The 55,291-nt window shown below is 71.3% G+C and carries 52 protein-coding genes and 2 pseudogenes (1 of these 54 cut by a window edge); 31 read left to right on the plus strand and 23 right to left on the minus strand.

Features of this window, described 5'->3' with window-relative positions; all coding sequences use genetic code 11:
- Nucleotides 1–51: 51 nt before the first annotated feature.
- Nucleotides 52–1,239: an IS481 family transposase gene (locus ACTJJZ_RS04910; RefSeq protein WP_440719109.1), complete on the minus strand. Its 1,188-nt coding sequence runs from the start codon at nt 1,237–1,239 to the stop codon at nt 52–54.
- 52 nt (nt 1,240–1,291) lie between these two features.
- Nucleotides 1,292–1,549 carry a hypothetical protein gene (locus tag ACTJJZ_RS04915; RefSeq protein WP_440720070.1) on the minus strand — a complete coding sequence of 86 codons (258 nt, stop codon included), beginning with the start codon at nt 1,547–1,549 and terminating at the stop codon, nt 1,292–1,294.
- Here ACTJJZ_RS04915 and ACTJJZ_RS04920 point away from each other — a divergent pair.
- A complete protein-coding gene (locus ACTJJZ_RS04920) occupies nt 1,548–1,826 on the plus strand; it encodes a hypothetical protein (protein WP_440720071.1) in 279 nt (92 codons plus the stop codon). The genes ACTJJZ_RS04915 and ACTJJZ_RS04920 overlap by 2 nt on opposite strands.
- On the opposite strand, the gene ACTJJZ_RS04925 is transcribed toward ACTJJZ_RS04920, so the two are convergent.
- Complete coding sequence (locus ACTJJZ_RS04925) at nt 1,766–2,629, minus strand: SDR family oxidoreductase (RefSeq protein WP_440720072.1); 864 nt, start codon at nt 2,627–2,629, stop codon at nt 1,766–1,768. The two genes, ACTJJZ_RS04920 and ACTJJZ_RS04925, sit on opposite strands and share 61 nt — an antisense overlap.
- A gap of 214 nt (nt 2,630–2,843) precedes the next feature.
- On the opposite strand from ACTJJZ_RS04925, the pseudogene ACTJJZ_RS04930 reads away from it, so the two are divergent.
- Nucleotides 2,844–4,207 (plus strand): annotated as a pseudogene (locus tag ACTJJZ_RS04930) (aldo/keto reductase).
- Between the two features lie 77 nt (nt 4,208–4,284).
- On the opposite strand, the gene ACTJJZ_RS04935 reads toward ACTJJZ_RS04930, so the two are convergent.
- The gene (locus ACTJJZ_RS04935) at nt 4,285–5,442 is read right to left on the minus strand and encodes an MFS transporter (RefSeq protein ID WP_440720073.1); all 1,158 of its coding nucleotides are present in this window, start codon (nt 5,440–5,442) and stop codon (nt 4,285–4,287) included.
- Entirely contained in the window at nt 5,439–5,582 is a 144-nt protein-coding gene (locus ACTJJZ_RS04940; RefSeq protein WP_440720074.1) for an SDR family NAD(P)-dependent oxidoreductase, read from the minus strand. The genes ACTJJZ_RS04935 and ACTJJZ_RS04940 overlap by 4 nt, the downstream gene beginning before the upstream one ends.
- A 289-nt stretch (nt 5,583–5,871) precedes the next feature.
- Between ACTJJZ_RS04940 and ACTJJZ_RS04945 the strand changes: the two genes are divergently transcribed.
- The gene (locus ACTJJZ_RS04945) at nt 5,872–6,282 is read left to right on the plus strand and encodes a VOC family protein (protein ID WP_440720075.1); all 411 of its coding nucleotides are present in this window, start codon (nt 5,872–5,874) and stop codon (nt 6,280–6,282) included.
- Nucleotides 6,283–6,426: 144 nt separating this feature from the next.
- Here ACTJJZ_RS04945 and ACTJJZ_RS04950 read toward each other — a convergent pair whose 3' ends face one another.
- On the minus strand, nt 6,427–6,933 hold the full coding sequence (locus tag ACTJJZ_RS04950; RefSeq protein WP_440720076.1) for a hypothetical protein: 507 nt from the start codon (nt 6,931–6,933) through the stop codon (nt 6,427–6,429).
- Between the two features lie 565 nt (nt 6,934–7,498).
- Between ACTJJZ_RS04950 and ACTJJZ_RS04955 the strand changes: the two genes are divergently transcribed.
- From ACTJJZ_RS04955 to ACTJJZ_RS04995, 9 genes are all read left to right on the plus strand, one after another.
- Nucleotides 7,499–7,711, plus strand: a complete 213-nt coding sequence (locus tag ACTJJZ_RS04955; RefSeq protein ID WP_440720077.1) for a DUF2945 domain-containing protein — start codon at nt 7,499–7,501, stop codon at nt 7,709–7,711.
- Between the two features lie 14 nt (nt 7,712–7,725).
- The gene (locus ACTJJZ_RS04960; protein ID WP_440720078.1) at nt 7,726–8,304 is read left to right on the plus strand and encodes a DUF488 domain-containing protein; all 579 of its coding nucleotides are present in this window, start codon (nt 7,726–7,728) and stop codon (nt 8,302–8,304) included.
- A 312-nt stretch (nt 8,305–8,616) separates the two neighbouring features.
- A complete protein-coding gene (locus tag ACTJJZ_RS04965; protein ID WP_440720079.1) occupies nt 8,617–9,063 on the plus strand; it encodes a hypothetical protein in 447 nt (148 codons plus the stop codon).
- Nucleotides 9,060–9,704: a gluconate 2-dehydrogenase subunit 3 family protein gene (locus ACTJJZ_RS04970; protein WP_440720080.1), complete on the plus strand. Its 645-nt coding sequence runs from the start codon at nt 9,060–9,062 to the stop codon at nt 9,702–9,704. Before ACTJJZ_RS04965 ends, ACTJJZ_RS04970 begins: the two co-directional genes overlap by 4 nt.
- Nucleotides 9,701–11,335 (plus strand): GMC oxidoreductase, encoded by a 1,635-nt coding sequence (locus tag ACTJJZ_RS04975; protein WP_440720081.1) that lies wholly within the window; start codon nt 9,701–9,703, stop codon nt 11,333–11,335. The genes ACTJJZ_RS04970 and ACTJJZ_RS04975 overlap by 4 nt, the downstream gene beginning before the upstream one ends.
- Before the next feature lie 97 nt (nt 11,336–11,432).
- The gene (locus ACTJJZ_RS04980) at nt 11,433–13,283 is read left to right on the plus strand and encodes a thiamine pyrophosphate-requiring protein (protein WP_440720082.1); all 1,851 of its coding nucleotides are present in this window, start codon (nt 11,433–11,435) and stop codon (nt 13,281–13,283) included.
- Nucleotides 13,264–14,412 carry an enolase C-terminal domain-like protein gene (locus ACTJJZ_RS04985; protein WP_440720083.1) on the plus strand — a complete coding sequence of 383 codons (1,149 nt, stop codon included), beginning with the start codon at nt 13,264–13,266 and terminating at the stop codon, nt 14,410–14,412. Before ACTJJZ_RS04980 ends, ACTJJZ_RS04985 begins: the two co-directional genes overlap by 20 nt.
- Before the next feature lie 95 nt (nt 14,413–14,507).
- Nucleotides 14,508–15,275, plus strand: coding sequence for a glucose 1-dehydrogenase (locus ACTJJZ_RS04990; protein WP_440720084.1), 768 nt, complete (start codon nt 14,508–14,510; stop codon nt 15,273–15,275).
- A 2-nt stretch (nt 15,276–15,277) separates the two neighbouring features.
- Nucleotides 15,278–17,104: a glycoside hydrolase family 15 protein gene (locus ACTJJZ_RS04995; RefSeq protein WP_440720379.1), complete on the plus strand. Its 1,827-nt coding sequence runs from the start codon at nt 15,278–15,280 to the stop codon at nt 17,102–17,104.
- A 6-nt stretch (nt 17,105–17,110) separates the two neighbouring features.
- On the opposite strand, the gene ACTJJZ_RS05000 is transcribed toward ACTJJZ_RS04995, so the two are convergent.
- Genes ACTJJZ_RS05000 through ACTJJZ_RS05010 form a run of 3 tightly spaced genes read right to left on the minus strand, consistent with a single transcriptional unit; the run spans nt 17,111 to nt 19,064 of the window.
- Entirely contained in the window at nt 17,111–17,854 is a 744-nt protein-coding gene (locus ACTJJZ_RS05000) for a pyrimidine reductase family protein (protein ID WP_440720085.1), read from the minus strand.
- On the minus strand, nt 17,851–18,342 hold the full coding sequence (locus ACTJJZ_RS05005) for an NUDIX domain-containing protein (protein WP_440720086.1): 492 nt from the start codon (nt 18,340–18,342) through the stop codon (nt 17,851–17,853). Before ACTJJZ_RS05005 ends, ACTJJZ_RS05000 begins: the two co-directional genes overlap by 4 nt.
- Complete coding sequence (locus ACTJJZ_RS05010) at nt 18,342–19,064, minus strand: helix-turn-helix transcriptional regulator (RefSeq protein ID WP_440720087.1); 723 nt, start codon at nt 19,062–19,064, stop codon at nt 18,342–18,344. Before ACTJJZ_RS05010 ends, ACTJJZ_RS05005 begins: the two co-directional genes overlap by 1 nt.
- 130 nt (nt 19,065–19,194) lie before the next feature.
- On the opposite strand from ACTJJZ_RS05010, the gene folE reads away from it, so the two are divergent.
- The 3 genes from folE (at nt 19,195) to folP (ending at nt 22,053) form a co-directional block, all read left to right on the plus strand.
- On the plus strand, nt 19,195–19,824 hold the full coding sequence (folE, locus tag ACTJJZ_RS05015; protein ID WP_440720088.1) for a GTP cyclohydrolase I FolE: 630 nt from the start codon (nt 19,195–19,197) through the stop codon (nt 19,822–19,824).
- A gap of 26 nt (nt 19,825–19,850) precedes the next feature.
- Nucleotides 19,851–21,080 carry an NAD(P)/FAD-dependent oxidoreductase gene (locus ACTJJZ_RS05020; RefSeq protein ID WP_440720089.1) on the plus strand — a complete coding sequence of 410 codons (1,230 nt, stop codon included), beginning with the start codon at nt 19,851–19,853 and terminating at the stop codon, nt 21,078–21,080.
- Between the two features lie 148 nt (nt 21,081–21,228).
- Complete coding sequence (gene folP, locus ACTJJZ_RS05025) at nt 21,229–22,053, plus strand: dihydropteroate synthase (RefSeq protein ID WP_440720090.1); 825 nt, start codon at nt 21,229–21,231, stop codon at nt 22,051–22,053.
- A gap of 62 nt (nt 22,054–22,115) precedes the next feature.
- Here the strand turns inward: folP and ACTJJZ_RS05030 are convergent, their stop codons facing one another.
- Nucleotides 22,116–22,343, minus strand: coding sequence for a hypothetical protein (locus ACTJJZ_RS05030; protein WP_440720091.1), 228 nt, complete (start codon nt 22,341–22,343; stop codon nt 22,116–22,118).
- Between the two features lie 86 nt (nt 22,344–22,429).
- Between ACTJJZ_RS05030 and ACTJJZ_RS05035 the strand changes: the two genes are divergently transcribed.
- The 3 genes from ACTJJZ_RS05035 to ACTJJZ_RS05045 all read left to right on the plus strand — a co-directional run bounded on the left by ACTJJZ_RS05035 (nt 22,430) and on the right by ACTJJZ_RS05045 (nt 25,107).
- Nucleotides 22,430–23,413: a helix-turn-helix domain-containing protein gene (locus ACTJJZ_RS05035; protein ID WP_440720092.1), complete on the plus strand. Its 984-nt coding sequence runs from the start codon at nt 22,430–22,432 to the stop codon at nt 23,411–23,413.
- 120 nt (nt 23,414–23,533) lie between these two features.
- The gene (locus ACTJJZ_RS05040) at nt 23,534–23,743 is read left to right on the plus strand and encodes a hypothetical protein (RefSeq protein WP_440720093.1); all 210 of its coding nucleotides are present in this window, start codon (nt 23,534–23,536) and stop codon (nt 23,741–23,743) included.
- 44 nt (nt 23,744–23,787) lie between these two features.
- Nucleotides 23,788–25,107: an RNA polymerase sigma factor gene (locus tag ACTJJZ_RS05045; protein ID WP_440720094.1), complete on the plus strand. Its 1,320-nt coding sequence runs from the start codon at nt 23,788–23,790 to the stop codon at nt 25,105–25,107.
- Nucleotides 25,108–25,114: 7 nt separating this feature from the next.
- On the opposite strand, the gene ACTJJZ_RS05050 is transcribed toward ACTJJZ_RS05045, so the two are convergent.
- Complete coding sequence (locus ACTJJZ_RS05050) at nt 25,115–25,264, minus strand: hypothetical protein (RefSeq protein WP_440720095.1); 150 nt, start codon at nt 25,262–25,264, stop codon at nt 25,115–25,117.
- A 161-nt stretch (nt 25,265–25,425) separates the two neighbouring features.
- Here ACTJJZ_RS05050 and ACTJJZ_RS05055 point away from each other — a divergent pair, with 161 nt between their 5' ends.
- A complete protein-coding gene (locus ACTJJZ_RS05055; protein ID WP_440720096.1) occupies nt 25,426–26,502 on the plus strand; it encodes an NAD(P)-binding domain-containing protein in 1,077 nt (358 codons plus the stop codon).
- A gap of 155 nt (nt 26,503–26,657) precedes the next feature.
- On the opposite strand, the gene ACTJJZ_RS05060 is transcribed toward ACTJJZ_RS05055, so the two are convergent.
- Nucleotides 26,658–27,947 carry a threonine/serine exporter family protein gene (locus tag ACTJJZ_RS05060; protein ID WP_440720097.1) on the minus strand — a complete coding sequence of 430 codons (1,290 nt, stop codon included), beginning with the start codon at nt 27,945–27,947 and terminating at the stop codon, nt 26,658–26,660.
- Nucleotides 27,948–28,021: 74 nt separating this feature from the next.
- Between ACTJJZ_RS05060 and ACTJJZ_RS05065 the strand changes: the two genes are divergently transcribed.
- The gene (locus ACTJJZ_RS05065) at nt 28,022–29,215 is read left to right on the plus strand and encodes a glycoside hydrolase family 3 N-terminal domain-containing protein (RefSeq protein ID WP_440720098.1); all 1,194 of its coding nucleotides are present in this window, start codon (nt 28,022–28,024) and stop codon (nt 29,213–29,215) included.
- A gap of 60 nt (nt 29,216–29,275) precedes the next feature.
- Here the strand turns inward: ACTJJZ_RS05065 and ACTJJZ_RS05070 are convergent, their stop codons facing one another.
- Together ACTJJZ_RS05070 and ACTJJZ_RS05075 are read right to left on the minus strand one after the other, a co-directional pair.
- Nucleotides 29,276–30,178, minus strand: coding sequence for a 3-methyladenine DNA glycosylase (locus tag ACTJJZ_RS05070; protein ID WP_440720099.1), 903 nt, complete (start codon nt 30,176–30,178; stop codon nt 29,276–29,278).
- Between the two features lie 21 nt (nt 30,179–30,199).
- On the minus strand, nt 30,200–31,276 hold the full coding sequence (locus ACTJJZ_RS05075) for an App1 family protein (RefSeq protein ID WP_440720100.1): 1,077 nt from the start codon (nt 31,274–31,276) through the stop codon (nt 30,200–30,202).
- A gap of 186 nt (nt 31,277–31,462) precedes the next feature.
- Between ACTJJZ_RS05075 and leuS the strand changes: the two genes are divergently transcribed.
- Complete coding sequence (gene leuS / locus ACTJJZ_RS05080; protein WP_440720380.1) at nt 31,463–34,030, plus strand: leucine--tRNA ligase; 2,568 nt, start codon at nt 31,463–31,465, stop codon at nt 34,028–34,030.
- A gap of 41 nt (nt 34,031–34,071) precedes the next feature.
- Here the strand turns inward: leuS and ACTJJZ_RS05085 are convergent, their stop codons facing one another.
- Nucleotides 34,072–34,677 carry an HD domain-containing protein gene (locus tag ACTJJZ_RS05085; protein ID WP_440720101.1) on the minus strand — a complete coding sequence of 202 codons (606 nt, stop codon included), beginning with the start codon at nt 34,675–34,677 and terminating at the stop codon, nt 34,072–34,074.
- 191 nt (nt 34,678–34,868) lie between these two features.
- On the opposite strand from ACTJJZ_RS05085, the gene ACTJJZ_RS05090 reads away from it, so the two are divergent.
- Nucleotides 34,869–35,534, plus strand: coding sequence for a ComEA family DNA-binding protein (locus ACTJJZ_RS05090; protein ID WP_440720102.1), 666 nt, complete (start codon nt 34,869–34,871; stop codon nt 35,532–35,534).
- Here ACTJJZ_RS05090 and ACTJJZ_RS05095 read toward each other — a convergent pair.
- A complete protein-coding gene (locus ACTJJZ_RS05095) occupies nt 35,512–35,889 on the minus strand; it encodes a hypothetical protein (RefSeq protein ID WP_440720103.1) in 378 nt (125 codons plus the stop codon). The two genes, ACTJJZ_RS05090 and ACTJJZ_RS05095, sit on opposite strands and share 23 nt — an antisense overlap.
- A 101-nt stretch (nt 35,890–35,990) precedes the next feature.
- On the opposite strand from ACTJJZ_RS05095, the gene ACTJJZ_RS05100 reads away from it, so the two are divergent.
- Both ACTJJZ_RS05100 and holA read left to right on the plus strand, forming a co-directional pair.
- A complete protein-coding gene (locus tag ACTJJZ_RS05100; protein WP_440720104.1) occupies nt 35,991–38,033 on the plus strand; it encodes a ComEC/Rec2 family competence protein in 2,043 nt (680 codons plus the stop codon).
- 29 nt (nt 38,034–38,062) lie between these two features.
- Nucleotides 38,063–39,098: pseudogene (gene holA / locus ACTJJZ_RS05105) on the plus strand (DNA polymerase III subunit delta).
- A 141-nt stretch (nt 39,099–39,239) separates the two neighbouring features.
- Here the strand turns inward: holA and rpsT are convergent.
- Nucleotides 39,240–39,500, minus strand: coding sequence for a 30S ribosomal protein S20 (rpsT, locus tag ACTJJZ_RS05110; RefSeq protein WP_440720105.1), 261 nt, complete (start codon nt 39,498–39,500; stop codon nt 39,240–39,242).
- 276 nt (nt 39,501–39,776) lie between these two features.
- On the opposite strand from rpsT, the gene ACTJJZ_RS05115 reads away from it, so the two are divergent.
- On the plus strand, nt 39,777–41,045 hold the full coding sequence (locus ACTJJZ_RS05115) for an MFS transporter (RefSeq protein ID WP_440720106.1): 1,269 nt from the start codon (nt 39,777–39,779) through the stop codon (nt 41,043–41,045).
- Here the strand turns inward: ACTJJZ_RS05115 and ACTJJZ_RS05120 are convergent.
- The 5 genes from ACTJJZ_RS05120 to ACTJJZ_RS05140 form a co-directional block, all read right to left on the minus strand.
- A complete protein-coding gene (locus tag ACTJJZ_RS05120; protein ID WP_440720107.1) occupies nt 40,996–41,721 on the minus strand; it encodes an alpha/beta fold hydrolase in 726 nt (241 codons plus the stop codon). The two genes, ACTJJZ_RS05115 and ACTJJZ_RS05120, sit on opposite strands and share 50 nt — an antisense overlap.
- Before the next feature lie 106 nt (nt 41,722–41,827).
- A complete protein-coding gene (locus ACTJJZ_RS05125; RefSeq protein ID WP_440720108.1) occupies nt 41,828–43,537 on the minus strand; it encodes an ABC transporter family substrate-binding protein in 1,710 nt (569 codons plus the stop codon).
- 101 nt (nt 43,538–43,638) lie between these two features.
- Nucleotides 43,639–45,693 (minus strand): ABC transporter ATP-binding protein, encoded by a 2,055-nt coding sequence (locus tag ACTJJZ_RS05130; protein ID WP_440720109.1) that lies wholly within the window; start codon nt 45,691–45,693, stop codon nt 43,639–43,641.
- Nucleotides 45,690–46,610, minus strand: a complete 921-nt coding sequence (locus ACTJJZ_RS05135) for an ABC transporter permease (RefSeq protein ID WP_440720110.1) — start codon at nt 46,608–46,610, stop codon at nt 45,690–45,692. The genes ACTJJZ_RS05130 and ACTJJZ_RS05135 overlap by 4 nt, the downstream gene beginning before the upstream one ends.
- A gap of 1 nt (nt 46,611) precedes the next feature.
- The gene (locus ACTJJZ_RS05140) at nt 46,612–47,595 is read right to left on the minus strand and encodes an ABC transporter permease (protein WP_440720111.1); all 984 of its coding nucleotides are present in this window, start codon (nt 47,593–47,595) and stop codon (nt 46,612–46,614) included.
- Nucleotides 47,596–47,903: 308 nt separating this feature from the next.
- Between ACTJJZ_RS05140 and lepA the strand changes: the two genes are divergently transcribed.
- The gene (lepA, locus tag ACTJJZ_RS05145) at nt 47,904–49,772 is read left to right on the plus strand and encodes a translation elongation factor 4 (RefSeq protein ID WP_440720112.1); all 1,869 of its coding nucleotides are present in this window, start codon (nt 47,904–47,906) and stop codon (nt 49,770–49,772) included.
- A 79-nt stretch (nt 49,773–49,851) separates the two neighbouring features.
- Here the strand turns inward: lepA and ACTJJZ_RS05150 are convergent, their stop codons facing one another.
- Nucleotides 49,852–50,532 (minus strand): hypothetical protein, encoded by a 681-nt coding sequence (locus ACTJJZ_RS05150; protein ID WP_440720113.1) that lies wholly within the window; start codon nt 50,530–50,532, stop codon nt 49,852–49,854.
- 165 nt (nt 50,533–50,697) lie between these two features.
- On the opposite strand from ACTJJZ_RS05150, the gene ACTJJZ_RS05155 reads away from it, so the two are divergent.
- From ACTJJZ_RS05155 to hrcA, 5 genes are all read left to right on the plus strand, one after another.
- Nucleotides 50,698–51,888 carry a histidine kinase gene (locus ACTJJZ_RS05155; protein WP_440720114.1) on the plus strand — a complete coding sequence of 397 codons (1,191 nt, stop codon included), beginning with the start codon at nt 50,698–50,700 and terminating at the stop codon, nt 51,886–51,888.
- Nucleotides 51,885–52,550, plus strand: a complete 666-nt coding sequence (locus ACTJJZ_RS05160) for a response regulator (protein ID WP_440720115.1) — start codon at nt 51,885–51,887, stop codon at nt 52,548–52,550. The genes ACTJJZ_RS05155 and ACTJJZ_RS05160 overlap by 4 nt, the downstream gene beginning before the upstream one ends.
- Nucleotides 52,551–52,598: 48 nt before the next feature.
- On the plus strand, nt 52,599–53,249 hold the full coding sequence (locus ACTJJZ_RS05165) for a DUF1990 family protein (RefSeq protein ID WP_440720116.1): 651 nt from the start codon (nt 52,599–52,601) through the stop codon (nt 53,247–53,249).
- Between the two features lie 31 nt (nt 53,250–53,280).
- Nucleotides 53,281–54,498 carry a radical SAM family heme chaperone HemW gene (gene hemW / locus ACTJJZ_RS05170; protein WP_440720117.1) on the plus strand — a complete coding sequence of 406 codons (1,218 nt, stop codon included), beginning with the start codon at nt 53,281–53,283 and terminating at the stop codon, nt 54,496–54,498.
- A gap of 147 nt (nt 54,499–54,645) precedes the next feature.
- A protein-coding gene (hrcA, locus tag ACTJJZ_RS05175; protein ID WP_440720118.1) for a heat-inducible transcriptional repressor HrcA crosses the window boundary here: on the plus strand, nt 54,646–55,291 show its 5' portion. The gene runs 392 nt beyond the window's last position; the window shows 646 of its 1,038 coding nt (coding positions 1–646); it begins with the start codon at nt 54,646–54,648; its stop codon lies beyond the right edge, outside the window.

Raw genomic sequence — 55,291 nt, forward strand, 5'->3', positions numbered from 1 at the left:
TGTGATGAGTCGGGACATAGTTGACATCTGAGTCGCGACATAGGTGACAAGTTACGAGAGAGAGTCCGGCCATCGGCCGGGCTCTCTCTCGTTGTTGCGCCAGTAGCTTTTGCTTGGGTCGATGGTGTTGGTCGCGATGATCTCTCCGGTGTTGAGGGAGATCACGGTGGTGCTGTGTTCGTCGGCGAGGATGATGACGCGTTTGCCTCGGTGGGTGGTGCCGATGCCGAGGTGGTGCATGCGCCCGGCGCGGCGGAAGCTGATCTTCCCGTCGGCGGCGACGTGGTCGTAGCGGAGGCGGTAGTGCGTCCGGTCCGTGTCTGGGGTCCCGGTGGGGGCGGCTTTTGGGGAGGCGGCGTAGGTGTCGGCCGGGGTTCTTCCGTCGAGCGCGCGGTGCGGTCGGCGCGTGTTGTAGTGTTCGCGGAACTCGTCGAGTTGGGTCTGCAGCTCGGCCGCGGTGCGGGCGCGGGGACGGGCGGCGAGCCAGCGTTTCAGGGTTTGATGGAAGCGTTCGATCTTGCCCTGGGTCTGGGGGTGGTTCGGGGAACCGTTCTTCTGGACGATGCTGAGCGCGGCGAGCGTGTATTCGAAGGCGTTTCTGCCTCCTCCGTGTCGGGCGGTGTAGACGCGTCCGTTGTCGGTGAGCGTGGACGCGGGCGGCCCGTGGGTGTCGATGCAGGTGAGGAACGTGGTGACGACGTCGTCGCCGGTGACGGGGTGGTGGACGGTGCAGGACAGCAGTTTTCGGGAGTGGTCGTCGAGCCAGTTCAGGATCTCGACGTCGGTGTCGTCCGCGAGGGGCCAGTGGGTGAAGTCGGACTGCCAGGTCTCGTTCGGTCGGGCGGCTTCGAAACGGAGGTAGGAGGAACGGGGGCGTTTGCGCGGCTCGGGGGTGACCAGCCCAGCGGTGTGCAGGATCCGGCGGATCGTGGACGTCGACGGGGCTCGTAGGCCTTCTTCTCGCAGATGCCAGGCGATCGTGACCGGGCCGGCATCGAGCCCGTTCGAGGTCAGCTGTTGGCGCAGTTCGATGACACGGTCGCGGACGCGGGTGGTCGTCGTCTGGGGCGAAGTCAGCGGAGCGCGCGAGTGTGGCTCGAGGCCATCCAATCCCTCTTTACGGTAGCGGGCGAGCAGCACGTGGAGATACTGGCGGGAGAGCCCGTACTCGCACGCAGCGGCGGTCACTGTGAGCTGTCCGGCGATGATCTTCAACACGACGACGCGATGCTTCGACATGCCTGAGTCTGTCGCCTATGACGCGACTCACGTGTCGCCGATCACCTGTCGCCTATGTCGTGAACCCAGACACCCTCAGGTCCACCATCTGGTCGAAGTTCGAACCCTGCCCCGCATCAACGCGGGGCAGGTTTCGTTCGTCGTGGAGGCTGCGATCGCCGACGAGGATCGTGGCGATGGCCTGCGTGGGCGTGATGGGCGCGGTGTCGTCTTCGAGAGTGATCCGGGCGAACAGTGCCCGGTTGAGCGTCCACCGTTCGCTCAGTCGGTCATCGATGTCGTCGGCGTCCGCGCCCTCGCATGGGGGCATGGACGAACTGTTCGCGTTAGAGGGGACCGACGAGCTGCGGCTTTGGGCCGCTGCGCGCCGGTCGGACGAAACGCGTCGGCTCCTGATCGACGACTTCGATCGATTGCGTGACTACAAGAACACGGTCGAGTGGAATCGATTGGTTCGCGTCACTGACGCGCTGTCGTTCGGGGGATCAGGCCTGATCGACGCGTATGCGGGCGGCTGCTCGCGCGCTCACGCGCTCGCCTGGTCGTCCTGCTCCGGGGTGGGTGCAAGGCCGGCGAGCGGGCCGTAGAAGTGGGAGGCGGTGCCCCCGCCGTCGATGAGGATGTCGCTGCCCGTGATGAATGCGCCGCGGTCGGTGAGGAGCAGTTCGGCGACGGTGGCGACCTCGTCGGGCGTTCCGGCGCGTCCAGCGGGGGCGAGTTCGAGCATGCGACGGTAGCCGGCCCCGTTGGCTCCGGCGAGTTCGTCGCGGGCGAGCGGGGTGATGATGATGCCGGGGCTGATCGCGTTCACGCGTGCCCTGCGCTCGCCCCACCGGACGGCCTCGGCCATGACGCGGAGGACGTTGGCGCGCTTGGAAATCTGGTAGGCGTGCAGCCCGTCGCTGAGGCTCTCGGGCTGCAGCATCGGCAGCTTCAGGAGGTCGTCGGCGGGGGTGGTCGCCAGCAGTCGGTCCTGCTCCGGCGTGAGGGCGGGCAGCCTGTGGCCGGACTGGGAGGCGATCACGACGCCCGCGCCGCCCGGCGCGATCACGTCCGAGAACTCGTCGAGGACGACGGCGGTGCCGTAGAGATCGACGTGCAGGATCTGGGCGATGCTGGCTTGGCTGGCCGAGACGCCGGCGGCGTGGATGACCGCGGCGACGTCGCCGAGTCGCGCGGCCTGTTGGGCCAAGGCGTGGACGGATTCCCGGGAGGACACGTCGACGACGGCGATGCTGGTGGTGAAGCCTGCGTCGGCGAGTACCTGGGCGGCGGCGTCGGCACCGTCCTGGTGGATGTCGGCCAGGAGGACATGGCGTCCATGGCTGACGCGACGGGCGATGGCCTGGCCGATGGACCCGGCTCCGATGACAACGGTGACAAGCGTCATGATGCTCCTTCTTCCCCGGCTCAATCGGAGAGCCTGCTTCGTTCCTTCGTACTAGCGTTCCTTCGAACCAGCGTCATCCGTGCGCGACTGGCGTGCCAGGCACCGTCAGTACCTCCCTGCGGAGCAAGCCGTCTCGCTCCGGGCAGCGGGCCGTGTGGTGACGGGTACTGATGAGGTCTGTCTCACCGACCGACGCGGTCGTAGCGGGGAGGGTATGGACAGCAGTGCTCAGGTGAGGGATTTCCTCAAGTCGCGTCGCGATCGTCTGCAGCCGGAGGACGTCGCCATCTCCGGCGGTCCGCGGCGCCGGGTGCCTGGGCTGCGCCGCGAGGAAGTCGCGATGCTGGCGGGGATGAGCGTGGAGTACTACATGAAGCTCGAGCGCGGCAATCTCCGCGGCGTGTCCGAGGGCGTGCTCGCCGCGCTCGGGCGCGCCCTTCGCCTGTCGGGCGAGGAGTACCGGCATCTGCTGGATCTGGCACGCGCAGCCAACACCGGCGCTGGTGGGCGTGCGGTCGCACCCACCCGCGGGGTGCGCCCGGCACTGCAGCAGATGCTCGACGCCGTCGCAGCGCCCGCGTGGGTGCGCAACGGCGACCTGTTGGCCGCGAATGCTCTCGGACGGGCCTTGAATGCGAGATCGGCCTCGGATGCATGGGGGCTGTCCCATGCCTTCGGACCTCCGACACCCCATGACGAGGCGATCCGTCTCCTCCGCGATGCTCACGACCTCGGCTACACGTTCTTCGACACCGCCGAGTCCTACACCGGCACTTACCCCGACGGCACGCTGTCGATCGACGAGGAGATCGTCGGGGAGGCGCTGCGTCCAGTGCGTGGCGAGGTCGTGATCGCCACCAAGTTCGGCGTCGAGATCACCGACCGGGGCCTGCGTACCGACAGCCGTCCCGAAACGATCCGCGCGTCCGTCGACGGCAGCCTGCGCCGCCTCGGCGTCGACCTCTCCTACCAGCACCGCCAAGACCCTGACGTACCGGTCGAACACGTCGCCATCGTCATGCAGGAACTGATCGACGCAGGCAAGATCGCCGCCTGGGCCTCTCCGAAGTGGACGAGGACGCGATCCGCCGCGCCCACGCCATCACGCCCGTGACCGCCGTGCAGAACCGCTACTCGATGCTCGACCGACACTACGAGAACGTCTTCGGCACGCTCGAAGACCTCTGCATCACCCTGGTCGCGTTCTCCCCGCTGGCCAACGGCTTCCTCACCGGACCGCAAGCCAAGGGTGCGCAGTTCGATCCGGCGACCGACTACCGTGCGCGCATGCCGCAGTAGTCCGACGAAGGCATCGACCACAATCAGCAGCTCCTAGACCTGGTCACCGGCCTCGCCACCGAGAAGTCCGCCACCCCCGCCCAGATCTCCCTCGCCGGGATGCTCGGCAAGCATCCGTGGATCGTGCCCGTCCCCGGCACCCGCGATCCCGGGCGTCTGCGCGAGAACGCCGGAGCAGCCGACGTGGACCTCAGCCGCGAAGAGATCGCACGCATCGACGCGGCACTCGACGCCCTGCCGACGCCAGTGGTGTTCGGCGGGTCCTCACGCGTCCGCTGACCCTCGCCTGGCCGTCTTCGCCGTCGGACCGGGCGTGCTCTGCGGCCCCGACAAGAGCGCACCGGCGTGGGCATGCGTCACGCGGGCGCCGTCGGCTCGGCGGAGAGGCGTTGCGCGAGGGCGATGACGAGGAGGGCGGCCAGGGTGAGTGCGGCGCAGACGAAGAAGATCCCCTGGTAGCCGGTCGGCGAGGCGGCTCCGATGCTGATGATGGGGCCGGAGATGATCGCGCCGATGCGGCGGGTGTTGGTGAACAGGCCCGATGCCAGGCCGGGTCGCGGGATGATCTGCTGGAAGAGGGTGAGGCCGATGCCCGCGACGATGCCGAAGAACCAGGCGTTGGGCACCTGCAGTAGCACGAGCGTCACGGGGTCGGCCGCGACGGCCATGCCTGCGTAGTAGGCGATCCCGGCGAGGCATCCGGTGATGATGAGAGGGAGACTGGAGAAGCGGAGGCTGAGTCTTCCGATGATCAGCAGGGCGGGGATCTCCAGCAGCGCCGAGACGCCGAGGGCGACTCCGGACCAGATCAGCGGCAGGTGCAGGCGCTGGGTGACGAACAGGCTCATGATCGACACGGCGGCGCTGTTCGTCGCCTGCAGGAGGACGAAGCCGACCACGACGGCGACGACGACCGTCCTGCCCACGCGGGCGCCGTCGTCCGCGGACGCGACGGCCGCCGAAGGCGCGTCGGGGGCGGAGCGCTGCCGGGACATCAGGATCGTGGTTGCGATGTTGAAGGCCGCGACCACGACCAGCACGGGCAGGATCGACCGGTTGCCGAAGGCGCCCATGATGATGGTCGCGAGCGGCGGGCCGGCGACCCAGGCGAACGAGACCACGGCGCGGGTGTTCATCACGTCCGACACGCGGGCGCCGGAGGCCTTGAGATGCGCGAACAGCAGCGACGAGCCGACTCCGGCGGGGCCGCCGAGGACGACGAGCGCGAGGACAGCGACGGGCAGCGCCGTCGTGAACGCGAGGACCCCGGCCAGGACGAGCGTGAGGACTCCGCACAGCAGCATCGGCCGCAGGTACTCGCGTTTCCGATCCGCGTATGCCGGCAGCACGAGCGACGCGATGAAGCCGCTGGTGTTGAAGACGGCGAGCACCCACCCGACCTCGGCCGGCGTCGCCCGGTAGAGGGCGACGAGCAGCAGGGCGAGCACCGGGTTCAGGAACGCGAACTGCAATCCCCAGAACAGGGCGGACGAGCCGACGAGCAGACGCCTCATCGGAGCTGGTCCGCGGGGCGCAGCAGGATCTCGTCGACGGCGACACGGTATCCGGCGGTGTGCAGGGCGCGGGCGGTGGCCGCGCCGATTCCGGAGGATGCTCCGGTGACGAACGCGACGCGGCGAGGGGTGTCACTCATCGGCGGGCTCTCGTCGGCTTCCGGTGCGCGCGCTGGTTTCCGCGACTTTTCTCGGTCATGATCCCTCGGTTCTCGACGCGACTTTCACGCTGGTATCCATCGTCCTTCCCACCGGCCGGCGGCGCCAGGTAATGCTGTTACCCCTCACGAGCGCGGACCGAGCGTTACAGCCGAGGCGTGGACAACCGTGCGAGGCCGTGATTTCCTGGTGAGCGGACGTGGCCCGCCTGCCCCCGAGCAGGTCGGTACCCTGGCTTCCCGACTCGATCTCCTCGGATCGGAGGACGACATGCTCTCCAACCGCTCGATGCCGGACGCGACCGTGGTGCCGGTTCTGGCCTATCGCGACGTGAACGAGGCGACGGAGTGGCTCTGCCGCGTGTTCGGCTTCACAGAGCGCTGGCGCATCGGAGATCACCGGGCGCAGCTGTCCTTCGGCGACGGCGCGGTGGTCGTCCGCGATGATGCCGGCCCGACGGGTGCGCAGCGCTGCTCGGTCATGGTCCGCGTCGCCGATGTCGATGCCCACTGCGCGCACGTGCGTTCCCTCGGGGCGGCGATCGCCGAGCCTCCGGCCGACCACGTGTACGGCGAACGGCAGTACTCCGTGGAGGACATCGGCGGGCACCGCTGGATGTTCAGCCAGACGATCGCCGACGTCGCCCCGGAGGAGTGGGGCGCCGTCTCGAACGAGCTCTGAACCGCCGCAGAACCGGAGGACATCCGTCCGCAACGGCGTGAAGCCGAGATGGATGGTGAGCAGCACCGCTGCGGCGCGAGTGCTCGACGGCCTTGGACCCTCAGGCTGAGACCGCGCCACTCGAGGTGACGCAGGTGGTCTCGTTCACGAAGGCGTACCGATGTCCGTTCGAATGAGTGTGAGGTGGCGTGGAAGATCCCCGGGGCCGAGGACCACGAAGCTGCCGTTCGGAGCTTTGATGGCAACCATCCATCTGTTCGAGACGGTGGCGAGGACTCGCCCTGAACCGGGCGATGTGTCAACCGTCACCGGGATCGTCACCGGCTTCGTCGGAGCGGCGGGCGGAGGGCCCCCGAAGTTCAAACCCCATGACACGACGGCTATCTCGTCTTCGGTACCGAACTCGAGGGTGTGGACTTCGAGGCGAGGTGTCGTCGTTGCCTTGATCTCGTAGACGAATCTGGTCTGCGAGATCGGGGTCGGGCTGCCGTATGTCGCCGGTCCCCAGGTGACTTCGGGATTCATAGTCGAAAGCCGATAAAGCGGCGGAAGAGTGTTGCTCGCAAGGAATTCGGCGAGCATCGCCTTCCGCCGTTCGGCCTCTTCCGCCGACACGGGAGCGCTCGTCATCGGCTGTTCGTTGCTGGTCATGGCGCCGCCTTTCGAGGCTGCTTCGGCCTTATCCGACCCAAGCCCTGGTGCTCGGGTATTCGATCGGGCGACTCTAAACGATTCGAACGCTCGGCATGCGAAGCGTGTCGCGGACGCGTTCGCTCAAGGGCTCGGCGAGTTCGATGACGACCTGCTCGGGTCATCGGCCAGAAAGAGTGGATGGGTCGGGCGCGTCAGTGCTCGCCGATCCAGTCTGACCGGCGCCAGAGGCGTTCTGCGGCGTCGAAGCCGATTTCCGCGGAGCACCGGTCCGTCAGGCGTTTCGCCGGTGAGCGTGGGTCGCATGGCGGGTGCCGGTGAGCGGGCGAGGTCGAGCGGGTGGATCGGGAGCTCGCGGCGGGTGAGGAACCGCTCGACCGCCGGCTGAGGTGCGAGGATCCGGTCTCCGTGAACGCGGCTGAGGCTGGTTCTTCGTCGGAGAATCCCCGAGAATGGAGCCGTAGAACGGCGGATCACTTCAGCTTCGGGGCGGAGGCTCAGCAGATGCTGAGTCCTGACCCCGTCCACGTCCGAACACCACCGAGATCCGGAGGAGAGACCGATCATGGGCGACGACTTCGCGATCGGCGACCACGTCCGCTGGAACTCCGAGGCCGGAGAGGTCACCGGCGTCATCGTGAAGAGGCACACCAGCGACACCGAGTACAAGGGCCACATGCGCCGCTGCAGTCCCGAGGACCCGCAGTACGAGATCAGGTCCGATAAGACGGACCACGTCGCCATGCACAGGGCCGGCGCGCTGCATCGTATTCGCTGACCGAGAGCCAGTGCGTGGACGAGCCCGGCGAGATCTGGACGATCGGGCACTGGACCTGCCCGATCCCCGATTTTCTCGCGCCCCTCGACGAGCACCGGATCGAACTGCTCGTCGACGTGCGCGCCCACCCCGGCTCGCGCCGCAATCCGCAGTTCGGCTCCGACGCCATGTCGCAGTGGCTGCCGGAGAACGGCGTCGACTACCTGAGACTGCCCAGGCTCGGCGGGAGGCGGCAGCGCCAGACGGGTGTCGATCCTGTGGTCAACGCCGGCTGGAAGAACGCCAGTTTCAGGAACTACGCCGACTACACCCTCACGGATGAGTTCCGCCAGGGTCTCGAGGAGCTCACCGGGCTCGCTCGAGAGCGCCGCACGGCCATCATGTGCGGCGAGCCGATGCCCTGGCGGTGCCACCGCCTCCTGATTGCCAACGCGCTGAGCGCGCAGGGGTGGGCCGTCCACCACCTCATCGCCGGGCAGGCCGCGCGAGAGCACGTCCTCGGCCAGTGGGGCGCGACACCATCAGTCGAAGAGGACGGCCGCGTGACCTACCCGGAGCGGCCGGAGGAAGGAGCTCCCCGGGAACGCCGCTGAGTCACGGCGTCAGGGCCGTCCGGGTGCGGAGCCCTTGACACGGCGGATGATCGGAATCGAGTCGGCGAGCACGTCGCGGACCACGGTCGCCGACGTCGCCCCAGAGGAGTGGGGCGCCGTCTCGAACGAGCTCTGAACCGCCGCAGAACCGGAGGACGTCCGTCCACAACTGCGTGAAGCGGACCGCCAGTATCGGGCGGGGCGGAGATCCTGTCAATCCCGATCACAGTTCGGTGCGACGGGTGTGGAGTGGTGTCGCGTGCTCGCAGAGGCGAGACGGCGCGGGAGGAGACGATGCGAAACGGGCGACGCATGAGACGCGCGACGAGGAGCCACGCGATCGGCCGGTACGCGCGGGACGTCCGCACCGGCCGGCTGGAGCGGTCGCTGTCCGCACTCACGGCGGTGGGGGCGCTGGTCACGGCGGGGGAGATCTACTTCGAGCACGACAAGGCGAGCTTCGGGAACCGGTGGATGTGGGTCCCCGTCGCCCTCGGCCCGGTCGGCGCCATCGCGGGGCTGTCCGGCGTGGCGAGCAGGCGGGCCGCGAAGACGCTCCTCCCGATCGCGTCGGCCACGATCGTGGCGAACGGGCTGCAGGGCGCCTGGCTGCATGCGCGGGGCGTCGCGCAGAAGCCCGGCGGGTGGCACAACTTCCGCTACAACGTCGAGATGGGGCCGCCGCTGCTCGCTCCCCTCCTCGTGACGCTGGTGGGCGGCATGGGCCTCCTCGCCGCCGCACTGAGGCGGGAGAAGTGAGCGCCGGCAGCGGGACCGCGCGCGACGACCTGCCGGAGCGGTTCCCCGGCTTCCACGTCCTCGATCAGGCGCCGCATTGGGACGACGCGACCCGAGCCGTCGTGGAGGCGCGCACGGGCGGCCGGGAGGAGATCCGCTTCTTCGACACCAGGGAGGAGGGCACCGCGACCGCATTGTTCGACCTCCTCCTGGACCAGGATCCGCAGCACCGGCTGGTGCCGGTGACCGCGATGGTCGACGCGCGGCTCGCGGACGGGCAGACCGACGGCTGGCACTACGACTGCCTGCCCGAGGACGGAGAGGCCTGGCGGACGAGCCTCGCCGCGCTGGACGACGAGGCGCAGGAGCGGCATCAGCGGGCGTTCGCCGCGTGCGACGACTCCGCGAAGCGGGAGATCCTGGAGTCCGTCCGCGCCGGCGACGGCCTGTGGCGCGGCCTCGATCGTGCGTACCTGTGGAGCCTGTGGACGCGGTACGCCTGCACCGCCTTCTACAGCCACCCCGCGGCGTGGGACCAGATCGGCTTCGCCGGGCCAGCCTTCCCCCGCGGCTACAAGAACCTCGGCGTCGACCGGCGCGAGCCGTTCGAGGTCGCCGACACGCGCCCCGACGAGATGCCGCAGGTGCAGGCGCAGCGATGAGCACCGGCGTCAAGGATCGCAACGCGTCCGCCTGGCTGCTCATGCCGGACGGCTCCCGTGCCGAGCCCCGGCTGCTCGAGCGGATGCGGCGCTTCCGCGACGCCGACGAGGTCGACATCGCGATCGTCGGCTGCGGGGCGGGCGGATCGGTGCTGCTGCAGCGGCTGGCGCGGGCCGGCTGGAGCGCCGTCGGCTTCGACGCCGGCCCGTTCTGGGATCCGGCCCGCGACTGGGTGAGCGACGAGGCGGGCTCGCACCACCTGTACTGGACGGAACCGCGCCAGATCGGCGGTGCGGACCCGGTCCCGCTCGGCTCGAACAACTCCGGACGCGGGGTCGGCGGCTCGATGGTGCACTACGCCGGCTATGTGCCGCGCTTCCACCCGAGCGACTTCCGCACCCTGGAGATCGACGGCGTGGGCGCGGACTGGCCGATCGCCTACGACGGGCTCGCGCCGTACTACGCCGACCTCGAGCAGGAGCTGCCGGTGGCGGGGGAGGACTGGCCCTGGGGCGAGCCGCACCGCTATCCGCACCGCCCGCACCCGGTGTCGGGCAACGGCGAGGTGTTCCTGCGCGGAGCGCTCGCCGCCGGCGTCACGGCGAAGGTCGGCCCCGTCGCCATCACGAACGGCCGGTTCGGCCACCGCCCGCACTGCATCTACCGGGGATTCTGCCTGCAGGGATGCAAGGTGAACGCGAAGGCCTCTCCGCTGATCACCCACCTCCCCGACGCCATGGACCGCGGCGCCGAGATCCGCCCCGACAGCATGGTGACCTCGATCGGGATCCACCCGCGGACGGGCCGGGCAACGGGCGTGCACTACCTGAGGGACGGCGTCCCGAGGTTCCAGCGGGCCCGGATGGTCGCCGTCGCCGGATACTCGATCGAGACGCCGCGGCTGCTGCTCAACTCGACATCGCCGCGATTCCCGGACGGGCTCTGCAACGACTTCGACCTCGTCGGACGGTACCTCATGGTGCAGGGAGCGCCGCAGACCGCGGGCCGATTCCCGCAGGAGATCCGGATGTGGAAGGCGCCGCCGCCCGAGGTGAGCACGGAGGAGTTCTACGAGACCGATCCGGATCGGCCGTACAAGCGCGGCTTCTCGATCCAGACGGTCTCGCCCCTGCCGATCACCTGGGCCGAGCACGTCATCGCGCAGGGGCACTGGGGTGCGGATCTGCGCCGCTACGTGTCGGACTACGTGCATTGGGCGTGCCTCGGCGCGCTCTGCGAATTCCTGCCGCTGCCCGGCAACCGGGTGACGCTCGCAGACGAGAAGGACAGGTACGGCCTCCCCGTCGCGCACTTCTCCTACACGCAGTGCGACAACGACCGCGCCCTGCTCCGCGCCGCTCAGGCCGCGATGGAGCGGATCCTGGAGGCCGCGGGAGCGCAGGAGACCATGACCGTGCAGCGGTACGCGCACCTCGTGGGCGGCGCCCGGATGGCCCGCGACGAGCAGCACGGGGTGGTGGACGGCGACTGCCGATCCTTCGCCGTGCCGAACCTGCTGATCACGGACGGGAGCGTCCTGCCCACGCAGGGGAGCGCGAACCCGGCCCTCACCATCATGGCGGTCGCGGCCCGCGCGGCCGCCCGCCTGCGCGAACGACCGGAGCGGTGATCCGCGACGCGGATCCGATCCCCACGACAACCGCATACCGGCGACCGGCTCGGCAACAGGCTCGGCGTCAACCAGAACCACAACAAGGAGGGACATCATGGCGGCAACGGTCAGCGACTTCATCATCGAGCGCATCAGGGAGTGGGGCGTGCGCCGCGTCTTCGGATTCCCGGGCGACGGGATCGGAGAGTTCGACGGCGCCCTCGGCAAGGCGGAGCGGGCGGGGGAGGGACTCGAGTACATCCGCCCGACGCACGAGGAGGTCTGCGCCCTCATGGCGACGGCGCATGCGAAGTTCACCGGAGAGGTCGGCGTCTGCATCGCGACCTCCAGCCCCGGCGGCTTCCACATGCTCAACGGGCTGTACGACGCGAAGATGGACAACCAGCCGGTCGTCGCGATCGTCGGGCAGCAGGGGCTGAACTCCTTCGGCACGTTCACCCAGCAGGAGAGCGATCTGGAGCGCACCTTCGCGGACGTCGCCGCGTACGTGCAGACGATCGTCTCGCCCGAGCAGGCGCAGGCCGTCGTCGACACCGCCTTCCGCGTCGCGATCACCCGCAAGCAGCCGACCGTGATCGTCTTCCCGCACGACGTGCAGGGCATGAAGATGGTTCCGCCGGGGGCGGAGCTGTGGATGTCGCGCTCGAGCGCCGTCGCCCCCTCGACCGCGATCGCCCCGCCCGAGGAGCAGCTGCGCGCGGCCGCGGACATCATCAACGCGGGAGAACGCGTGAGCTTCCTGGTCGGCGCCGGAGCCACCGGGGCGACCGCCGAGGTGCTCGCGGCCGCGCGGCTCGCCGGCGCCGGCGTGATCACCTCCCTGCGCGGCAAGGACGTCGTCCCCGGCGACCTCCCCTTCCACACCCAGCAGCTGGGGCTGCTGGGCTCCCGGCCGAGCTACGAGCAGATGAAGGAGTGCGACACGCTCGTCCTGCTCGGGACGAACTATCCGTACGGGCAGTTCCTGCCGGCGACCGGTCAGGCCAGGGCGGTGCAGGTGGATCTCCGTCCAGAGCAGCTGGGGCTCCGCTATCCGACCGAGGTGAGCATCTGGGCCGACGTGAAGACGACGCTGCAGGCGCTCGTGCCGCTCCTACGGCAGAAGACCGACCTGTCGTGGCAGCAGGGGATCGCCGACAGCATGCGTGACTGGGACAAGGCGCTCGCGGTGCAGGCCGAGCAGACGTACTCGGACGGGGTGAACCCGCGCCGCCTGTACTCCGAGCTGAACTCGCGCCTGCCGGCCGGCGCGATCGTCACCGCGGACGCCGGCACGACTGCAGACTGGTACGGGCAGTACATCCGCATGCGCGAGGGCATGCGCGGCGACCTCTCCGGACGGCTGGCCACCATGCTCGCGGCCATGCCCTACGCCGAGGCGGCCAAGTTCGCCTATCCGGACCGGACCGTGGTGTGCACGATCGGCGACGGCGCCTTCCAGATGCTCGGCCTGAACGAGCTCATCACCGTCAAGAAGTACCTGTCGCGCTGGGAGGATCCGACCTTCATCGTGCTCGTCGTGCACAACGACGACCTCGCCCAGGTCTCCTGGGAGATGCGCACGGAGGACGGCAACCCGCTGTGGTCGACCTCGCAGGACGTCGAGTCGGTGGACTACGCCGGCTGGGCGCAGCTGCTCGGCTTCCAGGGGATCACCGTGACCAGGGACGACCACGTCGGCGCCGCCTGGGACGCGGCGTTCGCGCATCGCGGCGTCACCGTGATCGACGCGCACACCAGCCGCAACGTGCCTCCGCTGCCCCCGCACATCACGCTCGAGTTCGCCAAGAACGTCGGCGAGGCCCTGCTGAAGGGGGACCCGCAGAGCGCCGGGGTGATCAAGGACTCGGCCACGGCACTGTTCACGCAGGGGCTGGAGCGCGTCAAGGACGCGCTGCACCTCGATGGCGACGGCGAGAAGGGGCATGATGCGGACCGGCGCTGAGCCCACCGTCGACGCCATCCGCGCCGACCTGTTCCGGGTGCCGACGGCGACCGGGGCGCGGGAGCGTCCGGAGAGCGACGGCACCCTCACCTGGAACGCGACCGGGGTCCTCGTCGTGCGGCTCACCGCGGGCGGCGCCACCGGCCTCGGGTACGCCTACACGTCGCCCGCGGCGCTCGCCGTCGTGGAGCACACGCTGTGGGAGGCCGTCCGCGGCAGGGATCCGCTGGACACCCGGGGCGCGTACCGGGCCATGGCCCGTGCGGTGCGGAACGCGGGCTGGGCCGGCGTCGCGGCCGGCGCGATCAGCGCACTCGACATCGCCCTGCACGACCTTGCCGCCCGGATGCTGGACGTGTCCCTGACCGGCCTCCTCGGCGGCGGCCGGATGAGCGTCCCCGCGTACGGCAGCGGAGGATTCACCGACTACTCCGACGACGAGCTCGCGGAGCAGCTGGGCTCGTGGGCGGCGGCAGGACTCCGCGCCGTCAAGATGAAGATCGGATCCCGCCCCGCGCAGGATCTGCATCGGGTGCAGGTGGCGCGCGAGGCGATCGGCGACGGCACCGAGCTCTTCGTCGACGCGAACGGGGCCTACCAGCGCAAGCAGGCGCTCGCCCAGGCCGAGCGCTTCGCCGCCGAGGGGGTGACCTGGTTCGAGGAGCCGGTCTCGAGCGACGATCGCGAGGGGCTGCGGCTGCTGCGGGATCGGGTGCCCGCGCCGATCCGGATCGCCGTCGGCGAGTACGCCTACACGCCCGCCGACTTCCGCGATCTGCTCCGGGACGGCGCGGTGGACGTGCTGCAGGCGGACGCCACCCGCTGCGGCATCACCGGGTTCGGCGTCGCGGCGGCCCTGTCCCGGGCGTTCGGCGTCCCGCTGAGCGCGCACACGGCGCCGGCGCTGCACGCGTCCGTGTGCGCCGCCTACGACGAGGTGCTCAACATCGAGTACTTCCACGATCACGTGCGCATCGAGGGCCTGTTCTTCGACGGCGGCCCGTTCCTCGTCGACGGCGATCTCGTGCCCGACCCGACCGCACGAGGGCACGGCCTCCTGCTCAAGGAGCCGGACGCGGAGCCGTACCGCACCGGCCGGTTCGTCGCCGGCGGTGGCGGCAGCGGGTGAGATCGGGCGGTCGCGGCGCCNCCCGGCGGGCCGGTTCGGCGACGTTCCGCCCCGCGGGAATGCGGATATCGGATGCGCAACGGAAGGAGATTCGGATGGACCTGGACGGCGAGTGCGTGGTGGTGACCGGAGGCAACAGCGGGATCGGGGCGGCGATCGTGCGGGCGGTGGCGGCGGCGGGCGCCGCGGTGATCATCGACTACCGCGCGCGCCCCGAGGACACCGCCGACCTGGTGCAGGAGATCACGGGCGCCGGCGGCAGGGCGGTCGGCGTCGAGGCGGATGTCAGCACACCGGCAGGGATCGACGAGCTGGTCTCCGCAGCGGTCGATCATTTCGGACGGCTGGACGCGTTCGTGAACAACGCGGGGATCGAGAAGCGGCACAGCATCCTGGAGGTCACCGAGGACACCTTCGATCAGGTGATCGCGGTGAACCTGCGGAGCGCCGTGTTCGGAACCCAGCGTGCCGCGCAGCGCTTCATCGAGCAGGGCACCGGCGGCGTGGTGATCAACGTGTCGTCCGTGCATGAGGACTGGCCCATGCCGGGCAATCTGAGCTACTGCGTCTCGAAGGGCGGCATGCGCATGCTCGCCCGCACGGCCGGAGTGGAACTGGGGCCGCACGGCGTCCGCGTGGTCAACGTCGCCCCCGGCGCGGTGAACACCCCGATCAACGAGCAGACCATGAAGGACGACGCCCTGCGGCACAAGCTCGAGGGAACCATCCCGCTCGGCAGGGTGGCCGACCCCGCGGAGATCGGCGACGTCGTCGCCTTCCTCATCTCGGAGAAGGCCCGGTACGTGACCGCGACGACCGTCTTCGTCGACGGCGGGATCATGCAGGGAAGCACCGGCCTGTGAGCGTGCGGCGCATCGAGGACTACGCCCTGATCGGCGACCTGCACACGGGCGCGATGGTGTCCGTCACGGGATCCGTGGACTGGCTCTGCTTGCCCCGGTTCGACTCGGCGGCCTGCTTCGCCGCGATGCTGGGCGACGAGTCGGCGGGACGATGGCGGATCGCCCCGCGCGGCGCCGAGCGCTGCACCCGGCGGCGCTACCGCGGCGACACGCTGATCCTGGAGACCGAGTGGGACGGCCCGGACGGGGAGGTCCGCGTGACGGACTTCATGCCCGTCCGGGATCACGCCGCGGATCTGGTGCGGATCGTGGAGGGCGTCTCCGGCGAGGTGCCGATGGAGATGGATCTGGCGCTGCGTTTCGACTACGGGCACGTCGTGCCATGGGTGACGGCCACCGACGGAGGCGCCCATGCGGTCGCCGGCCCCGACGCCGTTCTCGTCACCAGCGACGTCCCGATGCGCGGGCAGGACCTGCGCACGGTGGCCGACTTCACGATCCGCGCGGGGGAGCGGGTGAGCGTCGTGCTCACCTGGTTCCCGAGCCACGAGCGGCAGCCCGTCCCCGCCGACCCGGACGAGGCCCTGCGCCAGACCGAGTCGTTCTGGACCCGGTGGAGCGCCCAGAGCACCGCGTACGGGCCGCACCGCGACGCGATCCAGCGCTCGCTGATCACGCTCAAGGCGCTCACGTACGAGCCCACCGGCGGGATCGTCGCCGCCCCCACCACGTCACTGCCCGAGCAGCCGCAGGGGCCGCGCAATTGGGACTACCGGTTCTGCTGGCTCCGCGACGCGACCCTCGCCCTGCAGTCGCTCATCACCGCCGGCTACATCGACGAGGCCAAGGCGTGGCGGGACTGGCTGCTCAGGGCGGTCGCCGGGAATCCGGCGCAGCTGCGCATCATGTACGGCCTCGACGGCCGCCGACGGCTGCCGGAGGAGACCCTGGACTGGCTGCCCGGGTTCGACGGCGCCACCCCCGTCCGGATCGGGAACGCCGCCTCCGACCAGCTGCAGCTGGACGTCTGGGGCGAACTGCTCGACGGCCTCGCCCTCACCAGGGGCACCATCGGGGCCGGCGACGACGCGTGGGCGGTGCAGCGCGCGCTGCTGCAGCACCTCGGCGAGATCTGGGATCAGCCGGACAACGGCCTGTGGGAGATGCGCGGCCCGCGCCGGCACTTCACCCACTCCAAGGTCATGTGCTGGGTGGCAGTGGACCGGATGGTCAAGAGCGCCCGCCAGGACAAGCTGTCCGGCAGCGTCCGCACCTGGGAGCGGCTGCGCGCCAGGATCCGGCGGGACATCCTGGAGCACGGCTACAACGCATCCATGAACTCGTTCGTGCAGTGCTACGGATCCAAGCAGCTCGACGCCTCGCTGCTGCTGATCCCGCGTGTCGGCTTCCTGCCGCCCGACGATCGGCGCGTGCTCGGGACGATCGAGGCGATCCAGCGCGATCTCACCGAGGACGGGCTCGTGCTCCGGTACCGCCCGGAGAAGAGCGACGACGGGCTGCCCGGTACCGAGGGGGTGTTTCTGGCGTGCTCCTTCTGGCTCGTCGACGCGCTGATCGGGGCGGGCCGGCGTGACGAGGCGGAGGAGCTGTTCACCCGCCTGCTCGCTCTGCAGAACGACGTCGGCCTGCTGAGCGAGGAGTGGGACGTGCGCGGAGCGCGCCAGCTGGGGAACATGCCGCAGGCGTTCAGCCATTTCGCCCTGGTCCGCGCGGGCTACCACTTCCTGGCCGGCGGCACGTCCACCACCGAGGACCGCATCCCCGTCGACACGTCGAAGAAGCCGGACGGCGCCGGGGGCGGCCGCTGAGGCGGTTCAGGCGCTCCTGGCGTACCGGAGCAGCAGCTCGTCGCCGGACGCCAGGATCGCGGCGAGGCGCATCGGCGTGGGCAGGGCCTCGGGGTCGTGTGCGATCCGCGGCGCGGATCCCGCCTCCACCGTGGGGGCGAGCGTGAGGCACAGCTCGTCGACGGCGCCCGCGGCGAGGAAAGCGCCGAACAGGGTGGGGCCGCCCTCGGCGTGGATGCGGGCGTGTCCGCGGTTCTCCAGGTCGCGGCGCACAGCCCACGGGTCCACGGCGGTCCGGCCCGCGTCCACGATGTCGGCGACCTCGCCGAGGACCTTCCTGCGGGTTTCCGGGGCGCTCGCCGCGGTGTACACGATCGGCCGGACCGGGGCCTCGGCGAAGATCGCCGAGGCCGGGTCGAGGTCGAGTCGTCTCGTGACGAGGGCGAACGCGGGCTGCGGGCGCAGACCGTGCGCGCGGCGCCAGGCGACCGCGTCATCGGCGAGCCTCATCGCGCCGTATCCCTCGACGCGCGCGGTCCCGGCGCCGAGCAGCACGACGTCCGCCCAGCGGCGCAGGAGCTCGAAGACCCGCCGGTCGGCGGGGTCGCCCAGACCGCCCGAGCGGCCGTCCCTCGTCGCCGCGCCGTCGAGGCTGGAGATGAAGTTCATCCGCAGCCACGGCGAGGGCGGCGGCCGGTACGCGGCCAGGAGCTGCTGGTCGGTGAGGTCCCGCGCCGGCTCCGGCCAGATCGCGTCGATCGCGGCGCTCATCCCGCACCCACCGCCGTCGCGTCCGCCGGCGACCGGAACCCGTAGGCGGCGAAGGGCTCGACGGTCCCGGCGGCGAGCCGCTCCAGGACCGCGCGCTCGTGCGGAGGCATGCGCGCGGGCAGCGCGGCGAGCGGGAACCAGGCGATCTCCGCGCACTTGTCCGGCTCGGCGATGCGGGGAGCGCCGTCCCAGCGCTCGGCCGTGAAGAACCAGTCCACCCGCTGTTCCCGCGCGTCCGCCGTGCCGTCGGTGCGCTGCAGCACGGTCAGCGGGATCAGCGCTTCGGGCGCGAGCACGACCGCGAGCTCCTCCGCGGCTTCGCGGCAGGCCGTCGCCGCGGCGCTCTCACCGGGCTCGACGTGGCCGGCGACGGCCGCCGCCCACGTGCCGTCCATGTAACCGGTGTTCTGCCGCAGCTGCAGGAGCACCTCGTCGCCGCGGCGCAGGTAGACGTAGGCGGCGGGGATCAGGGCGAAGGGCTCGCGCATCAGCACTCCTCCTCGCCCGTCACGCCCCGGTCCCGTCCGGCGGGGTCCGCCTGGCCGCGGCCGACCGGCTCGGGATGCACGATGACGCAGCAGCGGCCGTCCCCGGGGGCGAGCTCGGCGCGAGCCGGGTCGTCGCCGGATCCCTCGAGGGCACCGCCGATGAAGGCCCTGTTGAGCGTGCAGACCAGACCGCGATGGTCCGCCATGACGCTGTGGAACGGGCAGTTGCGCAGGATGAGGTCGTCGTCCGCCGTGACCTCGGGCTCGTATCCGGCGGCGGAGAGCGCGGAAGGGATGTCCGAACCGGCCTGACCGAGCGCACGGCCCTCCGTCTCCGCCGCAGCGGTCAGCGCGGCGCGGAACCGCTCCGAGGAGTCGGCGTCGGCCGCGGTCGCCAGGATCTGCGCGAGCAGGCTGTAGTTGCGCGGCGGCAGGGTGACCGTCAACTCGCGCGGGCTGCGGGCGTAGTGCTTCGCGGGGCGACCGGCGCCGGGTCCGGTCCGTCCGTTCACCCGGGCGCGGCTGACGGTGAGGAGCCCGGCGTGCGCGAGTTTGTCGAGGTGATAGGCCGCGAGGGTGCGGCTGATGCCCGTGGCGTCGGCGGCGGCCTCGCGGGTCACCGGATGCGGCTGGGCGGAGACGAAGTCGTAGAGCCGCCGGCGCATCTGGTCCGCCAGGAGCCCGACGTCGCCGAGGTCTCCGCGAGGGGTCGGTGCGTTCATCCGGTCCGCTCCCTTCTGTTGAGTCGATTCTAAAGCAAACCGATCTTGACGAGCACTGCTGTGGGCTGTCATTCTAAAAGATATTGAGACTCTGGTTAGAGGAGCGGATCATGTTCGAGAGTGCGGAAAGATGACGGCCCTGTCGTCGCTGCGGGAGATCTCCGATCCCGCGAGGGCGCGTCATGACGGCCGCGAGCCGGAGAAGGACCTGGCGCGTGCCGAGCTCGCCGCCGAGGAGTTCCTGGACGCGCTGGGCATGGACCTGTCCTCGGAGCATCTCAGAGCCACCCCGCGCCGGATGGCGCAGGCGTGGGCGGAGATGCTCACCCCGAGGCCCTTCGACCTCACGACCTTCCCCAACGAGGAGGGCTACGACGAGCTCGTGATGGTGCGGGACATCCCGGTGCGCTCGGTCTGCGAGCATCACCTGCTGCCGTTCACCGGTCGCGCCTGCGTCGGCTACCTGCCGGGCGAGCGCATCGTCGGGCTGTCGAAGCTCGCACGGATCGTGGAGCACTTCGCGTGTCGCCCGCAGACGCAGGAGCGCCTGACCAAGCAGGTCGCCGACTGGCTGCAGTCCGACCTCGCTCCGCAGGCGGTCGGGGTCGTCATCACCGCCGAGCACTCCTGCATGATCCTCCGCGGTGCGCAGGCGATCGGATCCCGCACCGTGACGTCCACGCTCCTGGGCAGACTGCGGGACGACCCGCGATCCCGGCAGGAGTTCCTCAGCCTGTGCGGCACCACGGTCACCGGCTGAGCAGACGGGAAGACGAAGGAGAACTCATGGAAGCAGTGCAGAACGTCGTCATCGTCGGGGGCGGCCTCGCCGGCGGGAAAACCGCCGAGGCGCTGCGGGAGCAGGGCTACGCGGGGAGGATCGACCTGATCGCCGCCGAGGACCATCTGCCGTACGAGCGGCCGCCGCTGTCCAAGCAGTACCTGGCCGGGAAGACCCCGTTCGAGGAAGCCGTGCTGCACCCCGAATCCTGGTACCGGGAGAACCAGGTCACCGTGCACCGGGCGACCAGGGCGACCACGATCGACACCGCGGGCCACCGCGTGACCCTGGACGACGGCACCGCCCTGCCGTACGACAAGCTCGTCCTCGCGACCGGATCGACCGTGCGGCGCCTTCCGCTGGAAGGGGCCGATGCGAGCAACGTGCACTATCTCCGCACCGTGGAGGACTCCGACCGGATCAGGGACGTGTTCGGCGAGGGCAGGCGGCTGACGATCGTCGGCGGCGGGTGGATCGGCCTGGAGGTCGCCGCGGCGGCGCGGGAGGCCGGAAACACGGTCACCATCCTGGAAGCCGCGGAACTGCCGCTCGTGGGGGTGCTCGGGGCCGACATCGCCGCGGTCTTCGCCGAGCTGCACGCCGCCCACGGCGTGGACCTGCGCACCGGGGTGCGTCTCGCGCGCTTCGTCACGTCCGAGGGCAGGGTCGTGGCCGCAGAGCTGGACGGCGGCGAGCGCATCGAGACGGACGCCGTCGTGATCGGCGTCGGCGTCGCTCCCGCGGTCGGCCTCGCCGAGCAGGCCGGTCTTGCGGTCGACAACGGCGTGCTGGTCGACGCGTCGCTGCGCAGCAGCGATCCCGACGTCTACGCGGTCGGCGACATCGCGAACCACGACCATCCGGTCCTGGGGCGCCGGGTGCGGGTGGAGCACTGGGCGACCGCGCTGAACCAGCCGGCGGCGGCCGTGGCCGCGCTGCTCGGCGGCGATGCCTGGTACACCGAGCTGCCGTACTTCTTCAGCGACCAGTACGAACTCGGCTGCGAGTACATCGGCTACGCGCCCCCGGGATCCTACGACCGGGTGGTCGTGCGCGGGGACCTGCCAGGGCGGGAGTTCGTGGCGTTCTGGCTCGACGACGCGGACCGCATCGTGGCGGCGATGAACGTGAACGTGTGGGATGTCGTCGACGAGATCAAGCCGCTGATCGCCGGCCGCAAGAGCGTCGACGCGGACCGCATCACCGACCCCGGCGTGCCCTATGCGCAGCTCTGAGGCGACGACCGCCCCGGGGTCCTCTGCACCGGCCTCCTCTGCACCGGCCTCCTCTGCACCGGCCTCCTCTGCACCGGCTCCCTCTGCACCGGCTCCCTCTGCGGAAGGGGCCGCGCATCCGCTCGACCTCCGGAACCGGGTGACGGTGATGGCGGTGATCAACCGCACGCCGGACTCCTTCTACGACCGGGGGTCGACCTTCCTCCTGGACCGGGCGGTGGAGCGATCGCTCTGCGCGCTGGACGCGGGAGCGGACTGGCTCGACATCGGGGGAGTGCCGTTCGGCCGCGGACCGGCGGTGTCGCCCGCGGAGGAGATCGACAGGGTCGTCCCGGTCGTCGAGGCCGTCCTGCGGGAGCGCCCGGAGGCGGTGATCTCAGTCGACACCTACCGAGCCGACGTCGCCGACGTGGCCGCGGCCGCGGGCGCGCGTGTGATCAACGACACCAGCGGTCTCGTCGACCCCCGGATGACCGCGGTCGTCGCGCGCCGAGGCGCCTACGCGGTGCTCTGCCACAGCGCCGGCCGTCCGCGCGAGGAGAAGCCGCTCGCCCGCTACCACGACGTGGTGGCCGAGGTGCGCGCCTTCCTGCAGGATCGGGTCGCGCTCGCCGAAGCCGCCGGGATCCCGAGGGATCGGCTCATCGTCGACCCCGGGCACGACCTGGACAAGAACACGCTGCACTCGCTCGAGCTCACCCGCCGCCTGGGGGAGCTCGCGGAGCTCGGACTGCCGGTGCTCGCGGCCGTGTCGAACAAGGACTTCATCGGCGAGGCCGTGGACCGGCCGCAGGGCGAGCGCGTGTACGCGTCGATCGCCGCGATGACGGCGTGCATCCTCGCGGGGGCGCGCATCGTGCGGATGCACGACGTCGTGGCCGCCGTCGACGCCGCGCGCATGTCGGAGGCGATCCTCGGCCTGCGCCCGCCCGCCCGCGTGGAGCACAACACTCATCCGACGCGCAACGTCTGATCCGGTGACCGCCGCCAGGGTCCGGCATCCGGGCATCGCTCCCTGCCGGTATGCCTGACGGGCTACCACTCGCTGCGGTCCTGAGCCGCCTGCAGGTCGCGGTAGGCGCGTTCCACGTCGCGCGTCACGGTGCCGCCGCGGTGCAGGATCTCGCGCGGGAACCAGGCCCAGAGCAGGAAGCGCCGCACACGCGCGGGCCCGGGTTCGCCGGTGCGCCCGACGTGCGGCGCGGCCGCGGAGCTGCTCACGCGGACGCGGAAGGAGGATTCGGAGGCGGTGATCTCGGTCATGTCCGCAAAGTTACGATGCATAAGATCCCGCCACCAGATGGCGGAAGGACTGTTGCCGTAAAGATCCCGCCAGTACACTCGGAGACATGCTGCACAGCATCGCGCTTCCGGTCATCGACGGGCTCGCCGTCTTCGAGTTCGGGCTTCTCACCGAGGTCTTCGGACTCGATCGCAGCGTGTACTCCGACGTTCCCGCCTTCGACTTCCGGGTCTGCGGGCTCGAGGCGGGACGGCCCGTGACCACGCAGGTGGGCGCCCAGGTCATTCCGGCGCACGGGCTCGACGTGATGGAGCACGCCGACGTCATCGCGGTGCCCGCGGCCCGGGTGCGGCCCGCGGAGGAGTACCCCGCCGAGCTGCTGGACGCGCTGCGCCGCGCCGCCGACCGGGGGGCCATCATGCTGAGCGCCTGCTCCGGGGCCTTCCTGCTCGGTGCGGCCGGTCTGCTCGACGGCCGGCCGTGCACCACGCACTGGCGGTACGCCGAAGAGCTGCAGCAGCGCTATCCCAGCGCCCGCGTCGACCCGGACGTGCTGTTCGTGGACGACGGGAACCTGGTCACGAGCGCGGGCACGGCGGCGGGCATCGACGCCAGCCTGCACCTCGTTCGGCGCGAGCTGGGCAGCGCCGTGGCGAACGTGATCGCCCGCAACATGGTCGTGCCGCCGCAGCGCGACGGAGGCCAGCGGCAGTACATCAGCCGGCCGGTTCCCGAGGCGGAGTGCGATGCGCTCGTCGACGTGCTCGCGCACATGAACGACCGGCTGGCCGAGCAGCACTCCGTCGCCTCTCTCGCCCAGCGCGCGCACATGTCCACCCGCACCTTCGCGCGGCGCTTCGTCGCCGAGACCGGCGTGACGCCCATGCAGTGGCTGACCGCGCAGCGTGTGCTGCAGGCGCGGCTGGCGCTCGAGACGACGGACGCGTCGATCGAGGAGATCTCGGCCTCCGTCGGCTTCGGCAGCGCCACGCTCTTCCGCCACCACTTCACCCGCGAGGTCGGGATCGCGCCGAGCGCGTACCGGCGGTCGTTCGCGCGGGCGGACGCGGATCCTCTCCTCGTCGGGTAGCACAGCGCGCTCCGATCCCAGGGGATTCACAGCTTCGCCCGGCGTCACTTCCACGCCGTCACCCACTCCTGGTAAGTGAGGCTCGCCGACAGCGAGCACCGCTGTCGTGAGGGGGCATGCATGGGCGAGGACGGCTGGATCGCCGGCGAGCCGGTCCTCGCGCGACGTCCGCTGCGGCTCGGAGCGGCGTGGTCGCTCGAGGTCATCCGGGACGTGGTCGAACGCGAACTCGAACTCGAACCCGAGGCGCTCCGCGATCCACGGCGATGGGATGCGATGATGGATCCGCCGGCGAGGTCCTCGTCCGAGGACTCCCGCTCGGGAGGATGACGCCGGCTCGTCTCGCCGACCGGGCGCGGCTCGCAGGAGGACGAATGACGGACGCCCGCACGGATGCGGAGCTGCTCTCGGCCGTCCGCGGCGGGGACGCCGGCGCCTTCCAGGCGCTGTGGGAGCGCCACTTCGACGCCGGGCTCCGCTGTGCGCGGCGGATCCTTCCGGCCCGGGCGGAGGATCTGGTCTCGGAATCCTTCCTCGCCATCTACCGGCAGCTGACGCTCGTGCGCAACGGCCCGGAATCGGCCTTCCGCGCCTACCTGCGAGCCGTGATCCGAAACACCGCGGTGCACTGGCGCAACGAGGCCGAGCACGTCGTCGACACCGATGAGGTCGTGCAGATCGACTGGCGGGACGGGCTCAGCGCGCTGGAACGGGAGGCCGATTCGGCGGACGTCGCCGCGGCGTTCGCACAGCTGCCGGAGCGCTGGCAGCGCGTGCTCTGGCTCGCCGAGGTCGCCGAGGTCAGCCGCACCGAGATCGCCCGCGAGTTAGGGATCACCCCGAACGCGGTGTCCGCGCTGCAGCGCCGCGCCCGCACCGGGATGAAGTCGCGGTGGCTGGCCAGGCAGGTCCCCGCTGCGCTGCGTGAGGATCCCGCGCACATCGCCCGGCTTCTCCCGCAGCATCTCGCCGCACCGGGGAACGCGACGCTGGCCGCCCAGGTCGCGGCACACATCGTCGCCTGCGTCACCTGCGCGGATCTGCTCCACGGGATGCGAGGCGCGGCCGGCCGGGTGCAGGGCAGAGCGCTGTCCGCGGCGCTGCTCGGCGCGGTCGGGATCGGCCTCCCCGTGACGGCGGCCCTCACTCCGGCCCCGGCCGCGGCGGCAGTCCTCACGGCTGCGGGAGCCGGGGCGATGGCGCGGCTCGCCGCGGCCGGGATCGCGGCCGCGCTGCTCGGCGCGGTGGTGCTGCCCGCTTCGGAGTCGCAGGCACCGCAGACCGCGCCCCCGGCTGTCGCGGCGACCCCGTCGGCTCCTGCTCCGCTGGTCGCTCCCACGGCGTCGGAGGCTGCGGGCCCCGACCCGGCGCCCGGACGTCCCGCCGCGCCGCCACCGGACCCGGTCCGGGCGAACGCGCCTCCGCAGGCCGCGCCCGCGCCGCTGCCGACAGCACCGGCACCGACGACGGTCCCGCGGACGCTGACGATCACGGCAGGCATCGCTCCGGTCATCCAGGCGAACGTCGGCCTGTCGGCACCGGACGGCTCGCCCGGATCCGTTCAGGCGTCCCTGACCGTCCCCGCGCTGACCCAGGTGGCCGGCGCCGCGGGGCTGACGACCTCGCCGGGCGGCGTGCTCGGATCGACCGTGTCGATCGTGGACCAGCTCGTGACGCCGCTCACGGGGCCTTGACGTCTCCTCAGTGCTGGGAGAGGTAGAGCACGCCGATGCCGACGACGACCACCGCGACGAGGATCATCCCCCAGACCGGCGCGCCGTACACCTCCCTGAGCAGCCAGGGCGTCCGGTAGTCGGCGCGATTGCGGCGCCGGCCGCGCTGACGGTTCATGACGTCCGCCCCTGATCGACGACGAGGTCCTCCGGTGCTGTCCCCATACGCCGATGCAAGCACGCCGCCCCAGGCAACCGCTGTGAATCGTCCCCCTCGGATCGCCGGCCCGACTGCCGGCCCGGGGAACAGCGAGGCGACGCGCGACGTTGCACTCGGGCGTGGAGTTCCTCGACAGCATCGTGATCGGAGCAGGGCAGGCGGGGCTGTCGGCCTCGTATCACCTGCGGCGCCTGGGCGTCGCGCACGTCGTGCTCGACGCGGACGCGGCACCGGGCGGCGCCTGGCAGCATCGCTGGGACGCGCTCACGATGCAGGACGTGCACGGCGTCGCCGAACTGCCCGGCTCGGTCCCGCCGCCGCGGACGACCGCACGGGCGAATCGCGCCGTGCCGGCGTATTTCGGCGGGTACGAGCGGGCGCACGGCCTTCCGGTGATCCGACCGGTGCACGTGGATCGCGTCGACGACGAAGACGGGATCCTGGCCGTCCACGCCGGAGAGCGCATCTGGCTGTCACGCACGCTGATCAACGCGACAGGGACCTGGACCCAGCCGTTCCTGCCGCACTATCCGGGGATGGAGACCTTCCTCGGCGAGCAACTGCACACGGTCGACTATCCGGGTCCGGAGCACTTCCGAGGCAAGCGGGTGCTCGTGGTCGGCGGCGGGGCGTCGGCGGTGCAGTTCCTCGGCGCGCTCGCCCCGCTCACCGACGTGCTCTGGGCGACGCGCACCCCGCCGGTGTGGCGGACCGGCGACTTCACGCCCGAGGCGGGCGCGGCCGCGGTCGCCCTCGTCGAGCAGCGGGTCGCGCAGGGGCTTGCGCCGCAGAGCGTGGTCAGCGTCACCGGGCTCATGCTGCGTCCGCAGGAGCAGGAGGCGGCGCGGCTCGGCGTCTACGACGCGCGCCGCCCGATGTTCCAGCGCATCGAGCCGGACGGCGTGCGCTGGGCCGACGGATCCTTCGAACCAGTGGACGCGATCCTGTGGGCGACCGGGTTCCGTCCCGCGATCGGGCACCTCGCGCCGCTGCGCCTGCGCAGCGAACGCGGCGGGATCCAGCTGGACCGCCACGGGCGCGGCACGACGGCGGTGAAGGATCCGCGGATCCAGCTCGTCGGGTACGGGCCGTCCGCGAGCACGATCGGGGCGAACCGCGCCGGTCGGACGGCCGCCAGGGGAGTGCAGCGCCGGCTCGCGGCGCACGAGCATACCCTGACCTTCACCGGTCCCTGACCTTCCCCGGTCCTTAGCCTTCCCCGGTCCTTAGCCTTCCCCGGTCCTTAGCCTTCCCCGGTCCCTAGCCTTCCCCGGTCCCTGAGCCTGTCGAAGGGACGCGTGCCGGCGTGCGCCCGACGAGGGCTCGGCCTCCACCGCGCGCCGGATCGGCCTCAGCGGATGACCCGGATCGACCCCGTCAGCGTGCGGGGGGAGACGGGGCGGGTGATCCGCAGCGCGTCCGCGAACAGGGCGCCGACCTTGGTGCCGATGCACAGGCTCACGAAGACGAGCGGCGCAGCGGCGAGCGCCTGGGCGTCGAACGACGCCAGGGCGACCAGGCCGACGGTCCCGGGGACGAGCAGCAGGAACGCCGGCTGGAACGACACCGTCGCCGGCACTGCGAGCGTGACCCGCTCCAGGACACGCGCGGCCAGGAACAGCAGCCCCGCGGTCACCCCGGTCGCGACCGTGCTGCCCGTGTAGGGGCTCAGCAGCGCGAGAGCGGCGTAGGTGCAGATCATCACGATCACGGTGGCGACGGTGAGCCGGAACCCGGCGCCGAAGCTCAGCCCGATGCCGATCGCGAGCACCACGACCCCGAGCCAGGACAGCCAGAACGGCGGCACGGCCTCCCAGCCGCTGTGCCCCGTCACCAGCGACGTCTCGCCGACCAGCGCAGCCGAACGCGGATCCACCCTCAGGCCGGTCACGGCGGCGCCGGTGAAGATGCCGGCGGCCATGAACCCGAGCATGATCAGGCCGTAGATCAGCCGTGATGCGCCGGTCACGATGTCGGCCGCCGTGAGCTCGAGCAGCGCGTTCGTGATGAGCGCGCCCGGCACGAGCAGAGCGACCGGCGCGCACACCGCGAACAGCGGCACGGCGCCGAAGCCCAGGCGATCGGCGACGACGCCGACGATGAGGGTGGACACCAGGGCGGCGACGAACGGGATCACCGCCGCCGCGGCCCTGACCCGATCGGTCATCACGACGATCGCGGCCACGAGCGCGCCGACGAGCAGGGCGAGCAGCACCGCCCACCACGGGCAGCGGAACAGCAGCGCGAGACCGGCGGCGAGCAGCGCCCCGCCGAGGGTGCGCTCGAGTCCGGGGTGGCGGCGCCTGATGCCGCGGATGTGCGCGATGTGCGCGGGCACCTGGTCGAGGCCGACGTTGCCCGCCTCGAGCCGGCGCGCCAGGCGGGAGGCGTGCGCGGTCTGGCGGAAGGTGAGATCGAATCCCTCCCCGGCGGCGATCGTCGTCGCACCCGGGATCCCCGGCCGGTTGACCAGGACGTGCTCGGGGAGCACCGCGAAGGCGAGGCCCTCGCCCGGCGCGGTGGCGTCGCGGGCGCGTTCGAGCGTGCCGCGCACATCGGTCACGGACACGCCCGCGTCGAGCAGCAGGGCACCGAGATCGCCGAGCGCGACGTCGACGCTGACGGATTCAGAAGGGGACATCACTGAAATCGTAGGGCGTGGCACGCCTGCGTCCGCACCGGTGTCGTCCAGGTGGCGAACCTACGCTGGACGGCATGCGAACACGGGCGGGAGCACACGGCACCCGCGCGCCCAGGGCAAGGCGCGCGGCGATCGCGGCCGCCCTGCTCGCGGCGCTGCTCGCAGCGACGGCCTGCGCTCCGGCCGGGCCCCGGCCCGCCGCCTCCTCGCACGCGCCGAGCCCGTCCGCGCCGGCGGCGCGGCAGCGATCCTCCCCGGCGGAGCGCGTGCAGGCGATCGTCGACCGGATGGACCTGCGGCAGCGGGCTGCGGCGGTGGTGATGGGGAACGTGCCTGGCACGGATCCGGCGCAGCTGAGGACCGCGATGAGCGGCGGAGGCGGCGGATTGATCCTGATGGGATCGAACGTGCCCGGCACGCCGGACGGTCTGCATGCGTTGACCTCCGCGCTCACGGCGGATCCTGCACTGCCGCCGCTGATCGCGACGGACGAGGAGGGCGGCGACGTGGTGCGGCTGCCCTGGGACGACCAGCCCGGCGCGGACGTCCTCAAGTCCCAACCGCCCGGCGCCGCGCAGACGGCGTTCGCCGCGCGCGGTCGGCTCCTGCAGGCCGCCGGGGTCACGGTCAACTTCGGCATCGTCGCCGACGTCCCGCAGGGGCCGGACTCGTTCATCTACGACCGCTCCTTCGGCACCGATCCGGCGGCAGCGGCGGATCGGGTGGCCGCGGCGGTGCGCGGCGAGGCTCCGTTCGTGCGCAGCACCCTCAAGCACTTCCCCGGGCACGGCGCGGCCGAGGGCGACTCGCACCACGGCATCCCGAGCACCGGCATGGACCTCGCCACCTGGCGCGCGCAGGTCGCGCCGCCGTTCCTGGCCGGGATCCGCGCCGGGGCGCCCGTGGTGATGATGGGGCATCTCGCGTACACGGCGGTGGACGCCGAGCCCGCGTCGCTGTCGCCGCGCTGGCACGAGATCCTGCGGCACGACCTCGGGTTCCGCGGCGTCATCGTCAGCGACGACCTGAACATGCTCACCGATTCCGGCGTGCCCGCGTACGCCGACGTGGTGGCCGACGCCGTGCGCTCGGTGGCGGCAGGCAGCGACCTCGTGCTCGCGCTCGGCGGAGCGGGACCGGACACCGCGCAGAAGATCGCCGACGGCCTGGCCGCCGCCGTGCAGCGCGGAGACCTGCCCGCATCGAGGCTGGCCGACGCGGTCTCGCACGTGGTGGCGCTGCGACTGCAGAGCGCGACCGCGGGCTGAGCCGTCGCGGCTGCGGCGTCTTGCGTTCTCCCGCGCGTCCTGTCGTCGCGCGCCGCTCGCTCAGCGACCGGTGCCGGTCCCCGACCAGGCCTCGAGGATCCGGTGACGCAGCGCGTTGCCGCGCTCGGCGAAGCCGCGCTGCCGGCGCACATACTCGGCCTTGCCCTCCGCGGTCTCTATCCGCACCGGCACGACGCCCCATGCCGACAGATCGTAGGGCGCGGCCTCCATGTCGAGGATCCGGATGTCGCGGGCGAGCTCGAAGGCGTCCAGCAGGATCTCGCCGGGCACGAGCGGCCCGAGCTTCATCGCCCACTTGTACAGGTCCATCCCGGCGTGCAGGCAGCCGGGCTGTTCCAGCAGCGGCTGGGTCTCGCGGGTCGGGGCGAGCCGGTTGCGCGGCACGGCCTCGGGGGTGAAGAAGCGGAACGCGTCGATGTGCGTGCAGCGCAGCTCGCCCTGCTCGACCACGGCGTCGGTGCCGGCCTGGCCGAGCCGCAGCGGCGCCGCGTGCCGGTGCTCGGGGGCGCGGTAGACCATCGCCCACTCGTGCAGCCCGAAGCAGCCGAACTGGCCGGGGCGCGCCGCCGTGCGCTCGAGCATCTCCCGCACGAGAGCGGCCAGTTCTGGCTTCTCCGCGGCGAAGGCCGCCGGGTCCGGCATCAGGCCGACGGTCGCGGATCCCGCGTCCGGATCCGGGGAGTACCAGCGCCAGCCCGCCCGTTCCGGCGCGTCCTCGAGGACCACGCCCGCACCGGGATGCCAGCGGCGCAGCTGCCCCGGCTTGTAGCCGTAGTAGGTGAACAGGAAGTCGTGCACGGGATGCTTCTCGCGCCGCGCCTGGCGCGCGCGATGATCGGCCGTGAGCGCGTCCGCACGCTCGGCGTGCGCCGCCGCCCGTGCGGTCCAGGTCTCCCGGTCGAGGCGCGCCCGCACCGCGGCGACCGTCGGCAGGCTCGTCATCGCCGCACTGCTGTCATCGCCTCACTGCACCACGCCGGCGGTGATCAGCGTGTCCAGGATGCCGGCGCCGTCCTCGGCGCTGACCCAGGGCACCGTCACCACGGCGTCGATCTCGGCGTCGCCGTCGCCGCGGGATCCGGCGCGGCGTCCGGCCAGCACGGCTTCGGCGGGCAGCAGGCGGCGGATCGCGACGGCGGCGACCGACTCGGGATGCTCGGCGAGGAACTGCCCGTAGATCGCCTCGTCGTGCTGCCCGTCGTCGCCGATCAGCAGCCAGCGCACGTTCGGGAACTCCGCCGCGAGCCGGCTCAGGTTCGTCTGCTTGTGCTCCCGGCCGCTGCGGAACCAGCGTTCGTGCGTCGGCCCCCAGTCGGTGAGCAGCATGGATCCGGCGGGGAACAGGTTCCGGGACAGGAAGCGGTTCAGCGTGGGCGCGATGTTCCACGCCCCGGTGGACAGATAGATCATCGGCGAGCCCGGGTTATCGCGCATCAGCCGCTCGAGCAGCACCGCCATCCCCGGGACGGGGGTGCGGGCGTGCTCGTCCACGACGAACGAGTTCCACGCGGCGATGAGCGGGCGGGGGAGCGCGGTCACCATCACGGTGTCGTCGACGTCGGAGACCACGCCGAAGCGCACGTCCTCCGCCACCACGAAGATCCGCGCCGTGACGGGCTCCTGATCCTCCGCCGACATCGTCACCTGCTGCCAGCCGGGCGGCAGCTCCGCCTCGATCCGGCAGTCGATCACCCCGCCGCGGTCGGCCGTGACCTCGTGCGTGCGATCGCCGACCGTGATCGTGACCGTGGAGAAGCTCACCGGGATGCCGACGAAGCTGCGCCAGCCGCGCACGCTGGCGTCACGCCCCTTGCGGCCGCTCTTCGGCAGGATCAGGACGCGTCCGACCACCCGGATCCAGCCGGGGCCGCCGTAGCCGGGGAAGGGCACGACGGTGGCGCTGCGACCGCGCTTGCGGGCGCGCCGCTCGCGCCACGCGTGGAAGCGGTGCTCCAGGCGGGCGAACCAGTGGATCCGTGCCGGCCGACGCGAGGACGGTTCCGGGCTGCGGGGCGACGGCTTCTGAGCGGGCGGCGGCATAGCGCCTCTAGTCTCCCACGCCCCGGCCGGGATGCACGCCCCGATCCGGTTCGGCGGGACGGCGCGCGGAGCCCGCCCGGCCGCATGCTGGGATAATCTGGAACTTCCCCTGCTCGGGGGACGTTCCTTTGCTGCAAGAGAGTGGTCTTCGCGTTGTCTGAGAACCCGTCCTACACCGCATCCGCCATGCCCGAGGTGGGCGAGACGCTGTCGGCGGCCGAACAGGCGCACCTGCTCCAGGCGAAGTGGCAGAAGTACTGGGCGCAGAACGAGACGTTCCGGGCCGGCGGCACCGACGACAAGCGCCCGCGCAAGTACGTGCTGGCGATGTTCCCGTACCCCTCCGGTGATCTGCACATGGGCCACGCGGAGAACTACCTCTACTCCGACATCGTGGCGCGCTTCTGGCGGCACCGCGGGCACAACGTCCTGAACCCGATCGGCTGGGACTCGTTCGGCCTGCCGGCCGAGAACGCCGCGATCCGCCGGGGTGCCGACCCGCGCGAGTGGACGTACCAGAACATCGCGCAGCAGAAGGCGGGTTTCCAGGCCTACGGCGTCTCCTTCGACTGGAGCCGCGTGCTGCACACCTCCGATCCGGAGTACTACCGCTGGAACCAGTGGCTGTTCCTGAAGCTGTACGAGCGGGGCCTGGCCTACCGCAAGAAGAGCCCGGTGAACTGGTGCCCGCACGACCAGACGGTGCTGGCGAACGAGCAGGTCGTGGACGGGCGCTGCGAGCGCTGCGGCGCCGAGGTCGTGAAGAAGAACCTGACGCAGTGGTACTTCCGGATCACCGAGTACGCGGACCGTCTGCTGGACGACCTGAACCAGCTCGAGGGCTTCTGGCCGCACAAGGTGCTGCAGATGCAGCGCAACTGGATCGGCCGCTCCGTCGGCGCGGACGTGGACTTCCGCATCGAGGGCCGCGAGGAGCCGGTCACGGTGTTCTCCACCCGCCCTGACACCCTGCACGGGGCGACGTTCATGGTCGTGGCGCCGGACTCGGACCTGGCGTCCGAGCTGGCCGCGGGATCCTCCGAGCTGGTGCGCACCCGCTTCCAGGACTACCTGACCCAGGTGCAGAAGACGAGCGAGATCGACCGCCAGTCCGCCGACCGGCCGAAGACCGGCGTGTTCCTGGACCGCTACGCGATCAACCCGGTCAACGGCGAGCGGCTGCCGATCTGGGCCGCCGACTATGTGCTGGCCGACTACGGCCACGGCGCCGTCATGGCCGTGCCCGCCCACGATCAGCGCGACCTCGACTTCGCGCGCGCGTTCGACCTGCCCGTGCGGGTCGTGGTGGACACCACCGCACCGGTCACCGGCGCGCTGCCGATCATCGAGCTGGACGAGGACGGCGTGCCGATCGAGCCGCTGGACGCGCTCGACGACCAGCACCCCGCGAAGACCGGCATCGCCCTCACCGGCGACGGCCGCATGATCAACTCCGGAGAGCTGAACGGCCTGTCCAAGCGCAACGCGATCGCCCGCGCGATCGAGCAGCTCGAGGCGGCCGGCACCGGTCGCAAGTCGAAGAACTACCGCCTGCGCGACTGGCTGATCTCCCGCCAGCGCTTCTGGGGCACTCCGATCCCGATGCTGCACACCCAGGACGGCGAGATCGTGCCGGTGCCGGAGGAGCAGCTGCCGGTGCTGCTGCCGCGGGTCGAGGGACTGGATCTGTCGCCGAGGGGGACGAGCCCGCTGGGTGCGGCGGAGTCGTGGGTGCGCACGGTCGACCCGGCCACGGGTGAGCCGGCGCTGCGCGACCCGGACACCATGGACACGTTCGTGGACAGCTCCTGGTACTACCTGCGGTTCCTCTCCCCGAACAGCGACACCGTCGCGTTCGACGTCGACGAGGCGCGCCGCTGGGCGCCGATCGACGCCTATGTGGGCGGCGTCGAGCACGCGATCCTGCACCTGCTGTACGCGCGGTTCATCACCAAGGTCCTGTTCGATGAGGGCCTGATCGACTTCACCGAGCCGTTCTCGAGCCTGATCAACCAGGGCATGGTGATCCTGAACGGCGCCAAGATGTCCAAGAGCAAAGGCAACCTGGTGCTGTTCGAGGAGGAGCTGGACGCGTACGGCGCGGACGCCCTGCGCGTCGCGCTCGCCTTCGCCGGCCCCGTGGAGGACGACAAGGACTGGAAGGACGTCTCGACCACCGGCGCGCAGAAGTTCCTGGCCCGCGCGCTGCGCGTCGCCGAGGACGTGAACAGCCCGGTCGACGTGGTCTTCGACGGCGGGGACGCGGCGCTGCGCCGCGCCACCCACCGCCTGCTGGCCGACGCTCCCGCGCTCATCGAGCAGACGAAGTTCAACGTGCTGGTCGCCCGCCTGATGGAGCTGGTGAACGCCATCCGCAAGACGATCGACGCCGGTCCCGGCGCGGCCGACCCTGCGGTGCGCGAGGCGGCGGAGACCCTTGCGGTGATGCTCGACCTGGTCGCTCCGCACACCGCGGAGGAGATCTGGGAGATCCTCGGACACGAGCCGTCCGTGGGGCTGGTGACCTGGCGTCAGGCGGACCCGCTGCTGATCGTCGAGGACACCGTGACGTGCGCCGTGCAGGTCAACGGCAAGGTGCGCACCACGCTCGAGGTGCCCGCGAAGATCGGCGAGGCCGACCTCGAGGCGCTCGCCCGTGCGGACGAGAAGGTGCAGCGCGCCCTCGAGGGCAAGCAGATCGCGCGCGTGATCGTCCGCGCGCCGAAGATCGTCAACTTCGCCGTCAAGGGCTGAGCCGGGGGATTCGCCCTGAGCTCGGCCCTGCCGCGCTGCGGTCAGACCAGCCGCTCGAGGGGATTGTCGGCGAGCTTGCGTGCGAGCCCGCCGTCGACGAGCCGTCGCGCCTGACTGCGGGGCTTGCGCGTCGCCTGGTCGATCACGCAGGTCCCGAACTCCTCGGCGAGAGCCAGACGCGGGTAGGCGGTGAGCACCTCGCGGCGGAAGTCCTCGGGGATCTCCGAGTCGCGGCGCCCTGAGATGTCCAGGCCGGTCGCGGTCTCGAGAAGGTATCCCTCCAGGTCCAGGTCCGGATCCACCTCCGGCCAGTTGTGGCGCACGATGACCTCGTTGATGCGGCGCCGGCGCGTGGCGGGCCAGCCCGCCCCGGCGGTGAGCGCCTCGCCGACGAAGCCGCCCGCCTCCTCGTAGCCGAGCAGGTCGTTGTCGAACGAGGGCACAAGGCCGATGTCGTGCAGCAGAGCGGCCGTGTAGAGCAGCTCGTGGTCGACGCCCGCGCGCCCCTCGACGACCGCGAACGCCTCCGCCCACAGCCATGACCGCATGACGTGGTTCGCGAGCGCCGGCGTATGGAAGTCGCGCAGCAGCTCGCGGGCGCCGCGCGCGGCGGCGGTGCGGGGTTCGGGGAAGTCCTTGACGCGCATGAGGCTCCGGTTCGTCGCGATGGCGGGGAGCCTTCAGCGTATTGCGGACGGACGGCACCGCGGCGACGCGTCATCGCCGCGTGGGCGGTCGCCCGACCCGGTCGCCCTCCACAGCGCGGCGCGAACACGGCTTGCGCACCCGTTGCGGCACGGGCGGTCCGCGCGGCGGCACGGACGCATAGCGTCGGCGTGTGAGTGAGGACGCGGAGCTCGAGACGCCGGCGCCGGTCATCGCGTCGCGCACACCGCGGAGGATCCGGCTCGGCCTGGGCGCGGCCGTCGTGGTCGCGCTGGTGGCGGTGTCCGTCACGGTGGGTGCCGGACTGCTGATGCGCGCGCCCGCGGGACCGGAGACGATCCCGGTCGGCCGGGGCCCGACCCCCGGCGCCACCGGCATCGCGGCCGGATCCGTCTACGTGCACGTGCTGGGTCAGGTGGCCCACCCGGGGCTGTACGTGCTCGACGACGGCGCGCGGGTCGCGGAGGCTCTCGCGGCGGCCGGCGGCACGCTGCCGGACGCCGATCCGGGAGCCGTCAATCTCGCGCGACCGCTCGTCGACGGAGAGCAGATCCTCGTTCCGGCGACCGGGGCGGCTCCCGCCGGGGGATCTCCCGGGGCGGGAGGTGCCGGTGGTTCGAGCACGGGCGGATCCGGCCCGCCGGGTGGTCTGGTGGATCTGAACACCGCGGATCTGGCCGCGCTCGACACCCTGCCGCGGATCGGCCCCGCCCTGGCCCAGCGGATCATCGACTGGCGGACCGCGAACGGCCGGTTCACGAGCGTCGACGATCTGCTGGGCGTGCCGGGGATCGGCGACAAGATGCTCGCATCGATCAGGGATCTGGTGCGGGTGTGAGCGGCACCGTACGCGGAGTCGAGCGGCCCTCGGCCGGCGCGGTCCTGCCGCGTCGGCGGGTGCGCGACGTCCGCATGGTCCCCGTGGCCGCCACGGCGTGGTCGGTGGCGCTGCTGGTCTCGTTCCTGCCCTGGTCGTCCTGGGCGGTCTCCGGTGCGGCGGTCGTGCTCGCGCTCGCGCTCGTGCTCGGACGCGGGCGGATGGCGAGGAGCGCACGGCCGCCGGCCGCCGCGGTCGCTCGCGCGGTTCCGCTGATCGTGGTCTGCGCCGCCGTCGCCGCGGCGATCGGCGCGGCGATCGCGCTGTCCGGCCCCGCGCGCGACGAGGCGACCACGCTGCAGGGCCACGCGGTCACGGCGGAGGTGAGGGTGCGCTCGCTCCCTGCCGTNCGGCCGGCTGTGGGCGGACGCCGACACGATCAGGATCGGTCCCGGCGGCCGGCAGCGCGACCTGCGCGTGCCGGTGCGCATCGGGATCCCCGCCGACGGGCACGCCGCGACGCTGGGGCCGGGGACGGTGCTCCGGTTCACGGCACAGGCCAAGAGCACGGACGCGGGGGAGCGCGCCGCCCTGGTCCTGTTCGCCTCGGGGACCGTCGAGCACCTCTCCCGCGGCGGACCCGTCGAGGCGCTCGCGGGCGACATCCGCGCCGCGTTCATCGCCCGCACGCAGCGCCTGCCGGAACCCGGATCCGAACTGCTGCCGGGGCTGGCGGTGGGCGACGTGCGCGCCGTGACCCCTGAGCTCGACGCGGCGATGAAGGCGAGCGGCCTGAGCCACCTCACGGCCGTGTCCGGCAGCAACCTCGCGCTCGTCGCCGCCGCCGGCTTCGGTCTGGTGGCGCTGCTCGGCGGGGGGAGAGTGCTGCGGATCGCGGTGGCGACCGCGTTCCTCGCGGGCTTCGTGGTCCTGGTCACCCCGCAGCCGAGTGTGATCAGAGCGGCGGCGATGGCCGGTGTCGCCATGCTCGCGCTGCTGCTCGGCAGACCCAGGGCGGGCCTGTCGGTGCTGCTCCTGGCCGTCACGGTGCTGCTGCTCGCCGGCCCGCGGCTCTCGGCCGCCCCCGGCTTCGCGCTGTCCGCCGCGGCGACGGCCGGGCTGATCGTGCTGGCGCCTCCGCTGGCCCGCGGCCTGGATCGCTGGCTGCCGCATCCGATCGCGCTGGCCGTGGCGGTGCCGCTGTCGGCGCAGCTCGCGTGCGGGCCGATCATCGCGCTGTTCGCGGCGCAGCAGTCGGTGGTGGCGGTGCTCGCGAATCTGCTGGCCGAGCCGGCTTCGCCGATCGCGACGGTGCTCGGTCTGCTCGCGTGTCTCGCGATGCCGCTGCCGGCGCTCGCGGATCTCTTCGCCGCCGCGGCATGGCTGCCCTCCGCGTGGATCGCGCAGACGGCGGTCGTGACGGCCGGGCTTCCCGCCGCGACGATCGCGGCCCCCGCAGGGATCGTCACCGCCTCGATCGTCGCCGCCCTGAGCGCCGGCGTGTACGCGCTGATCGCCCCGCATCGCCCGCTCCGGCCCCGGTTGCGGATCCTCGGCGCTGGCCTGCTCGCGGTGCTGACAGGCACGGCCGGCGGGTGGGCGGTCCTGGCCGGGCCGATCGCGTTGGTGCAGAGGCCGGCCGACTGGGCGATCGCGCTGTGCGACGTCGGCCAGGGCGACGCGATCCTGGTGCGCAGCGCGGGCCGCACGATGCTCATCGACACCGGTCCGGATCCGGAGCCGCTGCGGCGCTGTCTCGGCGACCTCGGCGTCTCGCACCTCGACGTGCTGCTGCTCACGCACTTCGATCACGACCATGCGGGATCCTCCGACGTGCTGGTGGGGAGGGCGGACGCGGTGCTGCACGGACCGGTGGACACCCCCGCGCATCAGGGGCAGCTCGACCGCCTGGCGGCCGGAGGGGCGGGGCTGGTGGACGCCGCCGCCGGGATGACCGGCCGCCTCGGCGACGCCGACTGGCGCGTGCTGTGGCCGAGGAGGGACGAGAAGGTCTTCCCGCCGGGCAACGACGCGGGCGTGATCGTCGAGGTGTCCGGCGGCGGCGTGCCGCGTTCGCTGTTCCTGGCGGATCTCTCCGCGGCCTCGCAGGGGATGCTGCGGCGGATCGCGCACCCGCACGACGAGACCGTCGTCAAGGTCGCCCATCACGGCAGCGCCGATCAGGATCCGCAGCTGTACGCCGCCCTGAACCCGGCGCTCGCACTCATCTCGGTCGGAGCGGGCAACGACTACGGGCATCCGCGGCAGACCACCCTGGACATGCTCCGCGCCCTCGACACGCCGATCCTGCGCACGGATCAGCGCGGCACGATCCTCGTCTCGGAGGACGAGCGGGGGCTGCGGGTGTGGACGCAGCGGCCGACGCCCGCGGAGACGTCGCCCCCTGCTCCGTCCATCCGCACTCCGCCCCCGCCAACCCGGCCCCCGTCAACCCGGCCCCCGTCGACCCGGCCCCCGCCCGCGTCCCCTCGGCCCTCGACGGCCGCCAGGGCGCCGTGAAGGTCGGCACCCGCCGGTACGCTGGTGGCATGCCCGCTCCGCGCTCGTCCTCCACCGCACGTCGAGGAGGGAAGGGCTCGAACATCCCGCAGGTGTCCTGGCGGGAGCCGCGGCCCGCGCCCGTCGTGCTCGTGTCCGGACCCGAGGAGATCTGCGCCGAGCGCGCGACCGCGGGGATCCGCACCTACCTTCGCGCCGAGGATCCTGCACTCGAGGTCAGCGACCTGCGCGCGGACGACTACGAGGCGGGCACTCTGCTCGCGCTCGCCTCGCCGTCGCTGTTCGGCGAACCGCGGCTGCTGCGCATCTCCGGCGTGGAGCGCTGCACCGACGCGTTCCTCGCCGAGGCGGTCGCCTACCTCGAGCACCCGCAGGAGGGCGCGACGGTCGTGCTGCGGCACACCGGCGCGACGGTGCGCGGCAAGAAGCTGCTCGACGCGATCCGGGCCGGCACCGGCGGCGGGATCGAGATCGCCTGCCCCGCGATCAAGCGCGACGACGAGAAGGCCGACTTCGCGGCGGGGGAGTTCCGCGCCGCCGGGCGCCGGATCGCCCCGCAGGCGCTGCGTGCGCTGGTCTCCGCCTTCTCGGACGACATCGACGAGCTCGCCGCGGCATGCCAGCAGCTGATCAACGACGTCGAGGGCGACGTCGGGCCCGAGATCGTGCAGCGCTACTACGGCGGCCGGGTCGAGGTGTCCGCCTTCGTCGTCGCCGACACCGCCATCGCGGGCCGGCTGGGCGACGCGCTCGTCGCACTGCGGCACGCACTGGCCTCCGGCGCGGATCCGGTGCCGATGGTGGCCGCGTTCGCGATGAAGCTGCGCTCGATGGCGCGGGTCGCCGGATCCCGGGAGTCCAACGCGGCCCTCGCGGCGAGATTGGGCATGAAGGACTGGCAGGTGGATCGCGCCCGCCGAGACCTGTCGGGATGGAACGAGCGCACTCTCGGCCTGGCCATCCAGGCCACCGCGCGCGCCGACGCCGANCGACCCGATCTTCGCGCTCGAGCGCATGGTCACCGTGATCGCCACCCGCGCACCGTACGGCGAGGCGGGGCGCTGAGCGAACGCGCTCGTCGGGGCGTGCAGGCACGGCCGTGCGTCTCGGTCGGCTCGGGCGTCGGCATTCGACGACCTCCGAGCCGCCCCGGGAACGACGAAGGCCCGCCCCAGCGGGACGGGCCTTCGGCAGAACGGGTGCGGCTCAGAGAGCGGCGACCTTCTTCGCGATCGCCGACTTGCGGTTCGCGGCCTGGTTCGAGTGGATGACGCCCTTGCTGACGGCCTTGTCGAGCTTCTTGGCCGCCGTCTTCAGCGCGGTCTCGGCGGCGGCCTTGTCGCCGGCGGCGACGGCCTTGCGGGCGTTGCGGACCGCGGTCTTCAGCTCGCTCTTGACGGCCTTGTTGCGCTCGTGCGCCTTCTCGTTGGTCTTGTTGCGCTTGATCTGCGACTTGATGTTCGCCACGGGTGGAAACCTTCGTTCGTGTGATGGATGGAAAAGCCGCGGGCGAGAGAGGGCGCCGTACGGCGGTCGTGAGGGAAGAACCCACACGCAAGCCAATCACCGATCTTATCAGGTGATCCGGCTGAACTCCGAACCGGCCGCAGCACGGCGGACCCGGTCGCGCGCCCGCGCGTCGCGCGTCCGTGTGCAGGCGGTCCGGGCGCATGCTGTGGGAGGATCCGGAGGAGCGGCGCTCCTCCTGCGACGGCGTCGCGCGCTCATCGAGGAGGCACGGTCATGACCGGGACGGCGAAGCGGGTCGGACCGCTCTGGATGATGCTGTTCACGCTCGCATGGCTGGCGATCTGGACGGTGCAGCTCACCCCGGTGCAACTCCTGCTGCCGTTGCAGCTGGACACGAACGGCCAGGGCCGGAACTGGATCGCCGGCGTCGTCTGGGCGGGCGTGGTGCTGAGCGTCGGCGGGCTGGTGGGCATCGTCGCCGCTCCGCTGTCGGGCCGCTGGTCCGATCGGACGCGCTCGCGCTGGGGGCGCCGCCGCCCCTGGGCGATCGGCGGCTCGGTGCTGTCCGCGGTCGGTCTGGTGCTCACCGGCCTGGTGTCGGGGCCGCTCGCGGTGGGCGCCGCCTGGATCGTCGTGTCCGTCGGCGTCTCGGTCGCGTCCGCGGCCCTCACCGCGATGATCGCCGACCAGCTCACCGATCAGCGCGGTGCCGCCTCGGCCGCCGCGAGCTCGGCGCAGGCGGTCGGCATCGTCGTCGGAGTGGGCGCCGTGGTCCTGATCGGGCTGGACGTCGCACAGTCCTACTTCCTGCTCGCCGCCATCATCGGCGTGGTGGGCGTGGGCACGGCGCTCCTGCTGCCGGATGCGGCGGCGCACGAGCTGCCCGCCGCGGTGCGGCGCCCCACAGGATCGGGCGCCTCCTGGCGGGATCGCGACTTCCTCTGGCTGCTGGCCGGCCGCCTCATCGTGAACATCGGCAACGCATTCGGCACCTCGCTGCTGCTGTTCTTCCTGCTCTACGGCGTGCGGGTGCCGTCCACACAATCGCAGGACGATCTCCTGATCCTCATCGTGATCTACACGATCTTCGTCGTGATCGCGTCGGTCGTCGCCGGCATGCTCTCCGACCGCCCCGGCCCGGATCGGCTGCGACGGCGCCGCACGCTGACCGCGGTGTCGGCGGTCGTGCAGGCGGTGTCCGGGGTCGTGATCATCATCAGCCCGAGCCTGGTGACGACCATGATCGCCGCCGCGATCATGGGGGCCGGCTACGGCGCCTATATGGCGGTGAGCCTGGCGTTCGCGACGGATCTGCTCAAGGATCCGGACGACCACGCGCGGGATCTCGGTCTGGTGAACGTCTCCGCGCAGCTCGGGCAGCTGCTCGGTCCGCTCCTGGGCGCCGGTCTGGTCGCTCTCGTCGGCGGGTTCTGGCTGCTGTTCGCGGCGGCCGCGGTGCTGTCCCTGGTCGGCGCGGTGATGACGTATGCGGTCAGGACGCGGTCTCCAGCGTCGCCAGCGCCAGTTCCAGCACCGCGTTGAACACCCGCGGCCGCATGGCCGTGACCAGATGCGTGGTGCGCGGCACGACGAGGAACTCCGCCCGCGGGGCGAGGCGGCGGTAGAGCGCCTCGTGCGTGCGCAGCTGGTCGAACTGCCCGTTCACGAACCAGGTGGGGATCGCGATCCGGTGCACCGCGGATTCCAGCTCCAGCGCCGCCAGCGAGCGCAGCGCCACATCCTGCGCCGCCATGGCGTACCCGCCGGAGCCGAAGTCCTCGCGGGTCTCGGGCGGCAGCGTGATGTCGAGCACCCGCCGGCTCAGCCACAGGCCGCGGTCGGGCATCGCGTTGAGCGCACCGGCGAGCACCCGGTAGGCGGTGAGGCCCGCGCCCCGGGGGAGCGCCGTGCAGGACGCCCCGATGAATCCCGCCACCGGCGGGGCGGGCTCCGCGCCCACGTACGCGGTCGAGAGCAGCCCGCCCATCGAATGCCCGACGAGCAGGACCGGCCCGTCGACGGAGCGCACCGCGTCGTCGATCGTGCGCAGCGCCGCCTCCAGCGTGAACTCTTCGACCATGCGGGTGCCGTGGCCGGGCAGGTCGACGGCCATGGCCGGGTTGCCGCGACGGGTCAGGAACTCGACCTGCGCGCGCCACATGGTCGCGGAGGTGCGGATCCCGTGCACGAGCACGACGGAGACGGCGGGGGCGGGCATGGCTCGAGTCTAGGAAATGCCGAGGGGGAGGGGGCGGACGACGGACACCGGAACGCGGAGGGCGGCAACGAGAGCGGGGCCGGTNCCCCGCTCCGTGCAGGACTGCCTACTTCTGCCAGCCCACGTTCTCCACCGGCTGGACGCCGAAGAGGTCGAGACCCACGTAGGTCTCGGGCGTGAGGTTGGCGAGGCCCTTCTTGGCAGTGATGATCTCAGGACCGTTGTAGAGCGGGATGACGCCCCAGGTCTCCTTGATGATCTGCGGCTCGAGCTTCATCGCGGCCGTGGTCCACGCGTCGGACGTGGTCTGCGACTCGACATCGCTCTTGATCTTCGCGTCGATCGCCTTGGTGCTGGTGCTGGACAGGTTCAGGTTGCTGTCCGAGCAGTACATCTGGCAGAACCACGCGGGCCCGAACGGGTCGGAGTCGGTGAACCGCATCGCGAGCGCGTCCCAGTTCTTCGTGGAGACGTCGTTCGAGAAGTTCGCGGGCGACCGGGTGTCGATCTTCAGATCGATCCCGACGGCCTTCTCCTGCTGCTGCAGAGCCTTGGCGAGCGCGGCCTGCACGGGGCTGTCGCTGAACACCGGGTAGGTGACGGTCAGCTTGACGCCGTCCTTCTCGCGGATGCCGTCCGATCCTGCCTTCCAGCCCGCCTCGTCGAGCAGCTTCTTGGCCGCGGCGACATCGAAGGCCAGGCCGGCGGCCTTGAAGGAGTCGGTGTAGCCCTTCTGGAAGGGGTACACGATGAGGGATCCGGCCGCAGGCTCGCTGTAGCCGAGCCCGTTCCACGCGATCTTCTTCTGCTGCTCGATGTTGATCGCCTGGAAGAACGCCTGGCGGACCTTGATGTCCTTCAGCTGCGGCTTGGTCGAGTCGAGCTGGATGATGGTCTTCGCGGTCTGCTGTGCGCGGTAGACGACCGCGCCCTTGACGTTCTTGACCTGGTTGATCGCGTCCGCGGACGAGGTCTCGACCTGGTCGACCTCGCCGTTCTTGAAGGCGTTCAGGGAGGCCGCGCGGTCCATGCCGGTGAACGTCACCTTGTCGAGCAGCGGCTTGTCGCCCCACCACTTCTCGTTCGGCGTGAGCGTGACCTTCTGGCCGTTCACGTCGAAGTTCGACAGCTTGTACGGGCCCGCACCCCACTCCGGGTGCGGGTTGCCGTTGAAGGCGTCGTTGTACAGCGCGGGCGTGTTCACGGCCGGGTGCAGGATGCCGGTGAGGAACGGCATCTTCGGCCAGGCGAACTCGCGGTCGAACGTGACGATGACGTCCTTCGCGGACGCGCCCTTGGTCACGGACTCGATGTCCTTGTAGCCGTCCGTCGCGCTCGCCTTGAAGTCGGGGTTGGACCCGTTGTTGTCCTTCCACGTGGTCTCGAAGGCGGTCCAGTCGATGGGCGTGCCGTCGTTCCACACGGCTTTGTCGTTCACCTTCATGGTGATGACGGTCTTGCCGTCCTTGGTGCCGATGTCCCACTTGTCGAGGTAGGCGGGGTTCGGCTTGACCGTGCCGTCCGGGTCCATGAGGAAGACCTGCGGCATGTACCACGTGGCCAGGCGCGACGTGTCCGCGGTGCCGTCGCCGTTGAACGGGTTCATCTGCGCCGGGATCTCATTGATCCAGAAGTGCGCCTCCCCGCCTTGCTTGAGGTTCTCCCGGGGCTGGGGGTTGTAGTCCGCGGTCTTGGTCGCGACGGGCTTGTCGGTGCTGCCGCCGCCCGTTGATCCGCTCGCCGAGCAACCGCTGATGGCGATCGCCAGCGCGCCGCCGAGGGCGACGACGCCCCACAGCTTGTGCTGCTTCTTCATGGTTCTCCTTCTGTTGCCTTTCGGCTCTTTGGGGACAGACACAGTTAACCGGCGTAAACCCGTTCGGCCGGGTTCGGCACAGAACCGTTACTAATTCGAGTTCAACGGAAATGGCACGCGTTGGCGTGCGCGTCGGATCCGGTGAGCGCGGGGACCTCGTTCTCGCAGCGGCTGCGCTGATCCTCGGGGAGCATCTTGTACAGCGGGCAGCGCGAGGTGAACGAGCAGCCCTCGCGGCGGTCCGCCGGGCTCGGCAGGTCGCCCTGCAGCACGATGCGCTCGCGGGTGCGCTCGATGTCGGGATCCGGGACGGGGATCGCCGACAGCAGGGCCTGTGTGTAGGGGTGCTGCGGGTCGTCGAAGATCTCGTCGACGTCGCCGTGCTCGACGAACTCGCCGAGGTACATGACTCCCACGCGGTCGGCGATGTGGCGCACCACGGAGAGGTCGTGGGCGACGAACAGGTAGGACAGGCCGAGCTTCACCTTCAGCTCGTCGAGCAGGTTGATCACCCCGGCCTGGATCGACACGTCCAGGGCCGAGACCGGCTCGTCGAGCACCACGATCTTCGGGTTGGTGGCGAGCGCGCGGGCGATGCCGATGCGCTGGCGCTGGCCGCCCGAGAACGCGCCGGGGAACCGGCTCGCGTGCGCCGGATCGAGACCGACCAGATCCATCAGCTCGTCCACGCGCGCATCGGCCTCGGCGCGGGGCACGCCGATCGCACGCAGCGGTTCGGCGATCACGTCGGCGACCGTGAGACGAGGGTCGAGGGCGCCCATCGGATCCTGGAACACGATCTGCAGGTCGCGGCGCACGGCGCGCTCGGCCTTGCCGCCGTGCAGCTCGGAGACCTTGGTCCCGGCGATCGTGATCTCGCCGTCGGTCTGCTTCACCAGGTCCATGATCTGCAGCAGCGTCGTGGTCTTGCCGCAGCCGGACTCGCCGACGATGGCCATCGTCTCGCCCTCGCGGATGTCGAAGGTGAGCCCCTTGACCGCGTGCACCTCGCCGACCTTGCGCTTCAGGAACGCGCCGCGCGTGAGCGGGAACGTCTTCTGCAGGTTGTGCACGTCCAAGGTGATCGGGCGCTGCGCGCGCGGGATCAGCTCCAGCCGGCTGGTCGGCAGCTCGGGCACCGGATAGACCGGCACCCCGCCGATCAGGCCGTCCGAGATCTCGTCGGCCCGCACGCAGGCCACCAGATGATCCCCGCCCTCGGCGGTGGCGATCGGACGCAGCTCCGGCTCCTTCGTCCGGCACGCCTCGGTCGCGATCGGGCAGCGGGCCACGAACGGGCACTCGTCCGGCAGGTTCACCAGCAGGGGAGGGTTGCCCTTGATCGGCACCAGCGGCGTCTTCTCGGCCTTGTCGACGCGGGGGATCGCGCCGAGCAGGCCGATCGAGTACGGCATCCGGGTCTCGTGGAACAGCTCGCGCACGGGCGCCTGCTCGACGGGCTTGCCGGCGTACATCACGAGCACGTCGTCGGCGGTCTTCGCGACCACGCCCATGTCGTGCGTGATCATGATCACCGCCGCCCCGGTCTCGCGCTGGGCGGTGCCGATCAGGTCGAGGATCTGCGCCTGGATCGTCACGTCGAGCGCGGTGGTGGGCTCGTCGGCGATGATCAGCTTCGGGTCGTTCGCCATCGCGATGGCGATGACGACGCGCTGGCGCATGCCGCCGGAGAACTCGTGCGGGAACGACTTCAGGCGCCGCTCCGGGCTCGGGATGCCGACCATGCGGAGCAGTTCGACCGCTCGCGCCGTCGCGTCCGCGTGCGACATGCTGCGGTGCACGGTGAGCGCCTCGACGAGCTGGTCGCCGATCGTGTAGACGGGCGTGAGCGAGGTCAGCGGATCCTGGAAGATCATCGCGATGCCGTTGCCGCGGAGCGCGGAGAGCTCCTTGTCGCCCTTGCCGACGAGCTCCTGCCCGTCGAACCTGATCGAGCCGGTGACCTTGGCGTTGTCGTCGAGCAGGCCCATGATCGCGAGCGAGGTCACCGACTTGCCGGATCCGGACTCGCCCACGATGCTGAGCGTGCGCCCCGGCTCGAGGTCGAACGAGACGCCGCGGACCGCATCGACGCGGCCGGCCTCACTCGCGAAGCTGACATGCAGGTCGCGGACGGAGAGCAGCGGGGCGGTCATGCGCGGCCTCCCGCCGCCGAGGTGGGATCGAGGGCGTCGCGCAGGCCGTCGGCGATGAGCGCCATCGAGACCGTGAGCAGCGTCAGGGCAGCGGCGGGGAAGTAGAACGTCCACGGCGCGCTCGAGATCGAGTTCGCGCCGATGCCGATCAGGGATCCGAGCGACACGTCGGGGATCTTCACGCCGAAGCCGATGAAGGACAGCCCGGTCTCGGTGATCACGGCGCCGACGACGCCCAGCGTGAAGTTGATCACCAGCAGCGAGCCGATGTTCGGCAGCAGGTGCCGCAGCACGATCCTCATGCCGGGGACGCCCATGTAGCGCGCCGCGTGCACGTACTCGCGCTCGCGCAGCGAGAGTCCCATGGTCCAGATCACCCGCGCCGGGAAGAACCAGCTGATGAAGATCATCGCCGCGGAGATGACCCGCCAGTCCCCGCCCGCGTTCGACGACACCAGCGCGAGGATCAGGAAGGTGGGCACGACCATGAGGAAGTGGATGATCAGCAGGATGATCCGTTCGGTGGTGCCGCCGAAGTACGCGGCGGCCGTGCCGACGACCGCGGAGATCACTGTGGTGCCGATCGAGACCGTGAGAGCGATCATCAGTGAACGCTGCAGGCCGACCGTGGTCTGCGCGAACAGGTCGCCTCCGTCCGCGGCCGTGCCGAACCAGTGCGTGCCGTCGGGAGGCGTGCCGAGCGCCATGAAGTCGAGCTCGCTGAAGCCGAACCGCGCGATCAGGGGCCCTGCCACCGCGAACAGCACCAGGAGCGCGAAGATGAACACCCCCGCGACCGCCGGGCGGTTGCGGACGAAACGCCGATAGTAGAGCCGGAAGGTGCCGATGCGCTTGCGCGGCACGCGCGCGGCCGTCGTGTCGGGGCCGACCGGCGGCTGGATCGTTGCGGACGTCATCTCAGTTCACCCTCACTCGCGGATCGAGGACCACCACGGCGATGTCGGCGAGGATCGCGCCGATCGCCGTGAGCACGGCGGTGAAGGCGGCGATGGCCACCACTCCGTGCACGTCGTTCGTACTGATGGTCTGCACGAAGTAGCGGCCCATGCCGTTCCACGCGAAGATCGTCTCGGTCAGCACCGCGCCGGTGAACACCGTCGGGATGTTGAACGCCAGCTGGGTCGCCACCGGGATCAACGAGGTGCGCAGCGCGTGCTTGCGGATCGCCTGCTGCTTGGTCAGGCCCTTCGCGCGGGCGGTGCGCACGTAGTCGGCCTTGATGTTGTCCAGCAGCAGCGAGCGCTGCAGGAAGTGGTAGCCCGAGTAGCCGATGAACACCAGTGCGATCGTGGGCAGGATCAGGTGCTGCAGCGAATCCAGCAGGATCGGGAAGAACCCGGTGACCCCGTCGCTGCTGGCGCCGGTGACGTAGAACAGCCGGAAGCCGAGGGCGTCGTTGATCGAGATCGCGATCAGCACGATCCCGAGCGACGCGACGATGATCGGGATGTTCATCGTGACGATCGAGACGCCCTGCCAGACCCGGTCGGCGACCCGGTACTGGCGGGAGGCGGTGTAGACGCCGACGGCGATGCCGAGGATCGCCGAGATGATCGTGGCCCCGAGCACGAGCTCCCCGGACACCCACATGCGATACGCGATCTGCGCGTTCACGGACTGGCCGACCGGGCTCACGCCCCAGTTCCAGTGCAGCAGGATGTCGCTGAACCAGTGCCACCAGCGCTGCAGCAGCGGGACGGTGTCGCTGAGGTTGCGCGGTTCGAGCAGACGGTTGATCTGATCCTGCGAGAGCGGCGGACGCCGGCCGACGTAGTTGCTGCGCGGGTCGAGGAAGGACCAGGCGAGGAAGTACGTGACGTTGGTCGCCACCACGATCATGAGGAGCCAGCCGAGCGCGCGGCGTAGCAGGTACTTGATCAAGATGGTGTTCTTTCTCTTGTCACAGGCGTCGCGCGGGATCTCCGACGCGGCGTCGGCCGGTGTCGTTCCACACCGATTCCGTCAGCTGTGACGCGACGCCCCGGCTGCACCAGGGTGAGACGGAGTGGAGCTCCCCCTGACACTCGGTTCCGAGCCGGGGCAACTTCGCGAGACTATCACCGGACGGGCGCAGGCCGACGAAGCACGCCCCGCGTGCGGGGTGTCCGCGTCGGCATCCGGCCTCTCCCGTAGGATTGGACGGATCCCCGGACAACGCCCGGGGACCGCCCGATCACCCTCAGGACCACATGTCACCTCGCGCCCAGACTCCGCTGCAGCCGGCCTCCACGCCGCCCGCGCAGATCCGCAACTTCTGCATCATCGCCCACATCGACCACGGCAAGTCGACCCTGGCGGACCGGATGCTGCAGATCACCGGGGTGGTGTCCGACCGCGACATGCGCGCGCAGTACCTGGACCGGATGGACATCGAGCGCGAGCGCGGCATCACGATCAAGAGCCAGGCGGTGCGGATGCCGTGGGCTCTTCGACGGGCTCAGGGACCGGACGAGGTGTTCGCGCTGAACATGATCGACACCCCCGGCCACGTCGACTTCACCTACGAGGTCTCCCGCTCGCTCGCCGCGTGCGAGGGCGCGATCCTGCTCGTCGACGCCGCCCAGGGGATCGAGGCGCAGACTCTGGCGAACCTCTACCTGGCGCTCGAGAACGACCTGCACATCATCCCGGTCCTGAACAAGATCGATCTGCCGGCCGCGGATCCGGAGAAGTACGCGAAAGAGCTCGCGTCGCTCATCGGCGGCAGGCCCGAGGACGTCCTGCGCGTCTCGGGCAAGACCGGCGCGGGCGTCGAGGAGCTGCTCGACCGGCTCGTCCAGCAGATTCCGGCGCCGACCGGCGACGCGGACGCACCGGCCCGCGCCATGATCTTCGACTCCGTGTACGACGCCTACCGCGGCGTGGTCACGTACGTGCGCATGATCGACGGCTCGCTGGCCCCGCGGGAGCGCATCCAGATGATGTCGACGGGGGCGAACCACGAGCTCATCGAGATCGGCGTCTCCAGCCCCGAGCCGGTTCCGACCAAGGGGCTCGGCGTCGGCGAGGTGGGCTACCTGATCACCGGCGTGAAGGATGTGCGCCTGTCGAAGGTCGGCGACACGGTCACGACCGCGCGCAAGCCCGCCACCGAGGCGCTGGCCGGCTACACCGACCCGAAGCCGATGGTGTTCAGCGGGATCTATCCGATCGACGGCAGCGACTACGCCGAGCTGCGCGAGGCGCTCGACAAGCTCAAGCTCTCCGACGCCTCCCTGCAGTACGAGCCGGAGACGTCCGTCGCCCTCGGGTTCGGCTTCCGCTGCGGCTTCCTCGGCCTGCTGCACCTCGAGATCATCACCGAGCGGCTGTCCCGCGAGTTCGGGCTCGACCTCATCACCACCGCGCCCAGCGTGATCTACGAGGTGGTCACGAGCGACACCGGCGAGACCGTCACGGTCACGAACCCGAGCGAGTACCCGGACGGCCGGATCGGATCCGTCTCGGAGCCCATGGTGAAGACCGCGATCCTCCTGCCCAAGGACTACGTGGGCACGGTGATGGAGCTCTGCCAGTCGCGTCGCGGCACGCTGCTGGGCATGGAGTACTTCTCCGAGGAGCGCGTCGAGCTGCGCTACAACATGCCGCTCGGCGAGATCGTGTTCGACTTCTTCGATCAGCTGAAGTCCAAGACGCAAGGCTACGCCTCGCTCGACTACGAGCCCGCAGGCTCGCAGGAAGCCGACCTGGTCAAGGTCGACATCCTGCTGCAGGGCGAGAAGGTCGACGCGTTCAGCTCGATCGTGCACCGCGACAAGGCCTACGCGTACGGCACGATGATGGCCGAGCGGCTGCGCAAGCTCATCCCGCGCCAGCAGTTCGAGGTCCCGATCCAGGCCGCGATCGGCGCGCGGATCATCGCCCGCGAGACCATCCGGGCCATCCGCAAGGACGTGCTCGCCAAGTGCTACGGCGGCGACATCACCCGCAAGCGCAAGCTCCTCGAGAAGCAGAAGGAGGGCAAGAAGCGCATGAAGATGGTGGGCCGCGTCGAGGTCCCCCAGGAGGCGTTCATCGCCGCGCTGTCCGGAGACGTCGAGGGCAAGGACAAGAAGTAGGGGACGGGAACCGGTCGCGGCGTCCCCAGCCGCCGCGACCGCACCCGGGCCCCGCACCCCGGGTCCGCTGCCCGGCCCGTCAGGCGGGATCCGCCGCTGCGACGAGTCGATCCTCGCGCGGCGCCGGCTGCCGCCCGTCGCGGAGGCTGAGCACCGTCCAGACGCCCGCCCCCAGCAGCAGGGCGTCGGCGACGAGCCCGGACAGGATCCCGGGCAGGACGAGATCCGCCGCGATTCCCGCGACGACGAGCACGATCGGCCAGATGCGGATCCGCCGCGCTCGCAGCAGGCCGATCAGTACGAGCAGGATCCCCGCCTCACCGGTGTACATCAGGACGGAGATCAGTCCGCCGGTCACCGGGTCGCCGGCCATCGCCTGTGCTGCCGCGAACCCCGCATCGCGGTCGGCCATCCTGGCCATGACCGACAGGAACATGCCGCCCGAGGCCGACCACGTGAAGCCGAGCACCCCGAGCACGCACAGCACGGTGCCGGTGGTCGCGAGTACTCCGCCGCGCCGGTCCGCGGAAGCGGCGACCGCGGTGAACGCGGCGAGGGTCACCGCGAAGCCGGCGGCCTCCAGCACGGACTGCACGAGCAGCAGCCACGGCTGCGCCGCCATCGCGTCGAACGTCGCACGCATCCCGCCCGGTGCATCCGGGATGATGAACACGCTCGACAGGAGCAGCAGGGCCGGTCCTGCGATCAGGCCGATGAGCGCCAACCGCCGCCGTGCGGTCCATGTGGGCGTTGCATCCATATCGTCCTCCTCGCGGCGCCCGCTGCGCCGCCTCGGTCTCAGCCTCGTGGCAGGCCCGCGTCCCGCGCGTCCGCAGTCGGACTCGAACCGCTCTGTCTCGCGGACGACGCGGCATCCTCCTCGAGACAGACGCCGCGGCACGCCCGCCGGCGCTACCGTGGGGGCATGTGGGGTGCACTGCGCGTCGCGCGAGGGCGTGCCGGCTGGCGCGACAGGGTCATCGATGTGGCGCCGGCGACCGGCCTCTGGCTGGCGGGGCTGCTCGACATCGCCTTCGGGCTCAGCGATGCTGTCGGCAGCGCGTCGGCGTTCACCACCGTCGTCCCGATGAGCGCGATCTGCGCCCTGCTCGTGTTCCGGCGGTGGGCGCCGCTGCCCGTGCTCGGCGGCATCCTGGCGGTGATCGCCGTACCGGTGTGGTTCCTGTCCTTGGACCTCGGGTACTGGGGCGAGTTCGTACCGTGGCTGGTCGCGCTGTACTCGTGCGCCCGCCACGAGCACCGCGCAGTCCCGCGCGCGGCGGGACTCGCGCTCAGCGCCGTCGCGCTGGCGGTCATCGCGCTCCGCTTCCCGCAGATGGCGAACCCCGGCGATCTGCTCTATGACGGCGCGCTGCTGGTGGCGGCGTGGATGCTCGGGCTGTTCGCGCGCAGCTGGGCGCGCTATCGGGACGACGCGCTGCGGCAGGAGGCGGAGCGCAGCCAGGCGGAGGCACGCGCGCGGCAGACCGAGCGGGTGCGCATCGCCCGGGAGCTGCACGACGTCATCTCGCACACCATCACGGTCGTCGTGATGCAGGCCGGCGGCGCGCGACTGGCCGCGGAACGGGACCCTGCGATCGCCCCCCAGGCGCTTGCGCGGATCGAGACGCTCGGGCAGGAGTCGCTCGCGGAGCTGCGCACGCTGCTGGCGGTGCTTCGGGAAGACGACGCGCAGGGCGAGCCCGGTGAGCCCGGTCCGCAACCCGGACTCGACCAGCTCCCGGCGCTGTGCGATCGGATGCGCGCGCTCGGGCTGCCGGTGCGGCTGCACGGCGCGACGGGCGCCGCGCTCCCCCCGGGTGTGCAGCTCGCGGCGTACCGGATCGTGCAGGAAGCGCTCACCAACGTGCTCAAGCACGCGGGAGCCGCCGAGACCGACGTCACGATCGGGCCGCTCGGCGACGGGACGCTCGTCGTCGAGATCGTCAACGCTGCGCCGGCGCGCCCCCGCAGCCTGCTCGCCGGACCGCGGCGCGGCTTGACGGGGATGACCGAGCGGGTGGCGGCGCTCGGCGGCGAGGTCGCCTTCGTGCCGCACGACGATGGCGGGTTCGCCGTGCACGCGCGCCTTCCTACGAGGGAGCGGGCGAGATGATCTCCGTGGCCGTCGTCGACGATCAGCCGCTGATCCGTGCAGGGCTGCGGATGATCGTCGACTCCCAGCAGGATCTGGAATGGGCCGGCGACGCAGAAGACGGCGAGGCGGCGATCTCGCTCGCGCGCGCGCATCGCCCGGACGTCATGCTGACCGACATCCGCATGCCGGGACTCGACGGCATCGCGGCGATCGACGGGATCCGCCGCGCGAGTGCGCACACCCGGATCGTCATGCTCACGACCTTCGACCTGGACGAGTACGTCTACGCCGCGCTGCAGGCCGGTGCGAGCGCGTTCCTGCTGAAGGACGCCGGTCCGGAGCAGATCCTCCACGCGATCCGGGGCGTCGTCGACGGCGACGTGCTGCTCGCCCCCGCGCTGACGCGCCGCCTCGTCGAGCAGTACGTCGCGCGGCCGAGGGCGCACGACGGCGACGGGCGTCTCGAGCACCTCACCGGCCGGGAGCGCGATGTCCTCGTCAGTCTCGCGCACGGCCTCAGCAACGCGGAGATCGGCGCGCGGCTGCACGTCTCCGAGGGAACCGTGAAGACGCATGTGAGCAGGATCCTGTTCAAACTCGGCCTGCGTGATCGCGTCCAGGCGGTGATCGCCGCCTACGAGCTGGGGCTGGTCGTGCCCGGCGATCTGCCGCGCCGGTGACCGGGCCCGTTGGGGCATCCTTCAGGCAGGTCGCATAGGCTTGCCTTCATGCGTCGCGGGACATTCCGAGAAGGAACGGTGGACTATGCCGCCGTGGGAGCCACTCACGCACCCGACCTGATGCAGTATCCGCCGGAGCGGAGCATCCCCGCCGAGGAGTCCTGGCGGCTCGGCAGCGGCGAGGAGCGGTTCCGCACCGCCGGCGATGCCCTGCTGTCCTGGACCGCCCAGCGCGCGGCCGGGCTGAAGCTGAGCGACGTGCGTCCCTCGGCCGGTCCGGGATACGCCGGCGTCAGCTTCGACGCCGAGGGGTCGCCGATCGCGCCGAGCAAGGCCGAGGTGGAGCAGCGCTACGACGAGGACGGCACGCCCTGGGCGGGCCCCGGCATGACGTTGAAGGTGCACGGCCGCGTCGCCGGGTTCCGCGCCGACGCCGAGCTCCGGGTGATCTCGGTCACCGAGCAGGCCCGCCGGATCGGGGTGGTGCTGGGTACCGTGGCCGGATCCGTCGTGAGCGGCGAGGAGTCGTTCGACATCGACTGGAACGACGCCGACGAGGTGTGGTTCACGGTGCGGGCGTTCGACCGGCCGAACAGCTTCGTGTACCGCAGCTTCCCGTTCCTGGTGAAGCGCCGTCGCCGGGAGCTGTTCGCCCGTTACCTGCGCGCGATCTCGCCGCTGTACGCGACGCCCGTCTGATGGCCCTCGCTGTGGTCGGGGTGACGGCCTGATGGCCGGGCCCCTGCCGCTGGGGGATCCTGCCCCGGCGGACGGACGGCTGCCCGCCGACCTGCGCATCGACCCCGCGACGGCGTTCTCGGCCTATCTGCACGTGCCGTTCTGCCGGGTGCGCTGCGGATACTGCGACTTCAACACCTACACGGCCTCGGAGCTGCGGGGCGCGCGGCAGGACACGTATGCCGACACGCTGATCGGAGAGATCGGCCTCGCCCGCGACGTGCTCTCCGACGCCGGGACGCTGCGGCCGATGGAGACGGTCTTCTTCGGCGGCGGGACGCCCACGCTGCTGCCGCCGGGCGATCTGGCGCGCATGCTCGGCGCCGCGATCGACGCGTTCGGGATCGCGGACGACGCCGAGGTCACGGTCGAGGCCAACCCCGACACGGTGACGCCGGCGGTCGCGGCCGAGCTCGCCGCCGCGGGCGTGACCCGGCTGTCGATCGGCATGCAGTCGGCCGTCCCTCATGTGCTCGCGGCGCTCGACCGCACGCACCGCCCGGAGAACGTGCGGACCGCGGTGGCTGCCGCCAGGGGCGCGGGGCTCGCCGTGAGCGTCGACCTCATCTACGGCGCGCCGGGGGAGTCGCTCGAGGACTGGCGGGAGTCGCTGCACGCGGCGACCGCGCTGGATCCCGACCATCTCTCCGCCTACGCGCTGATCATCGAGGACGGCACCAAGCTGGCCCGGCAGATCCGCCGCGGCGAGGTGCACGCCCCCGACGACGATCTGCAGGCCGACATGTACGAGCTCGCCGACGCCGCGCTGCGCGACGCCGGGTACGACTGGTACGAGGTGAGCAACTGGGCGCGCACTCCGGCCCAGCGCTCCCGGCACAACCTGGCCTACTGGCGGGGCACCGACTGGTGGGGCTTCGGACCCGGCGCGCACAGCCACGTGGCCGGCCTGCGCTGGTGGAACGTGAAGCATCCCGCCGCGTATGCCCAGCGCCTCGCGGCGGGGGAGTCGCCGGCCGCCGGCACCGAGCGGCCCGGCCCCGAGGCCAGTGCGCTGGAGCGGATCCTGCTGCGCTCCAGGACGGCGGAGGGCCTGCCGCTGAGCGACGTCGCACCCGCCGGCAGGACCCGCGTGGCGGGTCTGATCGCGGACGGGCTCGTGGATCCCGCCGCGGCGCTGCGCGGAGCACTCGTGCTGACGCTGCGCGGACGCCTGCTCGCGGACGCCGTCGTCCGCACGCTGACGGACTGACGGGCGCGGGAGCCTGTTCCGGCCGTCGAGCAGGCGAAGCGAGACGCGACGTCGTCCGCCGCGTCTCGCGCAACGACCCCTGATGCGGATCCCGGCGCGGTAGGATTGGCACTCAGAGCGCACGAGTGCCAACGGTGAGGAGGAGCGATGGTCTCAGAACGCGGACTCCAGGTGCTCCGCGCCATCGTCGAGGACTACGTCGAGACGAACGAGCCGGTGGGCAGCAAGTCGATCGTGGACCGGCACGCCTTCGGCGTCTCGGCCGCCACGATCCGCAACGACATGGCGCAGCTCGAGGACGAGGAGCTCATCGCCGCCCCGCACACCTCCTCGGGACGCGTGCCCACGGACAAGGGCTACCGGGTGTTCGTGGACCATCTCGCCCAGGTCCGGCCGCTGACCGCGGCCCAGCGCAGCGCGATCACCGCCTTCCTCGCCGATCCCGCGGACCTCGACGACCTGATGGTGCGGACCGTGCGCGTGCTCACCCGGCTCACCGGCCAGGTGGCGCTCGCCCAGTACCCGTCCTTCGCCCGCGCCCACGTCACGCACGTCGAGCTCGTGGCGCTCGCGCCGAACCGGCTCCTGGTCGTCCTGGTCACGGACGCCGGCGGCGTGTCGCAGCGGATCGTGCCGCTCCCGGTCGAGCTCGACGACGGCGAGGTCGCGGCGCTGCGCGCGGGGCTCACCGCGCTCATCACGGGCCGTTCCGTGCGCCGCGGCGCCGAGCGCATCGACGCGGCGGCCGCTGACGGACACACCGAATCCAGGATCGGCGCCGCGCAGGCGGCCC

It is taken from the genome of Microbacterium sp. 22242 (assembly GCF_052045495.1).
GTDB lineage: Bacteria > Actinomycetota > Actinomycetes > Actinomycetales > Microbacteriaceae > Microbacterium.

Excerpts from the sequence above, each read along its gene's own strand:
- ACTJJZ_RS05045 (WP_440720094.1), top strand. The coding sequence starts at position 23,788 with ATGACGGACGCCCGCACGGATGCGGAGCTGCTCTCGGCCGTCCGCGGC.
- leuS (WP_440720380.1), top strand. The coding sequence starts at position 31,463 with ATGCCCGAGGTGGGCGAGACGCTGTCGGCGGCCGAACAGGCGCACCTG.
- ACTJJZ_RS05065 (WP_440720098.1), top strand. The coding sequence starts at position 28,022 with ATGCGAACACGGGCGGGAGCACACGGCACCCGCGCGCCCAGGGCAAGG.
- ACTJJZ_RS04940 (WP_440720074.1), bottom strand. The coding sequence starts at position 5,582 with ATGAGTGACACCCCTCGCCGCGTCGCGTTCGTCACCGGAGCATCCTCC.
- ACTJJZ_RS05115 (WP_440720106.1), top strand. The coding sequence starts at position 39,777 with ATGACCGGGACGGCGAAGCGGGTCGGACCGCTCTGGATGATGCTGTTC.
- ACTJJZ_RS05130 (WP_440720109.1), bottom strand. The coding sequence starts at position 45,693 with ATGACCGCCCCGCTGCTCTCCGTCCGCGACCTGCATGTCAGCTTCGCG.
- ACTJJZ_RS05150 (WP_440720113.1), bottom strand. The coding sequence starts at position 50,532 with ATGGATGCAACGCCCACATGGACCGCACGGCGGCGGTTGGCGCTCATC.
- ACTJJZ_RS04950 (WP_440720076.1), bottom strand. The coding sequence starts at position 6,933 with ATGACCAGCAACGAACAGCCGATGACGAGCGCTCCCGTGTCGGCGGAA.
- ACTJJZ_RS05040 (WP_440720093.1), top strand. The coding sequence starts at position 23,534 with ATGGGCGAGGACGGCTGGATCGCCGGCGAGCCGGTCCTCGCGCGACGT.
- ACTJJZ_RS04975 (WP_440720081.1), top strand. The coding sequence starts at position 9,701 with ATGAGCACCGGCGTCAAGGATCGCAACGCGTCCGCCTGGCTGCTCATG.
- lepA (WP_440720112.1), top strand. The coding sequence starts at position 47,904 with ATGTCACCTCGCGCCCAGACTCCGCTGCAGCCGGCCTCCACGCCGCCC.
- ACTJJZ_RS05085 (WP_440720101.1), bottom strand. The coding sequence starts at position 34,677 with ATGCGCGTCAAGGACTTCCCCGAACCCCGCACCGCCGCCGCGCGCGGC.
- ACTJJZ_RS05125 (WP_440720108.1), bottom strand. The coding sequence starts at position 43,537 with ATGAAGAAGCAGCACAAGCTGTGGGGCGTCGTCGCCCTCGGCGGCGCG.
- ACTJJZ_RS05000 (WP_440720085.1), bottom strand. The coding sequence starts at position 17,854 with ATGAGCGCCGCGATCGACGCGATCTGGCCGGAGCCGGCGCGGGACCTC.
- ACTJJZ_RS05155 (WP_440720114.1), top strand. The coding sequence starts at position 50,698 with ATGTGGGGTGCACTGCGCGTCGCGCGAGGGCGTGCCGGCTGGCGCGAC.
- ACTJJZ_RS05005 (WP_440720086.1), bottom strand. The coding sequence starts at position 18,342 with ATGCGCGAGCCCTTCGCCCTGATCCCCGCCGCCTACGTCTACCTGCGC.
- ACTJJZ_RS04980 (WP_440720082.1), top strand. The coding sequence starts at position 11,433 with ATGGCGGCAACGGTCAGCGACTTCATCATCGAGCGCATCAGGGAGTGG.
- ACTJJZ_RS05020 (WP_440720089.1), top strand. The coding sequence starts at position 19,851 with ATGGAAGCAGTGCAGAACGTCGTCATCGTCGGGGGCGGCCTCGCCGGC.
- folP (WP_440720090.1), top strand. The coding sequence starts at position 21,229 with ATGGCGGTGATCAACCGCACGCCGGACTCCTTCTACGACCGGGGGTCG.
- ACTJJZ_RS04910 (WP_440719109.1), bottom strand. The coding sequence starts at position 1,239 with ATGTCGAAGCATCGCGTCGTCGTGTTGAAGATCATCGCCGGACAGCTC.
- ACTJJZ_RS05135 (WP_440720110.1), bottom strand. The coding sequence starts at position 46,610 with ATGACGTCCGCAACGATCCAGCCGCCGGTCGGCCCCGACACGACGGCC.
- ACTJJZ_RS05070 (WP_440720099.1), bottom strand. The coding sequence starts at position 30,178 with ATGACGAGCCTGCCGACGGTCGCCGCGGTGCGGGCGCGCCTCGACCGG.
- ACTJJZ_RS04945 (WP_440720075.1), top strand. The coding sequence starts at position 5,872 with ATGCTCTCCAACCGCTCGATGCCGGACGCGACCGTGGTGCCGGTTCTG.
- ACTJJZ_RS05050 (WP_440720095.1), bottom strand. The coding sequence starts at position 25,264 with ATGAACCGTCAGCGCGGCCGGCGCCGCAATCGCGCCGACTACCGGACG.
- ACTJJZ_RS04915 (WP_440720070.1), bottom strand. The coding sequence starts at position 1,549 with ATGCCCCCATGCGAGGGCGCGGACGCCGACGACATCGATGACCGACTG.
- ACTJJZ_RS05075 (WP_440720100.1), bottom strand. The coding sequence starts at position 31,276 with ATGCCGCCGCCCGCTCAGAAGCCGTCGCCCCGCAGCCCGGAACCGTCC.
- folE (WP_440720088.1), top strand. The coding sequence starts at position 19,195 with ATGACGGCCCTGTCGTCGCTGCGGGAGATCTCCGATCCCGCGAGGGCG.
- ACTJJZ_RS05035 (WP_440720092.1), top strand. The coding sequence starts at position 22,430 with ATGCTGCACAGCATCGCGCTTCCGGTCATCGACGGGCTCGCCGTCTTC.
- ACTJJZ_RS04985 (WP_440720083.1), top strand. The coding sequence starts at position 13,264 with ATGATGCGGACCGGCGCTGAGCCCACCGTCGACGCCATCCGCGCCGAC.
- ACTJJZ_RS04990 (WP_440720084.1), top strand. The coding sequence starts at position 14,508 with ATGGACCTGGACGGCGAGTGCGTGGTGGTGACCGGAGGCAACAGCGGG.
- ACTJJZ_RS05165 (WP_440720116.1), top strand. The coding sequence starts at position 52,599 with ATGCGTCGCGGGACATTCCGAGAAGGAACGGTGGACTATGCCGCCGTG.
- hemW (WP_440720117.1), top strand. The coding sequence starts at position 53,281 with ATGGCCGGGCCCCTGCCGCTGGGGGATCCTGCCCCGGCGGACGGACGG.
- ACTJJZ_RS04935 (WP_440720073.1), bottom strand. The coding sequence starts at position 5,442 with ATGAGGCGTCTGCTCGTCGGCTCGTCCGCCCTGTTCTGGGGATTGCAG.
- ACTJJZ_RS05120 (WP_440720107.1), bottom strand. The coding sequence starts at position 41,721 with ATGCCCGCCCCCGCCGTCTCCGTCGTGCTCGTGCACGGGATCCGCACC.
- ACTJJZ_RS05030 (WP_440720091.1), bottom strand. The coding sequence starts at position 22,343 with ATGACCGAGATCACCGCCTCCGAATCCTCCTTCCGCGTCCGCGTGAGC.
- ACTJJZ_RS05160 (WP_440720115.1), top strand. The coding sequence starts at position 51,885 with ATGATCTCCGTGGCCGTCGTCGACGATCAGCCGCTGATCCGTGCAGGG.
- ACTJJZ_RS04925 (WP_440720072.1), bottom strand. The coding sequence starts at position 2,629 with ATGACGCTTGTCACCGTTGTCATCGGAGCCGGGTCCATCGGCCAGGCC.
- ACTJJZ_RS04920 (WP_440720071.1), top strand. The coding sequence starts at position 1,548 with ATGGACGAACTGTTCGCGTTAGAGGGGACCGACGAGCTGCGGCTTTGG.
- ACTJJZ_RS05010 (WP_440720087.1), bottom strand. The coding sequence starts at position 19,064 with ATGAACGCACCGACCCCTCGCGGAGACCTCGGCGACGTCGGGCTCCTG.
- ACTJJZ_RS05060 (WP_440720097.1), bottom strand. The coding sequence starts at position 27,947 with ATGTCCCCTTCTGAATCCGTCAGCGTCGACGTCGCGCTCGGCGATCTC.
- ACTJJZ_RS04965 (WP_440720079.1), top strand. The coding sequence starts at position 8,617 with ATGAGACGCGCGACGAGGAGCCACGCGATCGGCCGGTACGCGCGGGAC.
- ACTJJZ_RS04955 (WP_440720077.1), top strand. The coding sequence starts at position 7,499 with ATGGGCGACGACTTCGCGATCGGCGACCACGTCCGCTGGAACTCCGAG.